This is a genomic window from Streptomyces sp. NPDC048191 (assembly GCF_040652655.1).
Lineage (GTDB): Bacteria > Actinomycetota > Actinomycetes > Streptomycetales > Streptomycetaceae > Streptomyces.
Map to the genome: position 1 here is coordinate 153,210 of NZ_JBEZMO010000010.1, position 57,671 is coordinate 210,880.

General features: G+C 72.9%; 43 protein-coding genes and 3 tRNA genes (2 of these 46 cut by a window edge). 17 read left to right on the forward strand and 29 right to left on the reverse strand.

The genetic code is table 11. The features are described 5' to 3' along the window. Together AB0D93_RS18910 and AB0D93_RS18915 are read right to left on the reverse strand one after the other, a co-directional pair. Positions 1 to 1,885 carry the 5' portion of a molybdopterin oxidoreductase family protein gene (locus AB0D93_RS18910; protein ID WP_362120635.1) on the reverse strand. 260 nt of this gene lie to the left of the window's left edge, so only the first 1,885 of its 2,145 coding nucleotides appear in the window; the start codon lies at positions 1,883 to 1,885; the stop codon falls past the left edge of the window. A 103-nt stretch (positions 1,886 to 1,988) separates the two neighbouring features. Continuing rightward, complete coding sequence (locus tag AB0D93_RS18915; protein WP_362120637.1) at positions 1,989 to 2,666, reverse strand: ElyC/SanA/YdcF family protein; 678 nt, start codon at positions 2,664 to 2,666, stop codon at positions 1,989 to 1,991. Positions 2,667 to 2,842: 176 nt separating this feature from the next. On the opposite strand from AB0D93_RS18915, the gene AB0D93_RS18920 reads away from it, so the two are divergent. The 4 genes from AB0D93_RS18920 to dnaG all read left to right on the forward strand — a co-directional run bounded on the left by AB0D93_RS18920 (position 2,843) and on the right by dnaG (position 8,360). Continuing rightward, positions 2,843 to 3,703: a sirohydrochlorin chelatase gene (locus AB0D93_RS18920; RefSeq protein WP_362120639.1), complete on the forward strand. Its 861-nt coding sequence runs from the start codon at positions 2,843 to 2,845 to the stop codon at positions 3,701 to 3,703. Positions 3,704 to 3,772: 69 nt separating this feature from the next. Beyond that, on the forward strand, positions 3,773 to 5,044 hold the full coding sequence (locus AB0D93_RS18925) for a deoxyguanosinetriphosphate triphosphohydrolase (RefSeq protein ID WP_362120641.1): 1,272 nt from the start codon (positions 3,773 to 3,775) through the stop codon (positions 5,042 to 5,044). A gap of 104 nt (positions 5,045 to 5,148) precedes the next feature. Further along, entirely contained in the window at positions 5,149 to 6,414 is a 1,266-nt protein-coding gene (locus AB0D93_RS18930) for an FAD-dependent oxidoreductase (RefSeq protein ID WP_362120643.1), read from the forward strand. Between the two features lie 38 nt (positions 6,415 to 6,452). Further along, complete coding sequence (dnaG, locus tag AB0D93_RS18935) at positions 6,453 to 8,360, forward strand: DNA primase (RefSeq protein WP_362120645.1); 1,908 nt, start codon at positions 6,453 to 6,455, stop codon at positions 8,358 to 8,360. Here dnaG and AB0D93_RS18940 read toward each other — a convergent pair. Both AB0D93_RS18940 and AB0D93_RS18945 read right to left on the reverse strand, forming a co-directional pair. Continuing rightward, a complete protein-coding gene (locus AB0D93_RS18940; RefSeq protein ID WP_362120647.1) occupies positions 8,357 to 9,292 on the reverse strand; it encodes a nucleotidyl transferase AbiEii/AbiGii toxin family protein in 936 nt (311 codons plus the stop codon). The genes dnaG and AB0D93_RS18940 overlap by 4 nt on opposite strands. After that, complete coding sequence (locus AB0D93_RS18945; protein ID WP_362120649.1) at positions 9,289 to 9,915, reverse strand: hypothetical protein; 627 nt, start codon at positions 9,913 to 9,915, stop codon at positions 9,289 to 9,291. Before AB0D93_RS18945 ends, AB0D93_RS18940 begins: the two co-directional genes overlap by 4 nt. 202 nt (positions 9,916 to 10,117) lie before the next feature. Here AB0D93_RS18945 and AB0D93_RS18950 point away from each other — a divergent pair, with 202 nt between their 5' ends. Beyond that, positions 10,118 to 11,317, forward strand: a complete 1,200-nt coding sequence (locus AB0D93_RS18950) for an RNA polymerase sigma factor (RefSeq protein ID WP_362120841.1) — start codon at positions 10,118 to 10,120, stop codon at positions 11,315 to 11,317. A 32-nt stretch (positions 11,318 to 11,349) separates the two neighbouring features. Here the strand turns inward: AB0D93_RS18950 and AB0D93_RS18955 are convergent, their stop codons facing one another. The 4 genes from AB0D93_RS18955 to AB0D93_RS18970 form a co-directional block, all read right to left on the reverse strand. Then, positions 11,350 to 13,278: an ABC transporter ATP-binding protein gene (locus tag AB0D93_RS18955; RefSeq protein ID WP_362120651.1), complete on the reverse strand. Its 1,929-nt coding sequence runs from the start codon at positions 13,276 to 13,278 to the stop codon at positions 11,350 to 11,352. After that, complete coding sequence (locus AB0D93_RS18960) at positions 13,278 to 15,011, reverse strand: ABC transporter ATP-binding protein (protein WP_362120653.1); 1,734 nt, start codon at positions 15,009 to 15,011, stop codon at positions 13,278 to 13,280. The genes AB0D93_RS18955 and AB0D93_RS18960 overlap by 1 nt, the downstream gene beginning before the upstream one ends. Positions 15,012 to 15,125: 114 nt before the next feature. Continuing rightward, positions 15,126 to 16,565: an FGGY family carbohydrate kinase gene (locus AB0D93_RS18965; RefSeq protein ID WP_362120655.1), complete on the reverse strand. Its 1,440-nt coding sequence runs from the start codon at positions 16,563 to 16,565 to the stop codon at positions 15,126 to 15,128. 94 nt (positions 16,566 to 16,659) lie between these two features. Then, positions 16,660 to 16,965, reverse strand: a complete 306-nt coding sequence (locus AB0D93_RS18970; RefSeq protein ID WP_362120657.1) for a YtxH domain-containing protein — start codon at positions 16,963 to 16,965, stop codon at positions 16,660 to 16,662. 159 nt (positions 16,966 to 17,124) lie between these two features. Here AB0D93_RS18970 and AB0D93_RS18975 point away from each other — a divergent pair. From AB0D93_RS18975 to AB0D93_RS18985, 3 genes are all read left to right on the forward strand, one after another. Further along, a tRNA-Asn gene (locus AB0D93_RS18975) sits at positions 17,125 to 17,197 on the forward strand. Between the two features lie 6 nt (positions 17,198 to 17,203). Then, positions 17,204 to 17,276 (forward strand) — tRNA-Asn (locus AB0D93_RS18980). Positions 17,277 to 17,452: 176 nt separating this feature from the next. After that, positions 17,453 to 17,529 (forward strand) — tRNA-Ile (locus tag AB0D93_RS18985). Positions 17,530 to 17,993: 464 nt separating this feature from the next. Here AB0D93_RS18985 and AB0D93_RS18990 read toward each other — a convergent pair. Then, on the reverse strand, positions 17,994 to 18,407 hold the full coding sequence (locus AB0D93_RS18990; RefSeq protein ID WP_362120659.1) for a PIN domain nuclease: 414 nt from the start codon (positions 18,405 to 18,407) through the stop codon (positions 17,994 to 17,996). Next, positions 18,404 to 18,661, reverse strand: a complete 258-nt coding sequence (locus tag AB0D93_RS18995) for a type II toxin-antitoxin system VapB family antitoxin (RefSeq protein ID WP_362120661.1) — start codon at positions 18,659 to 18,661, stop codon at positions 18,404 to 18,406. Before AB0D93_RS18995 ends, AB0D93_RS18990 begins: the two co-directional genes overlap by 4 nt. A gap of 341 nt (positions 18,662 to 19,002) precedes the next feature. Between AB0D93_RS18995 and AB0D93_RS19000 the strand changes: the two genes are divergently transcribed. Then, positions 19,003 to 20,223 carry a serine/threonine-protein kinase gene (locus tag AB0D93_RS19000; protein WP_362120664.1) on the forward strand — a complete coding sequence of 407 codons (1,221 nt, stop codon included), beginning with the start codon at positions 19,003 to 19,005 and terminating at the stop codon, positions 20,221 to 20,223. A 261-nt stretch (positions 20,224 to 20,484) separates the two neighbouring features. On the opposite strand, the gene AB0D93_RS19005 is transcribed toward AB0D93_RS19000, so the two are convergent. The 5 genes from AB0D93_RS19005 to AB0D93_RS19025 form a co-directional block, all read right to left on the reverse strand. After that, on the reverse strand, positions 20,485 to 21,522 hold the full coding sequence (locus tag AB0D93_RS19005) for a rod shape-determining protein (RefSeq protein WP_362120666.1): 1,038 nt from the start codon (positions 21,520 to 21,522) through the stop codon (positions 20,485 to 20,487). Between the two features lie 161 nt (positions 21,523 to 21,683). Beyond that, positions 21,684 to 25,943, reverse strand: coding sequence for an SAV_2336 N-terminal domain-related protein (locus AB0D93_RS19010; protein WP_362120668.1), 4,260 nt, complete (start codon positions 25,941 to 25,943; stop codon positions 21,684 to 21,686). Continuing rightward, on the reverse strand, positions 25,933 to 26,967 hold the full coding sequence (locus tag AB0D93_RS19015) for a MoxR family ATPase (protein WP_362120670.1): 1,035 nt from the start codon (positions 26,965 to 26,967) through the stop codon (positions 25,933 to 25,935). Before AB0D93_RS19015 ends, AB0D93_RS19010 begins: the two co-directional genes overlap by 11 nt. 35 nt (positions 26,968 to 27,002) lie before the next feature. Then, the gene (locus AB0D93_RS19020) at positions 27,003 to 28,664 is read right to left on the reverse strand and encodes a trypsin-like peptidase domain-containing protein (RefSeq protein WP_362120672.1); all 1,662 of its coding nucleotides are present in this window, start codon (positions 28,662 to 28,664) and stop codon (positions 27,003 to 27,005) included. Continuing rightward, complete coding sequence (locus AB0D93_RS19025; RefSeq protein ID WP_362120674.1) at positions 28,661 to 29,011, reverse strand: CU044_2847 family protein; 351 nt, start codon at positions 29,009 to 29,011, stop codon at positions 28,661 to 28,663. Before AB0D93_RS19025 ends, AB0D93_RS19020 begins: the two co-directional genes overlap by 4 nt. A 221-nt stretch (positions 29,012 to 29,232) precedes the next feature. Here AB0D93_RS19025 and AB0D93_RS19030 point away from each other — a divergent pair, with 221 nt between their 5' ends. Continuing rightward, positions 29,233 to 32,841, forward strand: a complete 3,609-nt coding sequence (locus tag AB0D93_RS19030; RefSeq protein ID WP_362120676.1) for a S8 family serine peptidase — start codon at positions 29,233 to 29,235, stop codon at positions 32,839 to 32,841. Here AB0D93_RS19030 and AB0D93_RS19035 read toward each other — a convergent pair. The 3 genes from AB0D93_RS19035 to AB0D93_RS19045 are packed head-to-tail and all read right to left on the reverse strand — an operon-like array spanning position 32,816 to position 36,309. Then, positions 32,816 to 34,186 (reverse strand): carboxyl transferase domain-containing protein, encoded by a 1,371-nt coding sequence (locus AB0D93_RS19035; RefSeq protein WP_362120678.1) that lies wholly within the window; start codon positions 34,184 to 34,186, stop codon positions 32,816 to 32,818. The genes AB0D93_RS19030 and AB0D93_RS19035 overlap by 26 nt on opposite strands. Beyond that, positions 34,179 to 35,663 carry an acyl-CoA synthetase gene (locus AB0D93_RS19040; RefSeq protein WP_362120680.1) on the reverse strand — a complete coding sequence of 495 codons (1,485 nt, stop codon included), beginning with the start codon at positions 35,661 to 35,663 and terminating at the stop codon, positions 34,179 to 34,181. Before AB0D93_RS19040 ends, AB0D93_RS19035 begins: the two co-directional genes overlap by 8 nt. 40 nt (positions 35,664 to 35,703) lie before the next feature. Next, a complete protein-coding gene (locus AB0D93_RS19045; protein ID WP_362120682.1) occupies positions 35,704 to 36,309 on the reverse strand; it encodes an SAM-dependent methyltransferase in 606 nt (201 codons plus the stop codon). Between the two features lie 73 nt (positions 36,310 to 36,382). Between AB0D93_RS19045 and AB0D93_RS19050 the strand changes: the two genes are divergently transcribed. After that, positions 36,383 to 37,246, forward strand: a complete 864-nt coding sequence (locus tag AB0D93_RS19050; RefSeq protein WP_362120843.1) for a hypothetical protein — start codon at positions 36,383 to 36,385, stop codon at positions 37,244 to 37,246. Positions 37,247 to 37,350: 104 nt separating this feature from the next. Here AB0D93_RS19050 and AB0D93_RS19055 read toward each other — a convergent pair whose 3' ends face one another. Then, positions 37,351 to 38,250 (reverse strand): LysR family transcriptional regulator, encoded by a 900-nt coding sequence (locus AB0D93_RS19055; RefSeq protein WP_362120684.1) that lies wholly within the window; start codon positions 38,248 to 38,250, stop codon positions 37,351 to 37,353. Between the two features lie 93 nt (positions 38,251 to 38,343). Between AB0D93_RS19055 and AB0D93_RS19060 the strand changes: the two genes are divergently transcribed. Then, positions 38,344 to 39,174, forward strand: a complete 831-nt coding sequence (locus tag AB0D93_RS19060) for an oxidoreductase (protein WP_362120686.1) — start codon at positions 38,344 to 38,346, stop codon at positions 39,172 to 39,174. Between the two features lie 6 nt (positions 39,175 to 39,180). Here the strand turns inward: AB0D93_RS19060 and AB0D93_RS19065 are convergent, their stop codons facing one another. Continuing rightward, entirely contained in the window at positions 39,181 to 39,738 is a 558-nt protein-coding gene (locus tag AB0D93_RS19065) for a hypothetical protein (protein ID WP_362120688.1), read from the reverse strand. A gap of 152 nt (positions 39,739 to 39,890) precedes the next feature. Here AB0D93_RS19065 and AB0D93_RS19070 point away from each other — a divergent pair, with 152 nt between their 5' ends. Both AB0D93_RS19070 and AB0D93_RS19075 read left to right on the forward strand, forming a co-directional pair. Next, positions 39,891 to 40,664: an IclR family transcriptional regulator gene (locus tag AB0D93_RS19070; protein ID WP_362120690.1), complete on the forward strand. Its 774-nt coding sequence runs from the start codon at positions 39,891 to 39,893 to the stop codon at positions 40,662 to 40,664. Next, entirely contained in the window at positions 40,661 to 41,509 is an 849-nt protein-coding gene (locus AB0D93_RS19075; protein WP_362120692.1) for an SMP-30/gluconolactonase/LRE family protein, read from the forward strand. The genes AB0D93_RS19070 and AB0D93_RS19075 overlap by 4 nt, the downstream gene beginning before the upstream one ends. Before the next feature lie 100 nt (positions 41,510 to 41,609). On the opposite strand, the gene AB0D93_RS19080 is transcribed toward AB0D93_RS19075, so the two are convergent. From AB0D93_RS19080 to AB0D93_RS19090, 3 genes are read right to left on the reverse strand one after another with little or no spacing between them, the layout of a single operon-like run. Beyond that, positions 41,610 to 43,010, reverse strand: a complete 1,401-nt coding sequence (locus AB0D93_RS19080) for an FAD-dependent oxidoreductase (RefSeq protein ID WP_362120694.1) — start codon at positions 43,008 to 43,010, stop codon at positions 41,610 to 41,612. After that, positions 43,003 to 44,232, reverse strand: a complete 1,230-nt coding sequence (locus AB0D93_RS19085; RefSeq protein WP_362120697.1) for an MAB_1171c family putative transporter — start codon at positions 44,230 to 44,232, stop codon at positions 43,003 to 43,005. Before AB0D93_RS19085 ends, AB0D93_RS19080 begins: the two co-directional genes overlap by 8 nt. After that, positions 44,229 to 44,909 carry a toxin-antitoxin system, toxin component family protein gene (locus AB0D93_RS19090; RefSeq protein ID WP_362120699.1) on the reverse strand — a complete coding sequence of 227 codons (681 nt, stop codon included), beginning with the start codon at positions 44,907 to 44,909 and terminating at the stop codon, positions 44,229 to 44,231. Before AB0D93_RS19090 ends, AB0D93_RS19085 begins: the two co-directional genes overlap by 4 nt. A 489-nt stretch (positions 44,910 to 45,398) precedes the next feature. On the opposite strand from AB0D93_RS19090, the gene AB0D93_RS19095 reads away from it, so the two are divergent. After that, positions 45,399 to 46,919, forward strand: coding sequence for an alpha-N-arabinofuranosidase (locus AB0D93_RS19095; protein WP_362120701.1), 1,521 nt, complete (start codon positions 45,399 to 45,401; stop codon positions 46,917 to 46,919). A 14-nt stretch (positions 46,920 to 46,933) separates the two neighbouring features. Here the strand turns inward: AB0D93_RS19095 and AB0D93_RS19100 are convergent, their stop codons facing one another. Continuing rightward, positions 46,934 to 49,885 (reverse strand): beta-galactosidase, encoded by a 2,952-nt coding sequence (locus AB0D93_RS19100; RefSeq protein WP_362120703.1) that lies wholly within the window; start codon positions 49,883 to 49,885, stop codon positions 46,934 to 46,936. Between the two features lie 75 nt (positions 49,886 to 49,960). Here AB0D93_RS19100 and AB0D93_RS19105 point away from each other — a divergent pair, with 75 nt between their 5' ends. Together AB0D93_RS19105 and AB0D93_RS19110 are read left to right on the forward strand one after the other, a co-directional pair. Further along, the gene (locus AB0D93_RS19105) at positions 49,961 to 50,419 is read left to right on the forward strand and encodes an Rrf2 family transcriptional regulator (protein ID WP_362120705.1); all 459 of its coding nucleotides are present in this window, start codon (positions 49,961 to 49,963) and stop codon (positions 50,417 to 50,419) included. Between the two features lie 130 nt (positions 50,420 to 50,549). Further along, a complete protein-coding gene (locus tag AB0D93_RS19110; RefSeq protein WP_362120707.1) occupies positions 50,550 to 51,203 on the forward strand; it encodes a DUF4360 domain-containing protein in 654 nt (217 codons plus the stop codon). A 322-nt stretch (positions 51,204 to 51,525) separates the two neighbouring features. Here the strand turns inward: AB0D93_RS19110 and AB0D93_RS19115 are convergent, their stop codons facing one another. The 5 genes from AB0D93_RS19115 to chvE form a co-directional block, all read right to left on the reverse strand. Next, positions 51,526 to 53,232 carry a histidinol-phosphate transaminase gene (locus tag AB0D93_RS19115; protein WP_362120710.1) on the reverse strand — a complete coding sequence of 569 codons (1,707 nt, stop codon included), beginning with the start codon at positions 53,230 to 53,232 and terminating at the stop codon, positions 51,526 to 51,528. Between the two features lie 102 nt (positions 53,233 to 53,334). Next, positions 53,335 to 54,498, reverse strand: a complete 1,164-nt coding sequence (locus AB0D93_RS19120) for an aldose epimerase family protein (RefSeq protein WP_362120712.1) — start codon at positions 54,496 to 54,498, stop codon at positions 53,335 to 53,337. 57 nt (positions 54,499 to 54,555) lie between these two features. After that, positions 54,556 to 55,800, reverse strand: coding sequence for a multiple monosaccharide ABC transporter permease (mmsB, locus tag AB0D93_RS19125; RefSeq protein WP_362120714.1), 1,245 nt, complete (start codon positions 55,798 to 55,800; stop codon positions 54,556 to 54,558). Then, a complete protein-coding gene (gene mmsA / locus AB0D93_RS19130; protein WP_362120716.1) occupies positions 55,797 to 57,347 on the reverse strand; it encodes a multiple monosaccharide ABC transporter ATP-binding protein in 1,551 nt (516 codons plus the stop codon). Before mmsA ends, mmsB begins: the two co-directional genes overlap by 4 nt. Before the next feature lie 44 nt (positions 57,348 to 57,391). Beyond that, positions 57,392 to 57,671, reverse strand: the final stretch of a protein-coding gene (gene chvE / locus AB0D93_RS19135) for a multiple monosaccharide ABC transporter substrate-binding protein (RefSeq protein ID WP_362120718.1). The gene runs 830 nt beyond the window's last position; the window shows 280 of its 1,110 coding nt (coding positions 831-1,110); the start codon falls outside the window, past its right edge; it ends in the stop codon at positions 57,392 to 57,394.

Sequence of the window (57,671 nt, forward strand, 5' to 3'; positions counted from 1 at the left end):
CGAAGGGACCGGGCGCGGCCGCGTTCAGTTCCGCCACGCGCCGGGTCTGCGCCCCCGACTGGTACTGGGACACCACCCGGCCGGTGGTCAGCAGCAGCGGGTACTCGGCGTCCGGTTCCTCCGCCGAGGCCCGGTGCGTCACCGCCACGAAACGGGCCCGTCCGTCCGGCGTGGCGAAACGGTCCAGGAAGAGACGCGCGGTGCCGGGGTGGGGCACCTGGTCCATGCCCGCGTCCGGGCCGGCGTCCGGGCCGGCGCCGGCGTCCGCGTCCCTGCCGGCGTTCCGCGGGCACGGCCAGAACACCCCGTTCTCCTCCGCGAGGCGGCGGTAGGTGATCCCGGAGTAGTCCGCGGGGCCGCCCGCGCTCGCCCGGCGGAGCTCCTCGAAGATCTCCTCCGGATCGGCCGGGAAGCCCTTCTCCACACCGAGGCGGGCCGCCAGCTCGTGCAGGACGTACAGGTCGCTGCGGACGCCGGGCGGCGGGGCGATCGCCTGCCGGCGCAGCAGGACCCTGCCCTCCAGACTGGTCGTCGTGCCCGTCTCCTCCGCCCACTGAGTGACGGGCAGGACGACGTCCGCCAGCTGGGCCGTCTCCGACAGGACGACGTCGGCCACCACCAGGAAGTCCAGCGAGCGGAGCCGTTCCTCGATGTGGGCCGCGCGCGGCGCCGACACCACCGGGTTGGAGCCCATCAGCAGCAGCGCCCGGACGTCCGTGCCCAGGGCGTCGAGGAGCTCGTACGCGCTGCGTCCGGGTCCGGGCAGGCTCTCCGGGTCCACGCCCCACACCCCGGCCACGTGCCGCCGCGCCTCCGGATCGTCCAGCTTGCGGTAGCCGGGCAGCTGGTCGGCCTTCTGGCCGTGTTCGCGACCGCCCTGCCCGTTGCCCTGCCCCGTCAGACAGCCGTACCCGGACAGCGGGCGGCCCGCCCGGCCGGTCGCCAGGCACAGGTTGATCCACGCGCCCACCGTGTCCGTGCCCTTGGACTGCTGCTCCGGGCCGCGCGCGGTGAGCACCATCGCCGCCTTGGGCGCGCAGAAGAGCCGTACGGCGTCCCGCAGTTGGGGAACGGACACCCCCGTGATCCGCTCCACGTACTCCGGCCAGTACGCCATCGCCGCCGCCCGCGCCTCCTCCCAGCCCGTCGTCCGCTCCCGGATGTACTCCTCGTCCGTCAGCCCCTCGGACACGACCAGGTGCAACAGGCCCAGGGCGAGGGCTAGGTCGGTGCCGGGCCGGGGGGCCAGGTGCAGGTCCGCCTGCTCGGCCGTCCTCGTCCGGCGGGGGTCGACGACGATCAACGTGCCGCCGTTCTCCCGCAGTTCGCTGAAGAAGCGCAGGGACGGCGGCATGGTCTCGGCGGGATTGGAGCCGACGAGGATCACGCATCCGGTCCTCGGTATGTCCTCCAGCGGGAACGGCAGCCCCCGGTCCAGCCCGAACGCCTTCGTCCCGGCCGCCGCGGCCGACGACATGCAGAACCGGCCGTTGTAGTCGATCTGCGAGGTCCCGAGCACCACCCGGGCGAACTTCCCGAGCGCGTACGCCTTCTCGTTCGTCAGCCCGCCCCCGCCGAAGACGCCCAGCGCGTCGGCGCCGTACTCGCGCCGTGTGCGCCCGAGCCGCTCGGCGACCAGGTCCAGCGCCTGCGCCCAGCCCGCCTCCACCAGCCGGCCACCGGAGCGCACCAGCGGCGAGGTCAGCCGCACCCCCGGCGACAGCACCTCGGCCGCCGTACGGCCCTTCCCGCACAGCGCGCCCCGGTTCACCGGGAAGTCCGTCCGCTCGGAGACCTCGACGCCCCCCTGCGGCAGGGGCGTGACGTTCATCCCGCACTGCAGGGCGCAGTACGGGCAGTGAGTGGGCGTCGAGGTGTTCTCCATACCGCCCAGCGTGCTTCCACCGTGTTACGGCCCGTGCCCGCTCCCGGTTACACGCCCGGCACGGCGACCTCCCCGCGCCGCCCCGCCCGCCGTGAGGCGACCGTCACCGCCCGGTGGCCAGCGCCCGCGCCACCCCCGGCTCCTTCGGCCCGAGGAACGTCGGACCCGGGTGGAACACCGCGTCCAGCACCGCCTTGCCCGCCGCGAACACCTCGCGCGTCCCGCCGTAGTACCAGGTCACGTCGTGCTTGGCGTCGACCCCGACCCCGTAGGAGTCCACCCCTGCCGCCTCGCACAGCGCCACCGCCCGCCGGATGTGGAAACCCTGGCTGATCAGCACGGCCCGGTCCACGCCGAAGACCTTCCGGGCCCGCACGCAGGAGTCCCAGGTGTCGAACCCCGCGTAGTCGCTGACGATGCGCTTGTCCGGCACCCCGTGCCGCTCCAGATAGGCCCGCATGGCGTCGGGCTCGTCGTAGTCCTTGCGGCTGTTGTCCCCGGTGACCAGGACGACCTCGACCCGCCCGGCCCGGTACAGCTTCGCCGCCGCGTCCAGCCGGTGCGCGAGGTACGGCGACGGCTCCCCGTTCCACAGTCCGGCCCCGAACACCACGGCCACCTGCGCCCGCGGCGCGTCCGCCGTGGTGCGCAGCCGGTCCGCCGTGGACACGAACAGCCAGGTCGCCGGGAGCAGGGCCAGCACACACCCGGCCATCACGGCCTGCGCCAGCCGCCGCTGCCCCTTGCGGGTGCGCGGCAGCCGCGGTCGACGGATCTTCATACGGCCCCCCAGGGATCTGCTGTCGACCAAGGAGGACGCCGGCGGCACCGATCCGGTTCGCCTCGCATCGCGCATCAGTTCGCCTCACATCGTGCATCAGTACGAGGTGAAGCAGTGGAAAACGCTCGTGACGACTCGGCAACGGCGGCGCAACGTGACCCCGGCAGGATCCTTCCATGACGGCGTCGCACCCACCCCGCTCCGAGTCCGACCTCCACCTCGACAGCACGGCGCACCTCATGGACAGCATCGGCAGCCGGCTCGTCGGCCGGCTCCGGCTGGTCTCCCCGCTCGGCCACCACCGCCACGCCCGGCCCGCCCTCGTCCTGGTCGCCCACGGCAGCCGCGACCCGCGCGCCCTCGACACCGTACGAGCCCTGCGGGACCGCGTGCGCGAGCTGCGTCCCGGCCTCCCCGTCCACCTGGGCCACGTCGAGCTCAACGAGCCGCTGCTCCCGGACACCCTCGCCGCCCTCGGCGACACGCCCGCCGTCCTGGTCCCGCTGCTCCTCTCCCGCGGCTACCACGTCAAGCAGGACATACCCGAGCTGGCCGCCGCGGCACCGGGCCCCATCCACGTGGCCGCCCCGCTCGGCCCGCACCCGCTCCTGGTGGAGGCCCTGTACGACCGCCTCGTCGAGGCCGGCTGGCCCACGGGCGTGGAGCCGGCCGCCCGCCGTTCGGCCGCGGTCGTCCTGGCAGCCGCCGGCTCCCGGGACCCCGACTCGGCCACCGACACCCGCCGCACGGCCCGCCTCCTCGCCGGCCGCCTGGGCGTCCCGGTGGTCCCCGCCTACGCCTCGGCGGCGAGCCCGACGGTCCCCACGGCGGTGCGGGCACTGACGGCGAGGGGCCGGCACCGGGTGGCGGTCGCGTCGTACTTCACGGCACCGGGACGGTTCGCGACGCAGTGCGGCGAGCAGGCCCCGTGGATCGCCGCGGCCCCCCTGGGCGCCCACCCGGCGATGGCCCGCCTGGTCCTGCACCGGTACGACCAGGCGCGGGCGCCGAGGCAGGCGGAACTGACCCCGGCCTGATGCGGGCGGCGGCGGTGACCGGGCGCCCGGCACCACCCAATTGTCACTGCCGGCGCTTACTGTCGAATCATGGAAGGCACACTCCACGGAACCTACGACCCCACCTCGGCAGAGCGTTGGGCACCGGAACCGGACAAACGCCCGGGCCGCACCGCCTTCCAGCGCGACCGCGCCCGCATCCTCCACTCCGCCGCGCTCAGAAGACTCGCGGGCAAGACCCAGGTGGTCACCCCGGGAGCCCGCAGCCAGGCGTGGGACGCCAGTCCCAGAACCAGGCTCACCCACTCCCTGGAGTGCGCCCAGGTGGGCCGGGAGCTGGGCGCGGCCCTCGGCTGTGACCCCGACCTGGTGGAAGCCGCCTGCCTCGCCCACGACCTCGGTCACCCGCCCTTCGGCCACAACGGCGAACAGGCCCTGAACACCTTCGCGGACGACATCGGCGGCTTCGAGGGCAACGCCCAGTCCCTCAGGCTCCTCACCCGCATCGAGCCCAAACGGTTCACCCCGGAGGGTTCCGTCGGCCTCAACCTCACCCGCGCCACCCTCGACGCCGCCACCAAGTACCCCTGGCCCCGCGGCGCCCACCCCACCGACCCGGCGTCGAGGAAGTTCGGTGTCTACGAGGACGACCGCCCGGTGTTCGACTGGGTCAGAGCACACGCCCCCGGCACCCGCACCTGCTTCGAGGCCCAGGTCATGGACTGGTCGGACGACGTGGCGTACTCGGTGCACGACGTCGAGGACGGCCTGCACGCCGGCCACATCGACCCCAACTGCCTGCACGCCGAGCCCGAGCGGCAGGCGGTGTTCGAGGTCGCCGTCGGCCGGTACGTGCCCGCGGACACCGACCCGGCCGAACTCTCCGCCGCCCTCGACCGGCTCCAGGACGAGGAGTGGTGGCCGCACGGCTACGACGGCACGGCGGTCGCCCAGGCCCGCCTGAAGGACGCCACCAGCCAGCTCATCGGCCGGTTCTGCCTGGCCGCCGAGGGCGCCACCCGCGCCGCGTACGGCACCGGCCGGCTCACGCGGTACGACGCCGAACTCGTCGTACCCCGCGAGGCGCGCATGGAGTGCGCGGTGCTCAAGGCGGTCGCGGACCGCTATGTGATGCAGCGCGCCGAGCAGGAGCGGCTGCGCGCCGACCAGCGGGTCGTCGTGGCGGAGCTGGCGGAGGCGCTCACCGCGCGGGCGCCGGAGGGGCTGGACCCACAGTTTCGGGCGCTGCTCGACGGGGCAGGCGACGACCACGCACGCAAGCGGGTGATCGTCGACCAGATAGCCTCCCTCACCGACGCCTCCGCGCGCTCGCTGCACGCGAGACTGACGGGGCATATGTGAGGGGAACATGACCGTCCGTGGCCTGATCGGGTCACTCCCTCTTCCCGCATCACGTTGCGTGCGGGACGCTCGCATGTGGCGGCACCCTTACGAGGAGGCATCAAGTGGTCGACGCGGATCAGACATTCGTCATCGTCGGGGGCGGACTCGCCGGCGCGAAGGCGGCCGAGACGCTCCGGGCGGAGGGCTTCACCGGCCGGGTGATACTGATCAGTGACGAGCGCGACCACCCCTACGAGCGCCCGCCGCTGTCCAAGGGCTACCTGCTCGGCAAGGAGGAGCGCGACAGCGTCTTCGTGCACGAGCCGGCCTGGTACGCGCGGAACGACATCGAGCTGCACCTCGGCCAGTTCGTCGACCGCATCGACCGCACGGCGAAGACGGTCCGCTTCGGCGACGACGGCACCCTCGTCCGCTACGACAAGCTGCTGCTCGTCACCGGCGCCGAGCCGCGCCGTCTGGACATCCCGGGCACCGGCCTGGCGGGCGTGCACCACCTGCGCCGCCTCGCCCACGCCGAGCGCCTCAAGGGCGTCCTCACGGCCCTCGGCCGTGACAACGGGCACCTCGTGATCGCGGGCGCCGGCTGGATCGGCCTGGAGGTCGCGGCGGCCGCCCGCGAGTACGGCGCGGAGGTCACCGTGATCGAGCACGGCCCGACCCCGCTGCACACCGTCCTCGGCCCCGAGCTGGGCAACGTCTTCGCCGAGCTGCACCGCGAGCACGGCGTCCGCTTCCACTTCGGGCGGGCGCTCACCGAGATCGTCGGCCAGGACGGCATGGTCCTCGCGGCCCGCACCGACGACGGCGAGGAGCACCCGGCGCACGACGTCCTCGCGGCGATCGGCGCGGCCCCGCGCGTCGGCCTCGCCGAGGCGGCGGGCCTGGAGATCGCCGACCGGGCCCACGGCGGCGGCATCGTGGTCGACGAGCGGCTGCGCACGTCCGACCCGGACATCTACGCGGCCGGTGACGTGGCGAACGTCCCGCTCGCGCTGTTCGACACCCGGGTCAGGGTCGAGCACTGGGCCAACGCCCTGAACGGCGGGCCGGCCGCCGCACGCTCGATGCTCGGCCAGGAGGTGGCGTACGACCGCGTGCCCTACTTCTTCACCGACCAGTACGACCTCGGCATGGAGTACAGCGGCTGGGCGCCGGCCGGGTCGTACGACGAGGTGGTGATCCGGGGCGACGCCGGGAAGCGGGAGTTCATCGCGTTCTGGGTGAAGGAGGGACGCGTGCTGGCCGGGATGAACGTGAACGTGTGGGATGTCACAGAGCGGATCCAGAAACTGATCCGCTCCAAGGCCCCGGTGGACACGGAGGCCCTGGCCGACCCCCACGTACCGCTGGACGGCCTGGTCTCCTGAAGAACGGGAGTGTCGGCGGACCCCCGTAGAATTCACGCGTGGCAGGACGGATCAACGACGAGGACGTGAAGGCGGTACGGGACGCGGTCCCGATCGACGCCGTGGTCTCCGAGTACCTCCAGCTGCGCAACGCGGGCGGCGGCAACCTCAAGGGGCTGTGCCCGTTCCACGACGAGAAGTCGCCGTCCTTCCAGGTCAGCCCGAGCAAGGGACTCTTCCACTGCTTCGGCTGCCAGGAGGGCGGCGACACCATCACCTTCGTGATGAAGGTGGACCACCTCTCCTTCTCGGAGGCGGTCGAGCGTCTCGCCGCCCAGGCCGGCATCACGCTGCGCTACGAGGAGGGCGGGTACAACCCGGCCCACCAGCGCGGCGAGCGCATCCGCCTGGTCGAGGCGCACAAGATCGCCGCGCAGTGGTACGCCGAGCAGCTCGCCACCAGCCCCGAGGCCGAGACCGGCCGGGTCTTCCTCGCCGAGCGCGGCTTCGACCAGGCGGCCGCCGTCCACTTCGGCGTCGGCTACAGCCCCCAGGGCTGGGACCACCTCACCCGCTACCTGCGCGGCAAGGGCTTCAGCGACAAGGAGCTGCTCCTGTCCGGGCTGTCGCAGGAGGGCCGGCGGGGACCCATCGACCGGTTCCGGGGCCGTCTGATGTGGCCGATCCGGGACATCGGCGGCGAGGTCGTCGGCTTCGGCGCGAGAAAGCTCTACGAGGCGGACAACGGCCCGAAGTACCTGAACACCCCCGAGACGGCGATCTACCGGAAGTCCCAGGTCCTCTACGGCATCGACCTGGCGAAGAAGGACATCGCCAAGGCCAGCCGCGCGGTCGTGGTCGAGGGCTACACCGACGTCATGGCCTGCCACCTCGCCGGAGTGACGACGGCCATCGCGACCTGCGGTACGGCCTTCGGCGGGGACCACATCAAGATCCTCCGCCGGCTGCTGATGGACAACGGCTCGGCCCGCGTGATCTTCACTTTCGACGGCGACGCGGCCGGGCAGAAGGCCGCCCTGCGCGCCTTCGAGGACGACCAGAAGTTCGCCGCCGAGACCTACATCGCGATCGCGCCCGACGGCATGGACCCGTGCGAGCTGCGCCTGGCCAAGGGCGACGAGGCGGTCGCCGACCTGGCCGAGCCGCGCACCCCGCTCTTCGAGTTCGCGCTGCGCCAGATCGTGAGCCGCTACGACCTGGACACCCCGGCAGGCCGTGCGGCCGCGCTCGACGAGGCCGCACCGGTCGTCGCCCGGATCAAGAACAGCGGGGCCCAGCACGAGGTCGCGGTGGAACTGGCCGGCATGCTCGGCATCCTCGACACCCAGTTCGTGGTCCGGCGCGTGGCCCAGCTGGCCCGCTGGGCGAGGGACCGGGGCGGGAAGGCCCCGCAGCAGGACCGCTCGCGCGGCGCCGACCAGCAGTGGGCGGCGGCACCCCGCCCGGCGAACAGCGGCCCCGCACTGACCCTGCGCAACCCGGTCCACGCCGCCGAACGCGAACTGCTCAAACTCGCCCTGCAGCGCCCGGAGCTGGTCTCCCCGGCCTTCGACGCCTACGGCGTGGACGAGTTCACCGCCCCGCCCTACGCGGCCGTACGCCAGGCCGTCGCGGAGTCGGGCGGCGCCGAGTACGGCGTCGCCGACCCGCAGGAGTATCTGGTCCGGGTCCGCGAGGCCGCGCCCGACGACACGGTCCGCGCGATGGTCACCGAGCTGGCCGTCGAGCCGATCCTGCGCCGCACGGTGGACGAGACCTACGCGGGCACGGTCCTGGTGCAGATCCGCCGCCGCGCCGTGGAGCGCCGCATCCGCGACATCCAGTCCCAGATGACCCGCCTCTCCAGCGGCGGCGACCCGGCCCAGCTGGCCGCCGTGCAGAACGAGCTGTGGGTCCTCCAGCAGTACGACCAGACGCTGCGGGAGCGGGGGGCGGAGGCGCTCTAGCAGGCCCCGGCCGGGAAGGCCGGGGTCACCGCCCGCACCAGCCGCTCCGCGAACTCCGGCGCGCGGTCGGCGAATCGGGGGTACTCGGTGACGAAGTGCTCCCACTCGACGTGTCGGGCCGCCGTCGCGACGTCCGCCAGGGGGATCGGCTGCTCCAGCGCGGGGTTCGGCCACTCGCCCGACTCCCGGACCACCTGCTGCAGCAGCTCGTGGGAGAGCGGATGGCGTTCGGCGAGGAGGACGGCGTCGTACAGGTCCTTGCCCTGTGGGTGGAGGTCGGTGATCAGCCACATCACCTTCCACGCCAGTGACAGCCCCGGCGTCGCGCCCGTCAGCACCGAGCCGTCCGGCAGTTCCACCGGCACGGGTGCCTCGGGCAGCCGCTCGTTGAAGACGAGGTCCAGTTGCACGTGCCCGCCGGGCAGGCCGGGTGCCGACCAGGGCAGGACCATGCGGCGGCCGGGCACACGCTCGTAGGTCCAGATGTCCTCCACGACCGCGCCTCGCGGCGAGAAGGCGACCTCGCCCCCGCGGGACCGCGCGGCCCGCGCGATCCCCCGGATCATCCGGTCGGTCCGCTCCTCCTCGATTCCCCAGTCGGCCGGTACGACGACGAAGTCCAGGTCACCGGGCTCGCGGGCCGCCTCCCCGAACCACAGCGACATGAGCAGACTGCCGCGCAGCACCAGCGACTCGGACCACTCCGAGTCCGCGATCGCGGCCAGGACCAGGTGCAGGGCCCGCCGGCGGGCGGTACGCCAGGCCTCGCCGCGTGCCGGGTCGGTGAAGACAGGGTCGGTGGCGCGGTAGGCGTTCTGGTACTGCTTGAGGGCCGGTTCGAAGACGGGCCGCTGGGTCACGTCGTCGCCGGGTATCCAGGCCAGTGTCCGGGGCACGTCCTCGGTGGGCCGTTGCCGCCGCGTCCCGCTCATCCCCGCACCCCCTGAGCCATCGGCTCCTCGAGCCATCCGTCGTCCACCGACTCGTCGCTGTCGTGGAGCACGAACTCCCGCTCCACGCACAGCACTTCGAGCCCACCCAGCTCCGCCAGCAGCCGCTCCAGCGCCCGCCCGGCCTCCCCGTCGGCCACCCCGCGGCAGCGCTGCGTCACAAACCGCTCGTGCCGTCCGTCGCCGCGCATACGGCGCGCGTTCCACGACAGATGGGCGCCGTGCGGGACGACCCGGTCGGTCAGCTCGGCGAGATCCGTACCGGCATCCAGCAGGAGCTTCACATGGTGCTCGAAGTACTGGCCGCCCCCGCACGGCCCGTCCGGCACCTCCGGCGCCCACGGCACCGACTCCGTCTTGACCCGGACCGGCGCGAAACCGGCCGACCTCAGTGCCGCCACCGTCCCGGCCGCCCGCGCCGACTGCTCGGCGTACGACGCCGAACCGGCCAGGGTGAGCATCGGCTGCTCCCGCATCCGGCCCCGGGCCAGCACGATGGGGGTCAGCTTCAGCCCCGCCGCCCGCGCCCAGGTGCGCAACCGCTCCGTCTCGGCCGGGCCGGCACAGCTGACGGTCACATGGGTTTCGTACAGGAGTCCGGTCACCCGGGGATCCTCGCAGATCAAGGCGGAGTGCGACGCCCGGTTTTCCTGCGCCGATCACCGTCCGGTCACGGACCGGACGCAAAAAGTCACCGCAAGCCCCTCGTGGCGGGGATGTGTCGTACCCCACACTGGGTGCGGTGCCCGAGTCCCTGGGGCCTGTCCCAGGAGCGCAGGCCGTCGACTCTCCGCCCCCGAAGTACCGCTGCCGCCCTCTTCAGCAGCGATCATCCTGGAGGTCGCCCCCGTGCAGACCCAGACCCTCACACAGACCGACAGCGCCACCAGCACCACCGCGGACGACCCGGACGCGGAGACGGACGTCCTCGCGGCCGTGCCCCCGCAGAGCCGTGCCGCGCTGCACCCGGAGGCGGTGCCCGCCGAGCCGACGGAACCGCCGGCGGAGGTGCTCATGGACGAGCCCGAGGAGGCCGGTGAACCACTGGAGCCCGCGCCCGCCGAGACGCCGGCCCCGGTCCGGACCGAGACCGGCGGCCCCTCCGCCGACCTGTTCCGCCAGTACCTGCGCGAGATCGGCCGTATCCCGCTGCTCACCGCCGCCGAGGAGGTCGAGCTCGCCCGCCGCGTCGAGGCCGGCCTGTTCGCCGAGGAGAAGCTGGGCAACACCCCCGAGCTGGACAGCGAGTTGGCCCTCGACCTGGACCGGCTCGTGGTCATGGGACGGATGGCCAAGCGCCGGCTCATCGAGGCCAACCTGCGGCTCGTCGTCTCCGTCGCCAAGCGGTACGTCGGCCGCGGCCTGACCATGCTGGACCTGGTCCAGGAGGGCAATCTCGGGCTGATCCGGGCGGTGGAGAAGTTCGACTACGCCCGCGGCTACAAGTTCTCGACGTACGCCACCTGGTGGATCCGCCAGGCCATGTCCCGGGCCCTGGCCGACCAGGCCCGCACCATCCGCGTCCCGGTCCACGTGGTCGAACTCATCAACCGGGTCGTCCGGGTGCAGCGCCGCATGCTCCAGGAGCGGGGCTACGAGCCGACGCCCGAAGAGGTCGCCGCCCACCTCGACCTGCCGCCCGAGCGGGTGTCCGAGGTGCTGCGCCTCGCCCAGGAACCGGTGTCCCTGCACGCCCCGGTCGGCGAGGAGGACGACGTCGCCCTCGGCGACCTGATCGAGGACGGCGACGCGGCGAGCCCCGTGGAGTCGGCGGCGTTCCTGCTGCTGCGGGAGCATCTGGAGGCCGTCCTGTCCACCCTCGGTGAGCGGGAGCGCAAGGTCGTCCAGCTCCGTTACGGCCTCCTCGACGGCCGCCCGCGCACCCTGGAGGAGATAGGCCGGCTCTTCGGGGTGACCCGGGAGCGGATCCGGCAGATCGAGTCCAAGACCCTCAACAAACTCCGGGACCACGCCTTCGCCGACCAGCTGAGGGGATACCTGGACTGAAAGGGGGCGCCTTCGAGGGCGCCCCCCTGTGCCTAGTCGACCTCGGCCACCGCCTGCGCGAACTGGGCCTTGTAGAGGCGGGCGTACGCGCCGTCCGCGGCCAACAGCTCCGCGTGCGCGCCCTGTTCCACGATCGACCCGTTCTCCATCACGAGAATCGTGTCGGCGTCCCGGATCGTCGACAGCCGGTGCGCGATCACGAACGACGTCCGCCCGGCCGCCAGCTTCGCCATCGCCTTCTGGATCAGCACCTCGGTCCGGGTGTCGACCGAACTCGTCGCCTCGTCCAGCACCAGGATCGTCGGGTCGGACAGGAACGCCCGCGCGATGGTGATGAGCTGCTTCTCACCCGCGCTGACACCCGTGCCCTCGTCGTCGATCACGGTGTCGTAGCCGTCGGGCAGCGTACGGACGAACCGGTCGGCGTGCGCGGCCCGCGCCGCCTCCTCGATCTCACCCCGCGTCACCTCGCGCGCGGCACCGTAGGCGATGTTCTCCGCGATCGTGCCGCCGAACAGCCAGGTGTCCTGCAGCACCATGCCGATCCCGGAGCGCAGTTCGTCCCGGCTCATCCTCCGGATGTCGACGCCGTCGAGCGTGATCCGCCCGCCGGAGACGTCGTAGAACCGCATCAGCAGGTTGACCAGCGTGGTCTTGCCCGCGCCGGTCGGGCCGACGATCGCCACGGTGTGGCCCGGCTCGACGGTCAGCGACAGGTCCTCGATCAGCGGCTTCTCGGGGTCGTACCGGAAGGACACCTGCTCCAGCCGCACCCGGCCGCGCAGCTCCGCCGGACGCTCGCCCGGCACCGGATCCGCCTCCTGCTCCTCCGCGTCCAGGAGTTCGAAGACCCGCTCGGCCGAGGCGACACCGGACTGCACCAGGTTCGCCATCGACGCGACCTGCGTCAGCGGCATCGAGAACTGCCGCGAGTACTGGATGAAGGCCTGGACGTCACCGATGGAGAGCGTGCCGGACGCGACCCGCAGACCACCGACGACCGCGACCAGGACGTAGTTGATGTTCGAGACGAACATCATCAGCGGCTGCATCACACCGCTGTTGAACTGCGCCTTGAACGCGGCCTCGTACAGCGCCTCGTTCTGCTCGGCGAACTGCTTCGCCGACTCCTCCTGGCGGCCGAACACCTTCACCAGGGTGTGCCCGGTGTACATCTCCTCGACGTGGGCGTTCAGTTTGCCCGTGGTGCGCCACTGCTGCACGAAGTGCGGCTGCGACCGCTTGCCGACCCGGGTGGCCACCAGGAACGACAGCGGCACGGTGACCAGCGCGACCAGCGCCAGGATCCAGGAGACGTAGAACATCATCACGAGCACACCGATGATGGTCAGCACCGAGTTGATCAGCTGGCCCATCGACTGCTGCAGGGTCTGGCCGATGTTGTCGATGTCGTTGGTCGCGCGGGAGAGCACCTCACCGCGCTGACGCTTGTCGAAGTACGACAGCGGCAGCCGCGACAGCTTCGCCTGCACGGACTCGCGCATCCGGTACATCGTGCGGTTCACGGCCCGGTTGACCAGTCTGGTCGCCACCGCCATCAGCAGACCGGCCACCAGGAACGTGGCGAGCGCGAACAGCAGGACGTTGCCGACGGCGCCGAAGTCGATGCCCTTGCCGGGCGTGAAGTCGGTGCTCTTGAGCATGTCCGCGATGGAGCCCTGGCCATGGGCCCGCATCCGGTCGAGGACCTGCTCCTTGGTCACCCCGGACGGCATCTGCCGGCCGATGATGCCGGCGAACACCAGGTCGGTGGCCCTGCCGAGGATCTTCGGGCCGATGACGCTCAGGGTCACGCTGACGACCACGCACAGCAGCAGGCCGTAGATCGTGAGCCGTTCCGGCCGGAACTGGGAGACGAGCCGTTTGCCCGACCCCTTGAAGTCCATCGAGCGCTGGTCGGGACCCGACCCGGCCATCATGCGTCCCATGGGCCCGGCCATCAGGCAGCCTCCGCTTCCGTCAGCTGGGAGAGCACGATCTCCCGGTAGGTCTCGTTGTCCGCCATCAGGTCCCGGTGCCGGCCGGAGCCGACGACCCGGCCCTCGTCCAGCACGATGATCCGGTCGGCGTCCCGGATGGTCGCCACCCGCTGGGCGACGATGACGACGGTCGCCTCCGCCGTCTCACGGGAGAGCGCGCCGCGCAGGGCCGCGTCGGTGGCGTAGTCGAGCGCGGAGAAGGAGTCGTCGAAGAGGTAGATCTCCGGGCGCTGCACGAGGGTGCGGGCGATGGCCAGGCGCTGGCGCTGACCGCCGGAGACGTTGGTGCCTCCCTGCGCGATCGGCGCGTCCAGCCCGCCCTCCAGCTTGCTCACGAAGTCCTTGGCCTGCGCCACCTCCAGCGCCTGCCACAACTCCTCGTCGGTGGCGTCCGGATTGCCGTAGCGCAGGTTCGTGGCGACCGTCCCGGCGAACAGGTACGGCTTCTGCGGGACGAGACCGACCGTCTTCGCCAGCAGCCTCGGGTCGACCTCCTGGACGTCGACCCCGTCCACGAGGACCTGGCCCTCGGTGGCGTCGAACAGCCGCGGGACCAGGCCGAGCAGCGTCGACTTGCCGCTGCCGGTGGAGCCGATCACGGCGGTCGTCTCGCCCGGCCGGGCCACCAGGTCGATGGACTTCAGCACCGGCTCCTCGGCACCCGGATAGCGGAAGCCCGCGCCCCGGATCTCCAGATGGCCGTGCCGGCGCAGCTCGGTGACCGGGGCGGTGGGCGGCACCACGCTGGAGTCGGTCCCGAGCACCTCCTCGATGCGCTCGGCGCACACCTCCGCGCGCGGCACCATCATGAACATGAAGGTGGCCATCATCACGGACATGACGATCTGCATCAGATAGGCGAGGAACGCGGTCAGGTCACCGATCTGCATCCCGCCGCTGTTGATGCGGTGGGCGCCGAACCACACCACGGCGATCGACGACACGTTCACCACGGTCATGACGATCGGGAACATCAGCGCGAGCATCCGGCCGGTCGCCAGCTGCATCTCGGTCAGGTCGCCGTTCGCCTTCCCGAACCGGCCGACCTCGTACTCGTCCCGGACGAAGGCGCGGATCACCCGGTTGCCGGAGATCTGCTCGCGCAGCACCCGGTTCACCGTGTCGAGGCGGACCTGCATGGACCGGAACAGCGGCCGCAGCCGGCGCACGATCAGCGTCACGGAGATGCCGAGCACCGGGACCACCGCGACCAGCACCCCGGACAGCGGCACGTCCAGACCGAGCGCCAGCACGATGCCGCCGACGCACATGATGGGCGCCGACACCATCAGCGTGAACGTCATCAGGGCCAGCATCTGCACCTGCTGCACGTCGTTCGTCGTACGCGTGATGAGCGAGGGCGCCCCGAAGTGACCCACCTCACGCGCCGAGAAGGACTGCACCCGGTCGAAGACGGCGGCGCGGAGGTCCCGGCCGAGCGCGGAGGCGGTCCGCGCGCCGTAGTACACGGCGCCGATGTTGCACACGACCTGGGCCAGCGAGATGCCGATCATCAGGCCGCCGAAGGACAGGATGTAACCCGTGTCACCCTTCACGACACCGTTGTCGATGATGTGCGCGTTCAGCGTGGGCAGATAGAGAGTGGCGCAGGTCTGCAGGAACTGCAGCAGCACCACTACGGCGATGGGTTTCTTGTACGGCCCGAGGTGGGTCCGCAGAAGTCGTATGAGCACGCTAGGTCTCTCGGAGTCGGCGACAGGGGCTGGTCGGTGTGCCCTTGGCCCCTATCGTCGGACACTCCACCCGCGTTACCTCAACCGAATTACCCGGCCTACCGGCCTCTTGAGCTAAGAGCGGAACGCCCCCGGATGGGTCTGTTCCCGTACCGCGGTGAACTGCTGCCGCACCGCCTGCCCGACGGCCAGCTCGTCGCCCGGCTCCAGGACCTGGGCAGCCGCCCCCTGCCAGGCGGGCGGGGTCCGCGGATCGAGGGTGCCCTGCGACACGCCGAGCGCCCAGGCCGCCTGCCGCGCCGCGCCGATCGCCGCGTAGTCCGCCGGCTGCGGTACGACGACCTGCGCGCCGAACAGCGAGGGCGCGGCGGCCTGCACGGCCGGCAGCTCGGCGGCCCCGCCGAGCAGGAAGATCCGCCGCACGTCCACGCCCCGGCCGCGCAGCACGTCCAGCGCGTCCGCGAGCCCGCACAGCATGCCCTCGAACGCGGCCCGCGCCAGATGCTCGGGCTTCATCGACTCGCGCCGGAGGCCGGCGATCGTCCCGGCGGTGTGCGGCAGATTCGGCGTCCGCTCACCCTCCAGATAGGGGAGCAGGACCAGGCCGTGGGAGCCCGGGGTGGACTTCATCGCCAGCTCGGACAGGCTCTCCAGGTCCGCCAGCCCGAGGAGTTCGGCGGTGCCGCGCAGGGTCCGTACGGCGTTGAGCGTGGTCACGACCGGCAGGTGCATGCCGGTGGCGTCGGCGAGGGAGGTGATCATCCCGGACTGGTCCGCGAGCGCCTCGGGATGCACGGCCATCACCGACCCGGAGGCACCGAGGGACACGACCGCGTCCCCCAGCCCGATCCCGAGCCCGAACGCGGCGGCCATGGTCTCCCCGGTGCCGGCGGAGATCAGCAGCCCCTCCGGGGTCGTACCGGCCGCGTCCGAGGGGCCGATCACCTCCGGCAGCATCGCCTGGTGGCCGAGCGCCAGCTCGACCAGGTCGGGCCGGTAGCCGCCGGTCGCGGCCGACCAGTACCCGGTGCCGGAGGCGCCGCCGCGGTCGGTGGTCCTGCGCACGGGCCGTCCCAGCAGCTGCCAGACCAGCCAGTCGTGCGCCTGCAGCAGGACGGCCGTCCTGCGGGCGTTCTCCGGCTCGTTCTTGGCGAGCCAGCGCAGCTTGGTGACGGGCTGGGCGGCCTGCGGCACGCAGCCGACCGCCTGCGCCCAGGCCTCCCGGCCGCCGAGGGCGTCGATGAGATCCGCCGCCGCGACCTGCGCCCGCTTGTCGCCGCCGACCAGCGCCGGGCGCACGGTGTTGCCCTGCGCGTCCAGCGGGACCAGCGCGTTCTGCTGGGCCGACACGCCGATGGCCTGCACGCCTTCCAGCAGGCCGCCCCCGGCGGCCTCGCCCAGGGACAGCAGCCAGGCCTGCGGGTCCACGTCGCTGGGCCGGCCCTCCACCGGGTGAGGGGCGTAGCCCTGCCGTAGTACGGCACCCGTGTCCGTGTCGCAGACCACGATGCGTGTGAAGTCCGGTGAGCTGTCCAAGCCGGCGACTATCCCCATGCACCGCATTTTGCAGCATTCCTGCGGATGCGGTGGCCGAGGGCGCCCAAGGGAGGGACGCTTCCCGTGCTTCGGCGGGTACGCGGCATGGCCGTCAGGTGTTGCTGGTGCCCCAGTCGTCCTCGGGCGTGCCGTTCACGTTCCGCTCCCGGAGGGACCGCACCCGCTGGGCGACCGACTCGGGGACACGGTCACCGACCCGGTCGCTGACCGTGTGGAAGGCCTTGCCGGCGTACTGGCGGCCCTGCTGGGCGGCGCTCTCGGCCGTGTTGCGCACGGCGGGGTTCTGCGCGATCCGCTGAGCCGACTTCTTCAGCTGCTCGTAGCGCTCGCGTCCGGCCCTCGTGCCGAGTACGTAACCGAGGGCCAGTCCGGCGACGAACGTGAGCCGGTAGCGCATGGCTGCCACCCTTCCCTTGCCTGGGTCTGTGGTGCGACGTGGGCGCCGGGGGGAACCGATTGGCGGAGCACCCCCCTGCTTGCGCTAATGTATGTGTCGCAGCGAGCGCCCGCCCCCTGGTGAATACCCAGGTAGGTACGTTCGATGCAATCGAGGCGATCCTCCGTAGCTCAATTGGCAGAGCAGCCGGCTGTTAACCGGCAGGTTACTGGTTCGAGTCCAGTCGGGGGAGCTTCGGTCCTCCGTAGCTCAATTGGCAGAGCAGCCGGCTGTTAACCGGCAGGTTACTGGTTCGAGTCCAGTCGGGGGAGCGCGGTGAACGAGGACCCCTTGGGGGTCCTTTTTCATGCCCGCGGGAACCGCCGCGCACGCGCCGCAGTCCTCAAGGTCATGAGCAGCGCAGATGCCGACCATCCGAAGCAGGAGATCGTATGAGCGGCTATGCTGCGGCAACAGGCGCGCACACATGTACGCGACACGCCGCTATGGGGCGGTAGCTCAGCCGGTTAGAGCAGCGGACTCATAATCCGTCGGCCGTGGGTTCGAGTCCCACCCGCCCCACCAGGCGCAGGTCAGAGAAACGTTCTGACCTGCGCGAAGGTCACTTCGGGTGGCCGGAATCGGGACTCTGAGGCGGCGGATCCCACTCCGTTGGCCGTTGTTTTGGTGAGCCGTGGGGCTGAGGCTACCTCCCTGCTGTGACCTGCGGTGATGCAGTGACTGGAGAAGCCTCCGAGCTCAACTCGGCGCGCAGCGACCACACGTGTGCAACGGAGGACGCCCGTCGTGAGACGGCGGCCGGTACGGCGGGCCCGTGCCGACCGGCGCGTTGCTCGACGACGGCGACCTGGGCGCCGCCTGGCGTGAGGCCTCCGGCCGCGCCGACGACCGGCAGCGGGAGCGACTCGCCGACCTGTCGCGCGAAAGTTGATGAGCATCCTCGACCGGCACAGGCCGTGACGGCGGGCGGGCCCGGCGCCTGCTCATCTGCGTGCTGAACTGTGTGCTGAACGGGGGTCCGAGGCCGATCAGTTCGTGAGATCGATCATCCGTACCGGCTGTCCGGTCGTGCGGGCGATCGTCTCGAAGTCGCGGTCGTAGTGGAGCAGGGTCAGCCCCGCCTCTTCCGCGGCGGCGGCGACCAGCAGGTCGGCGGGGCCCGCACTGCGGTGCTCGCCCTTGGCGGTGAGCAGTTCCTGGACGGTGCGTGCGCGTCGGTAGACGCCGTCGGGCATGGGACACCAGGTGTAGTGGGCTCCCAGCGCGCGCTTCACCCGCTCCCGGTCCGAGGCCGAGCGGGATGAGTGGAGGACTTCCAGTTCGGTGATGTCACACAGGGCGACGAGTCCCGCGCCGATCCTGTCGTCCCACTCGGCGGTGCTCCGGCCGAGCAGGACGCGGGCGAGGGCGGAGGTGTCGATCAGATAGTCGGCGACGGTCACGCGTCCGCTCCCGCTTCGCGGCCCCCGTCCTGCCCGCCGATGGACCGGTACCTGCTCTTGTCGAGGAGGATGTCCACGTCGAGGGCGCCTTCGGCGACCAGTTCGCGGGCTTCTCCGAGAGCGCGGAGCCGCCGGTAGCGGGCCGTGACCTCCCGAAGGGCCGTGTTGATGGTGTCGCGCTTGGTCGTGGTGCCGAGCTCCTTGGCTGCGGCCTCCAGCGCCTCGTCGTCGAGATCGATCACGGTGCGGCTCATGATGGCCCCTGTATATCTAGAGTCGTATATCAATATACACGCTCCCTTATATCTGACGAGGTGCGAGGGGTGCGAACCGGGATGGTCGCGCCAGGGGCCACGCAGGGGACCGCACCGGCCGCCAGGGCCTGGCGATGGTGCCGTACGGCGTGCTCGCCCGCTCGGGGGCGGGGACGAGCTGGGAGACGGCGAGGCGGCCCCTCGGGCAGGCCGGCAGGACGGCACACCGCCGCTCCCCCGCGCCGAGGCGACCGGGGACCAAGCTCCCTCCCACGTCGGCAGGTTGGCGTCCGTCGTCGGGGGGCGTCCGGCGGCTGAGGTACGGCGGCCATACTGTTCGCATGGAACGCATCGGGGGATACCTCGTCGAGCGGCGGCTCGGCGAGGGCGGAATGGGCACCGTGTATCTCGCGCGGACGCGCGGCGGACGGGCCGTCGCGGTGAAGGTGGCCAAGTCCGAGCTGGCCGCGGACCCCGTCTTCCGCGAGCGGTTCCGCAGCGAGGTCGAGGCGGCCCGTGCGGTCGGCGGCTTCCACACCGCGCCCGTCGTGGACGCGGACCTCGACGGCGACCCGCTCTGGCTGGCCACGGCCTACATACCCGGACCGACCCTCGCGGCGCGGCTCGCCGCCGAGGGCCCGATGGACGCGCCGCGGTTGCGGGCGCTGGCCGCCGCGCTCGCCGAGGCGCTGGAGTCCATCCACTCCTGCGGTCTGGTGCACCGCGACCTCAAGCCCGGCAACATCATCATGGCCGCCGACGGCCCGCGCGTCCTCGACTTCGGCATCGCCCGCGCGGTCGAGTCCACCCGGCTCACCGCCACCGGCACCGCGTTCGGCACGCCCGGCTTCCTCGCCCCCGAACAGGCCCTCGGGCACGATGTGACCGGCGCCGCCGACGTGTTCGCCCTCGGCGCGGTGCTGGTCGCGGCGGCCGGCGGCAGCGCCTGGGGCGAGGGCACGCCGATGGGGCTGATGTACCGGTCCGTGCACGAACCGCCGGACCTGGCCGCCGTACCCGCCGCGCTCGCCGGTGTGGTCGCGCGCTGCCTGGCGAAGGACGCGGCGGCCCGGCCGACCCCCACCGAGCTGCTGGACCTGCTGACCGACACGCCCGCGGCGCCGGTCCCGGCGGAGGTGGCGTACGCCCCGACCCTGGCCGCACCTCCGCAGCCGGGCCCGCCGCCCGCCGCGCCCCCGGCCACCCCTGTGACCCCGGTCCCGCTCCCTCCGTACCCGGCCGCGCCCCCGCCGCAGGTCGTCCAGGGGTTCGGTCCACCGGTGCCGTACGCCCTGCCGGAGGTCGAACTCGCCGACGGGGAGTCACGTGTCGTCGTGCACGCCGGCGGGGTCGTCCTCGAAGTGGCGGGCGCGGCCGCGGACTTCGAGTGGGCGGAGATCGCGCACATCTCTCGCGCCCGGCGCGGCCACCACCTCACGGTGGTCGTACGGCTGTGGGACGGCGGCGTGTACGACTGCGAGCTGAACGCCCGGCGATCGGCCCGGCTCGGCGAGTGGCTGACGCGGCTCGACCTCGTCCTCGGCCGGTACACGGCCCGTTAGCACCCCCGCCCCCCTGTTCGTCGACAGCGGTACGGCACCGTCTGCTTGACCCGTACATGCTTGAACAGCCCGCGTCCTGGGCACCCACCTCCTACCGGGCGTCCACCGCCGGGCCGCATCCGCAGAGGGAGGGCGTCATGGACCGTCGCATCCGGGTACGCGTCATCCGGCGCCCCGCCGCTCCGCGCGACCGCGAGATCGACCGCAGGACGCCGTCGGGGCGCATCCTGCCGTACTGATCCTCGGACCCGCCTCGTCCGCTCAGGCGGCCAGCGGGTTCAGGACCAGGGGCTCGATCCGGCCCTCCAGCATGGCGCCCAGGCCCTGGGCCGCGCAGATGTCGGGCCGCTCGGCGATGTGCACCGGCATTCCCGTGGCCTCGCGCAGCATCTGGTCGAAGCCGGGCAGCAGTGCCGAGCCGCCGACCATGATGATCCCGCTGTCGGCGAGGTCGGCCACCAGGTCGGGCGGGCAGTCCCGCAGGACCTTGCCGATGCCGTCGAGGACGGCGGTCAGCGGGGTCTGGATCGCGTCCCGTACGGCGGCGGTGTCGACACGCACGCTGCGGGCGAGTCCGGTGGCCACGTCCCGGCCGTGGATCTCCGTGGAGGCGGGGCCGTGCGGGGTCAGTCCGTTGCCGGACAGGGCCAGTTGGAGCGGCCGTACCGACTGGCTGGGCAGCATGAGCTCGTGCTCGTGCCGCAGGTGCTGCACGATCGCGTGGTCCACGGCCTCGCCGCCGACCGGTATCCGCTCGGCGGTGACGATGGAGCCGAGCGAGAGCACCGCGACCTGGGTGGCCGCCGCCCCGCACACCATGATCATGGTGGCCTCGGGGCGTTCGACGGGCAGCCCGCAGCCGACGGCGGCCGCGATCAGCGTGTCCACCAGCTCGACCTTTCTGCAGCCCAGCCCGACCAGGGTCTCGATGGTCGCCCGCTGGGCCAGCGGATCGGCGTCGTGCGGGGTGCAGGCCGCCGCGCGGAGCCGGAGGTTGCGGCGCAGGGCCCGGCGCATCTTGTCCCCGATCAGCTGACGCAGCATGCGCTGGGCCATCTCGATGTCGACGACCGTGCCCCCGGAAATGGGACGGACCACCCGGATGTAGCCCGGCGTCCGTCCCATCATCTGCTCCGCGAACTCGCCCACGGCTATCAGCGCCCCGGTACGGGTGTTCATGGCGGCGACCGAGGGCTGGTCGACGACGAGGCCGGCACCCTTCACGTACACGCGGGTGCGGGCCGCGCCGAGGTCGACGGCGAAGTGGCAGCGGCGCAACTGCTCCAGACTGACGGTCACGGCGATCCTCCCGGGTGCGCGGGTCGTGGTGCGCCCGGCCGGTTGGCGGGCCTCCCACACTGCATCCTGCGCGGGGCCCGAGGGCGGCCGCCTGCTGGAGGGGGCCGGGCGGGGTGCCGCCGAACGGGGGGTTTCCGGCGCCGGGACGGTGTGTCGCGTGGTCAGGCGCGGGCCCGCGTGATGCGCGCCTCCCAGCGGACGGTGCAACCGGGTACGTCGTCCGGCCGGACGGGCGCGAGCGACAAGGGGGACCCCGCCAGGGCGTCCGCGCCGGTGCTCGCCAGGTGCCGCAGCCGACCGCGCACGGCCTCCCTGATGAGCTCGGGGACCGGCTCGGCGTCGGCGTGCGCCACGGCCCGCAGCGGGTCGCTGACGTGCCAGACCGCCGTGCCGGTGGCCCGGAGGGACGACTCCGTCTCGTCCAGCTCCAGGCGGCGTTCGGTGAGGTCGACCTCGAAGTACTCGGTGTCCCGCGAGGCCGGGGCGAGTCCGAGCTCGCCGGTGTCCGATCTGTAGACGACGGTCCTGATCTCGCCCGTCCCCTGGGGCAGGCCGACGCCGGCCGGCAGCGGATACGGGCCGTGGACCGGCGGATACGGGTGCGTGCCGTCGTAGAGCGGGCGCGCGAGCCGGCACAGCCGGTACCAGCCCGCGCCGGCGGCCCGGCGCAGCGACTCCAGCCAGGGAGCCAGGTCGTCGTCCTCGTCCAACTCGTCCCGGAGCGTCTCCGGCACGGCCACGATGCCCCGCCGGTCCTCGGAGGCGTCCAGGATCCGGCGGACGGCCTCGGGGTGCGCCGTCTCCGTCGTGCTGTCGTGGAAGTGGCACTCGAAGGTCACCCGCCAGCGCAGGCCACCCAGCCGCACCACCTCGTCCTCGAAGTGCCGCATCGTGGCGTGCAGCAGGGGCAGGCCCGGTGCGTCATACGTCGTCGTCACGATCCAGGCGCTGTGGTCCGCGGTGGGTCCGAAGTCGTATCCGTCCGACCCGCCGGCCGCCAGCAGCCGGGTGACCGCCCTGCCGAGCGCGGCCCCGACGTCCGGATGGTGGGGGCCGTCGGCGAACTCGAAGAAGATCTCGGTGCGGTAGGTGGGCGGGGGCGGCTCGTCGCCGAGTCCGGCGACGAGAGCGTCGTAGTAGGCGTCGTCGTCGCTCTCCTCGTCCCGGTCCGGGCCCCAGGGCTCCTCGGCGAGCGGGTCGTCCACGGCGAACAGGCTCTCCGGCACCACGTTCTGCGGCAGCGGCGCCTCCACCGCCGACTCCTGGTCCCGCATCTCGAAGATCGACGGCAGCGACTCCTCGGTGGGGAAGCTGCCCTCCGGCAGCGCGTCGGGCTCCGGGACCGGGTTCTGGGAGAGCGGGGCGGTGTCGTAGGGGCCGGTGCCGGTGTCGTCCGGGGGTTGGTCGTACTCCCCGCGGAGTTCGTGCCCCAGGGCGAGCAGCTCCGGGTTCCGGCCGCCGGAGAGCTCGTACTCCTCGTACACCTCCAGCGCCTCCTCGGCACGGCCCTGGTGGCGGAGGGTGATCAGGAGCAGCAGGCGGAAGTCCTCCCGGGACGGGTACTGCCGGACCAGTTCGGTGAGTTGTGCGTGGGCACGGTCGTAGTCGCCGAGGTCCAGGTGGAGTTCGGCGATCCTGCGATGCAGCACGTGGCGGACTTCGAGGAGCCGGCGGCGCGCCGTGCGGGCCGCGGGGCCGGGGACGTTCGCGAGGGGGTCCCCGTCCCGCCACAGGGCGCGCGCCATGTCGAGGTACGTGCCCGCCTCCCCGAGCGGACCCATCATGGTCCTCTCCTTGGCCGTCCGCTCGTACTCCTCGTGGCGGCTCAGGTCCACGTCGTCGGCGCTGGTGTGCAGGGCGTACCCGTCGGGGAGCACGGCCAGCGCGCCGGGGCCCAGCGCGGCGCGCAGCCGGGACGCGATCCGGTCCACGGCCGCCGTGGCGTCCTGCGGCTCCTCGTCCCGGGCCCACACACCGGCCCGCAGTTCGGCGCGGGTCACCTCGCGGCCGTCCCGCAGCAACAGCATGGCGAGTACCGCCGCCTCCTCGGGTGCGAGCTCCACGGCGCGGTCGGCGTGGTCCTCCGGGTACACGGTCACCGGGCCCAGAATGCGGTAGACCCGTCGCTCGTACTCCCTCCGGGCGTGCAGCCGCAGCGCCTTGTCCGTCAGCAGGTCCCTGCCCCGCGCCTGGTCCTGGGGCCTTCCGGAGAGCAGCAGGTCGAGGGCGTGCGCATACGGCTCGCGCAGGCTCTCCGGAAGGTGCCGGAGCCGGTCCGGGGCGAAGGGCGGCGCCGCCCGTGCGCTCCCCGTGGCCAGGCGCTGCACCAGTCTGCCCAGCTTCGCCAGGTCCTGCGCCCGCCCCTCCGGACCGGCGGTCCGGCCCGGCGCGAAGCCGCTGAGCTTGACCGTGCCGTCGGGCCTGAGCATCACCCGGGACAGGCCCAGGTCCCCGTGCGTGACGCCGGCCTCGTGGATCGCTGCGACCGCCTGTGCCACCTGCGTCCCGACCGACACCACCAGGGGAGCCGGAATCCGGTAACCGTCGGGAGACGCGAGGGCGTTGAGGTTGACGCCCGCCACGTACTCCATGACGAGGTACGGTCGTCCGTCCTCGACGCCGAAGTCGCTGACGCGGGCGAGCCTGTGGTCCGCGAGGGCCCGCAGCCGCCCGGCGTCCCGCAGGAACGCCTCGCGCCGTGCGCTGTCGCGAAACGGCCGGTACAACCGCACCGCCACCTGACGGTCCGTCTCCGGGTCCCGGCCCAGCCACACGGCGCGCCCGGACGGAGTGAACCGCTGCAGCAGCCGGTAGCGGCCGATCCGGTCCTCCGGCGCCACAGCCCCGGTCCCCGCCCCGCCCCCCGTCAACCGGCGGACGCTCTCCGTCCGTACGGTCGCGAACGCCTCCCCGTCCGCGGCCGCCCCCGCCCCGTCCGCCGCGGGCGTCACGGCACGGAACTCACCCGGCGCCGCTCCCGCCCGCGCCTCGATCAACCCGCCGACCCGGGCCAGGAGTTCGGCCGTGCCGGAGCGTTCCGCACGGGGCAGGCCGCGCAGCAGCAGTTCGCGCACCCCCGGGCGGAAGGCGTACGACCCCGGTGGCCCCGCAACCGTCGTCAGTACGCCGCTGAGGATCACCTCGGCCAGGTGCTGCGGGCGCGGGACCGGCTCGACCGCTCGCTGCACCAGGCGCATCACGGGCAGGTCGGGGCGGCCGAGGGCGAGGTGGCCGGCCAGCCGGAAGGCCTCCGGGGAGGCCGTCGCCCGGAAGCGCAGCACCAGTCCCTCGGCGGTGAGCCCGGCCAGGTCGGTGCGGTCCTGTGAGTCCTCCGGGCCGGGCGGCGGGCCCAGCGGGGCGGCGGAACCGGGGAACGCGGATCCGCCCATGGACGCCACCAGCCCGGCCCAGTGCGCGAGCCAGCGCGGACCGGCTTCGAGCACGGGCAGCGCCACCGTGCCGCGCCGCGCCTCGGGCCCCCACTCCTCGTACGGCGTGAACGTGAGCGCCGCCGTCGACGCGGCCGGGGACGGCGCGGAGAACATCCCCGGCGCGGCGGGCAGCGCGGTGCCCCGCCACAGGTGTTCGGGCAGCGGCTGGACCACCGCCAGCGGCATCCGGTGCGCCCAGCGGCGCAGGGTGCCGTACCAGCGGCCGCCCGCCTCGCCCCGCCACCACTGCGGGCCCATGCAGTCGCTGATCAGCAGCGTGACCGTACGGCCGTCGCCGTGACCGTAGGTGCCGTCGCCGCGTACCGTGCCGTCGGGGTCGGCGCGGTGCACGGTCACCGTGCGGAACACGCCCGACTGGACCAGCGCCTGGTGCAGTTCGCGGATCAGGGAACGCCAGACGGGCATCGTCGGACCGGCGTCGTACACGAGGTTCAGCCGCAGCCAGCGTTCCCGGGCCGGGCGCAGCACCGGCAGCCACCCCTCCGGTCCCGCGCCGAGCCGGGCGATGCGATCGGCGGTGGCCGGCTCGTCGAGGCGGTGGCCGACCGGGGCGTCCGTGCGGCGCTTGAGCGGGCGCAGGGCGCGCTGGAGGCCCAGGGGGTGGCGCAGCATCGGGGGCGCGGGGGCGTGCAGGGGGACGTACGGGCCCGCCGCCGGAGTGGGCGAGGGCAGGTGGAGCGGGGCGCGCGGGGACGCCTGGCCGGCGGATCCGACGCCCGCGGCACGGTCCGGGGCGCGCGGGCCGGCCGGGTCCTGGACGGGCTTGTCCGGCGCGGGGTCCGGCTCCGCCGCCCGCGCCGGACGCCCGGTCCGCCCGCCCTCGCCGTCCGGTGGTCCCAGCTGCCCCGCCAGCCACAGGAGTTCGGCCAGCTCCAGCGGCGTCGGGCGGGTGCCGTCCGTCGTCCTGGCCAGGACCTCGGCCAGGCGCGCGTACGGGGCGGGGGGCGTCCCGGGGTGGTCAGAAGGCATCTGCCTGCGGGCCCTCACCGAGGTACGGCATGAGCTGTTCGGCCAGTTCGTCCAGGGACTCGGCGTCCAGGTCGGAGGAGCGGGCCAGGTAGATGGCGTTCAGGAGCTGATCGGTGGCCAGGTCGCCACGGCCGGCCCGGGACAGGAAGCGGGTGATCAACGACTGCGCGTAGCCGTCCGGTTCACCCAGGTGGGCGCGGACGATCTCGGCGAGATGGCGGTCGTCGGGCTGCCGCAGCCGCAGGGTCACGCAGCGGCGCAGGAACGCGGGCGGGAACTCGCGTTCGCCGTTGCTGGTCAGCACCACGAAGGGAAAGGCCCGGCAGCGGACCCGGCCGCGTGTCACGGGGGCGCGGTCGTGGGTGCCGTCGACCATCACCTCGGCGACGGAGGCGTGGCGGGCGGCGCGGATCAGCTCGGGGATCTCGTACTGGCCCTCCTCCAGGACGTTGAGCAGGTCGTTCGGCAGGTCCAGGTCACTCTTGTCGATCTCGTCGATCAGCAGGGCGCGGGGGCGGGCGTACGGCAGGAGCGCGGTGCCCAGGGGGCCGAGGCGCAGATGGTCCTCGATGCCGTCCTCGGACCCGGGCGCGGCGGGCGCGTCGGGCACCCGTGCCGCCTTCGCCCGGCGGGCCGCGTAGAGGCGGGAGAGGGGGTCGTACTGGTAGAGGCCGTCCTGCAGGGTGCTGCGGCTGGTGATGTTCCAGCGCAGCACCGGGCCGAGCCTCAGCTCCCGGGCCACCGCGTAGGCCAGCGACGACTTGCCGGTGCCCGGCGGGCCGGTCACCAGCAGCGGGCGGCGCAGATAGAGCGCCGCGTTGACCAGTTGCACGGTCCGCTCGGTCGCCTGGTAGGTGGCGGCGCGGTGGGTGCGGTCGGGGGAGGTGGCCGAGGCGTCCTCGGTGTCCGCGGGCGTCGCGAGCTCCGGGCCGCCGTCGAAGGCCCGCCAGGGCGGAGGCGGGGGCAGCAGGTCGATGCCGTCGTGCGGCTCCTCGGTGCCGGTGTAGACGGGCCACAGGGGCATGGGGTCCTTCTTCTCCATCGGGTGCGGTGCTGGGTTCAGGCGACGGGGGAGTGGAGGCCGGCGGCCGGCTCGGGGAAGCAGTCGGGGGCGTCCCACAGCAGCTGGATGTCCTTCGCCCAGTGCCGGTCGGGATCGTCGTCCGCCGCCGCCTCCTCGCGCAGGGACCGGACGCGGTGCGGGAGTTCGGCCGCGGGGACGCCGTCCACGGCCGGGCCGAGCGCGTCCAGGAAGGCGGCCCCCGGACACGGGCCGGGACCGTGGCCGGAGTCGGCGCAGCCGCCGCGTGGCCACAGCAGCACCGGCACCGGGACGTTCAGGCCGGCCTCGAAGTGGCCGGGCAGGGCCGTGGGCGGGGAGCCGAAGCCCACCAGGCCCGCTTCCTCGTCCCGGAGGCGTTTGCGCAGGCTGGGCGGGCGTTCCGGGCTCGCGCACTCGACCCGGTGCAGCGTGGTGGCTCCCGGCCCGGTCTCCAGCGTCCGCCACTTCTTGGCGAGGTGGTGGCGCAGCCGGCCGCTGTGGTGCCGGGAGCGGTCGGTGACGACGAGCGGGTGGGCGCAGCCGAGCGGGGTGGAGTCGTCCGGGCCGCACTCCCACTGCGCGACGGGCTCGTTGAGCCACTCGCGCGGCAGGACGAACGCGAGCAACGCCTCGGCGCCCTCCGCCAGGTGGACGAAGGCGCGGTCGACGTGTTGCTGCACGTACGCCCGTACCTCACCGCGCGGCAGCCGGCCCGTCTCCACCGGACGCCGTTGCCCGTCGCGGTAGGCCGACACCCGCACGGTGACCTGGTCCTGTCCCTCGCCGCTGCGCTCCAGCTCCACGACGATGGGGGACCAGGCGGAGGCCTGCGGCGCGGGCGGGCCCGCGAGCAGCTCCGCCAGCCGGTCGGCGAACCGGGGCAGTGCCTCGACGTCGTCGACCTGCCACTGCACATAGGCCGCGGCCGCACGCAGCGAGGCGAACCCGCCCGGGGGCAGGTCCGGGCCGAAGGGGCCCACGGCATGCCCGTACAGCCGGTCCGGATCGCAGTCCAGGCCGGCGGACTCGGCGCGCCGCACCAGTGTGTGCAGCCGCCTGCTCGTCTCGGGGGTGCCGGCGCCGGGGCCGGGAACCAGAGCGCCCAGGCCGTACCAGTGGCGGGCCATGACCTCCGTGGGCAGCATGCGCCCGACCCGGACGTCCGGCTCCCCCGCGACCTGGGCCACCATGCCGACCACCCGGTCGTCCGGCAGCGTCACCGCCGCCCCGCTGAACCCGCCCACCAGCGGCTGCCCGTGCGCCGAGCTCGCCTCCAGCTGCATCCACTGGTCGGCGATCAGCGTCCGGGACACGGCACGGTACCGGGCGAGCACACCCTCGTCGTAGCCCTCGGGGAAGCCGTACGCGACGAGGGAGGGGCTGTCCTGTTCGGCACCGGGCGGCGCGAACCTCGCGGGCGCCACGGGGACGTCGCGGTCCAGTTCCAGTACGGCGAGATCTCCGGGGTCGGTGGCGCCGCCCGCCCAGCCGCCGGGCACGGTCACGGTCGCGGGCAGCCCGGTCAGGTCCGGCCGGTTCGGGAAGCTCACCGTCACGGGCGCCGGATCGCTCCGGACGACGTGGGCGCAGGTCAGCACCATCCGGGGGGTGACGAGGAAGCCCGCCCCGGCCACCGTGCCCCCGCACTCGATCCGGGCGTGCCAGGCGGCGCCGCTCATGACCGGGGCGCGGGCTCCGGCTCGGCCGCTCCCGAGGTCCAGCCCAGTCGGACCACCAGCTGGCCCTCCGCCGCGCCCTTGGCGATCACCGCGCCGGCCTCCGCGGTCAGCTTCACCCCGAACTCCAGCTGCACCGAGTCGGGACGCAGGGCGCCGTCGCGGAACACCCGCAGCGCGGAATGGGCCGCCGCGCGCACTCCGTCCAGCGCGCCCTCGAAGGTGGCGGACGCCTGGGCCGCCGGTCCGCCGTCGCCACGGCCGACGAGGCGGGTCCCGGTCCCGGGCTCCGTGCTCTCCACGACGACCACCGCGCCGTCGTCCGTGGTGAACTCCAGCAGCCTGCCCATGTGTTCATCGCCCCCGTGTGCTCGATGTACGTCCAAGTGCATTGTGACGGATGGTTGCTGACGGTGTCTGCGGTCCGCCCGGCGCAGGTCTTCGCCCCTGGCGGGAATCCGCCAGGGCGCGTTCCCGCCGCCGACGCCCAACCCCCGTGCGACAGACGGCACATGACACTCGTCCCAGCACGCGAGCCACTCGGACAGACTCCCGACGAGAAGAGGCGTGGATGAGCAGGGGACCAGTCAGACGCTCGGCAGTCCTGGTGGCGGTGGGGGTGATGGGCGCCCTCCTGCCGTACGGTCCGGCGACCGCCGCCCCCGAGGCCACCGCCGCCCGCTCCACCGCTCCCGTCACCGTCACCCTCGTCACCGGCGACAAGGTGACCGTCACCGACCTCGGGTACGGGAAGAAGACCGTCACCGTGCGGCGGCCCCAGGGGGCGACGGGAGCGGTGCGGACGCAGCAGAGCGACGGCCGGATCAGCGTCGTACCGGACGAGGCACTGCCGTATCTGCGGGCCGGGACGCTGGACCGGCGGCTGTTCGACGTGAGCGGGCTGATCCGGCAGGGGCTGACCGACGCCAGGGCCCACGGGACACCGCTGATCGTCACCTACGGCAAGGGCGCGCGGACCACCGCCCCGCCCGGGACCGAGCGGAAGCGGAGCCTGCTCAGCCTGCGCGGGGCCGCGGTCGAGGCCGGTGAGGGACGCACCTTCTGGCGGTCGTTCACGCACCGCGACGGCGTCGACAAGGTGTGGCTGGACGGCCGGGTGAAGGCCGACATGGCCGAGAGCAACGCCCAGATCGGCACGCCGACCGCCTGGGAGGCGGGGCTGACGGGGAAGGGCGTCACCGTCGCGGTCCTCGACACGGGGGTCGACCTGGGCCACCCCGATCTGACGGGCCGGACCACCACGACCAGGAGTTTCATCGACGGCGAGGACACGGCCGACCGCAACGGCCACGGCACCCACGTCACCTCCACCGTCGGCGGCAGCGGGGCCGCCTCCGGCGGCAAGGAGAAGGGGGTCGCGCCCGACGCCACCCTCGCGGTCGGCAAGGTGCTCAGCGACCAGGGCTCGGGCAGCGAGTCCCAGATCATCGCCGGGATGGAGTGGGCCGCGCGGGACGTGCACGCCCGGATCGTCTCGATGAGCCTCGGCTCCACCGAGCCGAGCGACGGCACCGACCCGATGGCCGAGGCGGTGAACACCCTCTCCAGGGAGACCGGCGCGCTCTTCGTCGTCGCCGCGGGCAACACCGGCGCCCCGTCCTCCATCGGCTCGCCCGGCGCCGCCGACGCGGCCCTCACCGTCGGCGCGGTGGACTCCGCCGACCAGGCGGCCTACTTCACCAGCGCCGGCCCCCGCTATGGCGACAACGCCCTCAAGCCCGACATATCGGCCCCCGGTGTCGACATCCTCGCCGCCCGCTCCGGGCTGACCGGCGGCAGCGGCTACTACACCTCCATGAGCGGTACGTCCATGGCGACCCCGCACGTCGCCGGCGTCGCCGCCCTGCTCGCCCAGGAGCACCCCGACTGGTCCGGCGCGCGGCTGAAGGACGCGCTGATGTCCAGCTCGAAGCAGCTCGACGCGTCCGCCTACGCGCTGGGCGCGGGGCGGGTGAGCGTGCCGGACGCCGTCAGGGCCCGGATCACCGCCACCGGCAGCGCCGACCTCGGCTTCCACAGCTGGCCGTACGACCAGGACAAGCCGGTCACCCGCGCCCTCACCTACACCAACTCCTCCGACGAGGCGGTCGAACTGAAGCTGTCCGTGCGCGGTGCCCCGGACGGCGTCGCCACCCTCGCCGACCCCGCCCTCACCGTCCCGGCCCACGGCACCGCCTCCACCACGGTCACCGGCGACGGAGCCAAGGCGGCGGTCGGAGAGACCAGCGGGCAGATCGTGGCCACCGACACCTCCGGAGACACCGTCGCGCACACCGCGTTCGGGCTGGTCAAGGAGGGGGAGCGGTACACGCTCACCGTCCACGTCAAGGACCGCGCGGGCAGGCCCGCCCCCGCCGACCTCACCGTGCAGCGGCTCGCGGCGGGCGAGGACGCCCAGCCCGCCCACGTCGGCGACTCCGGCACCCTCCGGCTGCGCATGGAGCCCGGCACCTACTCCCTCGCCACCTTCCTCGACGTGCACGGCAGCCACGGCGCCGACTCCCTCGGCCTCGGTTTCCTCTCGGCGCCCGAGATCACCCTCGACCACGACCAGGACGTCACCCTGGACGGCCGCGGGCTGCGGGAGATCAAGGCCGACGTCGGCCGGCGCACCGAGACCCACCAACTCGTGATGGAGTACGACCGGCAGGCCGACGGCGCCGACCTCTTCGGCGCGGTCCAGGTGCCCCTCACCTACGACAGCGTCTTCGCCGCGCCCACCGCGAAGGTCGGCCAGGGCTCCTTCGAGTACCGCACGGTGTGGCGGCTGGCCGAGCCGCAGCTGGCGGTCGAGGGCGTCGGCGAGGCGACCGTCCAGCCGGGCGGCACCCTGATCGCGGGCCGCACCAGGCTGCCGCTGGTCGACGTCGGCGACGGCCCCTTCACCGGGGTGTCCGGCAAGGCGGCGCTCGCCCACCTCGCCGACGGCGCCGACCCGGCCGCGCTCGCCCGGGCCGCACAGGACGCGGGCGTCAGGGCGCTGTTCGTGACGGACGACGCCCCCGGCCGGCTGATGGCCTGGTGGGGCACCGACGACAACGCCGACCGGCCGCTGCAGATCGCCACGGTGAACGCGGCGGACGCGGCCCGGCTGCGCGCGGCCTGCCGGGTCGACATGACCGGCACCGCCGACTCCCCGTACGTGTACGACCTGTCCGAGGGGCACCGGGGCGCGATCCCGGACCGGGATCTCACCTTCGCTCCCGGCAGGCGTCAACTGGCCTCCGTGCACGTGAGGTTCCATGCGGCCCGGCCGACGGACGGCGGTGAGTTCCGCTACTCGGTCACCGACACCTTCCCGATCGGCCTCGGTTTCCAGGAGCGGGTCCACCTGCCCGCCGAGCGCACCGACCACGTCTCCACCGGCCCCGGCCAGCTGTGGCACGAGTCCGTGACGATCGGCGACGGCACCCTGGAGGAGCGCAGCGGACTGGTGCGGTACGAGGGCGGTTCGCGTCCGGTGCTGAACTGGTTCCGGCCGGTGTGGCACCCCTGGCTGGGCACCGGGCTCGGCTGGGGGCAGCAACGCGCCGGAAACCAGATCCAGTTGAACACCCCCGGCTGGGGCGACTCCGGGCCGGACCACACCGGTTTCGGCGACGTGTGGAGCGCGGACAGCGGCATGACCCAGACGACCGCCGTCTACCTGGACGGCACGCTTGTCGACAAGGGCGACAGCTCCGCGGCGTACGTCTGGGACGCGCCCGCCGACGAGCACACCTACAAGGTCGTCACCGACACCGCGCTCGACGCGGGCCGCTGGCCGCTGGGCTCGCGGGGGCACTCCGAGTGGACGTTCCGGTCGGCCGCCACCCCGGAGGACCACTGGTCCTACCTGCCGCTGATCAACCTCGCCTACGACATCGGCACCGACCTCGCCGGGACGGTGCCCGGCGGACGGCGGATCCCGGTGGGGCTCGGCGCGTCGTACGTGGCCGGGGCCGCCGGCACCGGGAAGCTGGGCGGGGGCCGGCTGGAGGTGTCGTACGACGACGGCGGTACGTGGCGGACCGTCCCGTTGGCGGGCGCGGGCGCGTCCTGGCGCGGCACGCTGACCGTGCCGCGCGGTGCCACCTCCGTTTCGCTGCGGGCCTCGGCCCACGACGACAAGGGGGGATCGGTGACGCAGGAGGTCATCCGGGCGGTCGCCGTGAGGTGACCCGGGGCCGGGGGTGGTCCACGATCCCCCTGACCACCCCCAGCTCGACCAGATCCTGCGGCCGGATGCGGAGCCGGCCGGCGGTCGCCTCGGCCTCCTCCGGCGGTCGTTTGAGGATGGCGGCCGCCAGTTCCGGTGCGATCACCGAGAAGTAACTGTCCGGCGTGACCCAGGTGTTGTCCGGTGCGGCCAGGGCCAGGGCGCCGCCGGAGCCGCCCTCGCCGATGACGAGCGTGGTGATCGGGACCCGGGCGGCCGCCACCGCCCCGAACACCTCGGCGATCGCGGCCCCGGCCCCCTGCCGCTCCGCCTCGGCGTCGTTGGCCGCGCCCGGCGTGTCCACCAGGGTGAGCACCGGGATGTCGAGCCGGTCCGCGAGCCGGATCAGCCGGGCGGCGGTGCGGTACCCGGCGGGCCGGGTCGCGGTCCCGGTCTGCGCCGCGTAGGCCACGGTACGACCGTCGCGCTCGCCGAACCCGCAGAGCATGCCGTCGGTATCCGTACCCCCGCAGCGGTCGCCGGCGAGGGCGGCCCTGCGGGTGAAACAGGCGTCCAGGTAGGCCTGCGCGCGGGGGCGTTCGGGGGAGCGGGCGCGGTGGACGGCCTCCCAGCCGGTGGCGGGCAGCTCGCCGGTGCCGAGGGCGGCCGGTACGGGGGCCTCCTGGGCCGGGGTGGTGAGGAGCCGGAGCCACCGGCCCAGCGTCTCCCGCAGCTCCTCCGGCGGTACCACCGCGTCCACCGACCCCGCCGCCAGCTGCCCCTCGGCGGTGTAGGCGGCCGGGTCGGCGTCCGGGGGCCGGACCCGGGAGCCCGCGAAGCCCACCTGGGCGCCCGGCAGGGCCAGGACCACGTCGGCCCCGGCGCCCAGGGTGGCCCAGCCGCCCCCGGTCGTGGGGTCCCGCAGGACCGCGATCTGCGGCAGGCCCGCCTCCCGGGTGAGCGCCGATTCGCGGGCCACGCGCTGGAGTTGGCGCAGCGCGAGCATGCCCTCCTGCATCCGGCTGCCGCCGGTGGCGACCAACGGGACCACCGGGAGCCGGTGGGCACGGGCGTGGTGGTACGCCGCCTCCAGCCGGTCCCCGGTGCGTTCGCCGAGGGAGCCGCCGAGGAAGCCGAACTCGAAGGCGAGCAGCATGGCCCGGGTGCCGTCGACGCTGGCGGTGCCGCAGACGACCGACTCCTCCTCGCCGGTGCGTTCGGCGGCACGGGCGCGCAGCGCGTCGTACCCCTGCCAGCCGAGGGGGCCGTCCGGCCCGGACCGGCCCGGCGGGGACGGGAGTTCGGCGAAGGTGTCCGGGTCCGTCACCAGCGTCAGGACCTCCCGGGCCGAGAGCCGCTCAGGCATCGGCCAGCGCCCGCTTCATGATCTTCCCCATGTCGTTGCGGGGGAGCGCGTCCAGGTAGCGGACCACGCGGGGGCGCTTGTGGGGGGCGAGGCGACGGGCCACGTGGTCCGCCAGCTCCCCGGCGGCGGGCGGCGCCTGCGGGTCGGCCGGGACGATCCAGGCCACGATCCGCTCACCGAGGTCCGGGTCCGGCTCCCCGGTGACCGCCGCCTCCCGCACCCCCGGATGCTCCAGCAGCGCGTTCTCGATCTCCCCGGCCCCGATCTTGTACCCACCGCTCTTGATCAGGTCCGTGGCCTTGCGCCCGACGATCCGCACATACCCGTCGCTCTCCCGCACCGCCATGTCCCCGGTGCGGAACCAGCCGTCGGCGGTGTACGCGGCGGCCGTGGCGTCGGGCCGGTTCAGGTACTCGGTGAACAGGTTCGGCCCGCGCACCTGGATCTCGCCGACGCTCTCCCCGTCGTACGCCGTGATCGGCGTCCCGTCCTCCTCCACCAGCCGCAACTCGACGCCGGGCAGCGGCACGCCGACCGTGCCCGCGCGCGGCTCGCCGTCGGCCCGCACGCTGGTGTTCATGAGCGTCTCCGTCATGCCGTACCGCTCGATCACCCGGCGCCCGGTCGCCGCCGCGATCCGCTCGTGGTCGTGCACGGGCAGCGCGGCCGAGCCGGAGACCAGCAGCCGGGCCCGGGCGAGCGCCTTGGCCAGCTCCGGGTCCCCGGGCAGGGCCTCGGCGATGCGGTGGTACATCGTCGGCACCCCGAACAGCATCGTCGCGCCGGCGTTCAGCTCCCGCGCCACCCCCTCCGTGCTGAACCGGCCCAGGTGCCGCACGCTGCCGCCGCGCCGCAGCGGGCCGAGGGTGCCCAGCACGAGCCCGTGCACATGGAACAGGGGCAGCCCGTGCACCAGCACGTCGTCCGCCGTCCACTGCCAGGCGTCGGCGAGCGCGTCCAGGGTGGTGGCGAGGGCCCGGCGGGGCAGGACGGCACCCTTGGGCGGGCCGGTGGTGCCGGACGTGTAGACGATCAGCGCCGGGTCCTCGCCCGGGGCCGTGTCGTCCGGTACGGCGGCGGAGGCGGACGCGTCGACGTCGAGCCGCTCCAACCCGCCGAGCGCGCCCGGGAGTTCGGCGCCCGGGGCGGCCAGCACCAGGGCCGGTGCGCTGTCGGAGAGGATGTGCGCGAGTTCCTTCTCGCCCGACTTCGGGTTCAGCGGCACCGCGGCCACGCCGGCGAGCAGCACGCCCGTCACAGCGACGGCGGTCTCCAGGTCCGGCGTGGCCCACACGGCCACCCGGCCGGTGCCCCGCAACCGGGCGGCGAGCGCGCCGGCGGCCCCGGCCAGCTCGCCGTACGTCAACGACCGTTCGCCGAACCGCAGGGCGGTCCTCTCCCGGACTCCGTCCGGGGGGACCCCCGTCTCGCTGCGCTCGCCCGGACCGTCCGTCAGAGCGGGGAAGAGGGAGGACACGCGGGACACTCCTAACTGTCGGATGACCGTCGGCACCTTCCTACACCAGGAGCCTTGTCCCGACGACCGTGCTCAGATCCGCCGCGAGCCTCAGCTCGGTCGCGCGCAGCGCGGGATGCTCCAGCCAGTGCAGCCGGGCCCGGTCCGGCTCACCCTCGTGCAGCGGCGGCCGGCCGGACGCCGGGGTGAAGTCGTCCACGACGACCGTCCCACCGGGCACGAGCAGCCGCTCGACGTCCGCGGGCGGGTCCCCGGGCACCTTGCCCTGCCCGCCCCCGTCGAGCACGAGCAGGTCGAAGGGCCCGTACTCCTCGATCCGCCGCCAGTCGCCGCCGAGCACGGTGACCTCGGGCCGCCCCGCGAACACCGCCGCGGCGGCCCGTGCCCGCTCCGGATCCCGCTCCACGCTCCACAGCCGCACCCCCGGCGCCGCACCCGAGGCCAGCCAGGCCAGCCCCACTCCGAGGCCGGTGCCGGTCTCCCCGATGCGGGCCCGGGCGCCACCCGCCAGCGCGTGCAGCAGCCGGCCCTGCTCGGGGCGGCAGGAGTACGGGAAGCCGCTGCCGCGGGCGGCGGTGAGCGCGGCCCGGACGAGAGCCGGAAGCCCGGGCACGCCGGTGTACGCGTCGGTGCCGTCGACGGCCATGGTCACTTCATACCGGACAGCGACGGTTGTTAGCCTCGCCGTGATCGAACCGTCGTACGACAGGGAGTCCGCCGTGCCCCGCATCGCCCTCGCCACCTACGACCCCGGCGCCGAACCCGGAAAGGACACCGACCTGCCGGAGCTCGTGCGGGCGCTGGGTGACGCCGGGGCCGAGGCCGAGGCCCGCCACTGGGACGACCCGGACGCCGACTGGGCCGGCTACGACCTCGTCGTCATCCGCTCCACCTGGGACTACAGCTGGCGCGCCGAAGAGTTCGGGGCGTGGGTCGAGCGGGTCGGCGCGCTGACCCGGCTCGCCAACCCGGCGCCCGTGGTGCGCTGGAACACCGACAAGCGCTACCTCGGCGAGCTCGCGGCGGCCGGCGTGCCCACCGTCCCCACGCGCTACATCGCACCGGGCGAGCTGGCCGACCTGCCCGCCGGCCACGAGTACGTGATCAAGCCGACCTCGGGCGCGGGCGCCCGGTTCGCCGCCCGCTACACGCCTGACCGGCGGGAGACGGCGGTACGGCACCTCGCCCGGATGCACGCCGAGGGGTTCACCGCGATGGTCCAGCCGTACGTCCGGGGGATCGACGTCAGCGGGGAGCGGGCGCTGCAGTTCTTCGGCGGCCGGCTGCTGCACGCGAGCCGCAAGGGCGCGGTGCTGGCGCCGGGGACGGCGTACGACGCGGAGAAGGTGGCGCATCCGGATCTGCGGCGGTGGGAGCCGACGGATGCCGAACTGGCCGTCGCCGAGAAGGCGTTGGGGGCGGTGCCCGGTGGTTCCGAGTTGCTGTACGCGCGGGTGGACCTCGTGGACGGGGAGGACGGTGAGCCCCGGCTGATGGAGCTGGAGCTGGTGGAGCCGAATCTGTTCCTGTGGCTGCATCCCGGGTCGCTGGAGCGGGTCGTGGAGGCCGTCTGCGCCTACTGAGGTGCCGCGCGCCGCCGTTGTGCGGCCGCGGCGCCCTCGTGGTCGATCGCGCCCACGCGGCGGAGCCGCGTGTCGAACACAGCCCCGCGCCCCTCATGGGGCGCTCAGCGCACCGTCTCCCGGCACGCCCGCGCATACGCCCGCACCAGCGGCCGGGCCCCTTCCGCCCTCCGCCACGCCAGCACATAGCTGCTCGGGCCGATGCCCCGCACCGGGCGGGTGGCGACCCCGCCCAGGCTGATGAGTGGGGCGTTGCCGGCTGCCACCAGGCAAACCCCCAGGCCCGCGACCAGCGCCTCGTACGTCTCCTCCGTCCCGGAGATCTCCGCGCCGATCCGGGGCGGCCGGCCCGCGCGGGCGTCCAGCGCGAGCCAGTGGTCCCGCAGCAGGCCCGCGCTCCGGGGGAGCGCCAGGAACGGCTCGTCCAGCAGGTCCGCGAAGTCGATCTCGGCGCGGGCGGCGAGCGGATGCGACTCCGGGAGGGCCAGCAGCCGCGGTTCCTCGGCGACCACCGTCCAGGCGTACCGCTCCTCGTCGGGCAGCGGCAGCCAGACGAACGCGACGTCCACGGCACCGTCCGCCAGGCCCGCCGTCGGATCGTCCCAGCTCATCTGGCGCAGCCGGACCGTCGTCTCCGGATGCGCGGCGGTGAAGCGGGAGCGGATGGCGGGCAGCAGGCCGCCGCGGCCCGGACTGGTGCTCATGCCCACCACTAGCGTGCCGCGCTGGGCCGCCTTGGCCTCCTCCACGGCCGCCGCGCCCGCCTCCCACGCGGCCAGCACCTCGCGCGCGTGCGGCAGCAGCGCCTCGCCCGCCGCTGTCAGTGCCACCCCGTGCTGGTCGCGCCGGAACAGCTCCGTGCCCAACTGCCGTTCCAGCACCCGGATCTGCTTGCTCAGCGCGGGCTGCGAGACGTACAGCCTGCCGGCGGCCCGGGTGAAGTGCAGCTCCTCGGCGACCGCGACGAAGTAGCGCAGCTCGCGGGCGTGGACGTCGATGGTCATAGCCGTTGGTTATCACCGAGGGTCTTGGACGGGCAACGGTGTGCGGCCGCAGGCTGTTCGTGTCGGACCGGACGTAGAGACACGGGAGTGGCGATGAACAAGGTGTGGCTGGTGACCGGCGCGACCAGCGGTTTCGGGCGGGCGATCACCGAGGCGGCCGTCGCCGCGGGTGACGTGGTGGTCGGCGCGGCCCGGCGTCCCGAGGCCCTGGACGACCTGGTGGCCGCCCATCCCGACCAGGTGGAGGCGCTGCGCCTGGACGTCTCGGACGTGGCTGCGGTCGAGGAGGCGGTCCGGGATGTCGTGGCCCGGCACGGGCGCATCGACGTGCTGGTCAACAACGCGGGACGTACCCACGTCGGCGCCGTCGAGGAGACCACCGACGAAGAGCTGCGCGCCCTGTTCGACCTGCACTTCTTCGGGCCGGCGGCCCTCGTCCGGGCCGTGCTGCCGCACCTGCGGGAGCGGCGCTCGGGCGCGATCGTGCAGATGAGCAGCATGGGCGGCCAGATGTCCTTCGCGGGCTTCGGGGCGTACAGCGCGACGAAGTTCGCCCTGGAGGGCCTGTCCGAGGCGCTCGCGGACGAGGTGCGGGAGTACGGCGTCAAGGTGCTGATCGTCGAGCCGGGCGCGTTCCGGACCGCGCTGTTCGAGACCGGCCGTGCCGGGGCCAGCTCCGACACCGGGGTGTACGCCAACGTCGGCGAGACCCGCGGTGCCGTCGGCGGCGGCCACGGCAGCCAGCCCGGCGACCCGGCCAAGGCGGCGGCCCTGATCCTGGCCGTGCTTCAGGCGGAGCACACCCCGCTGCGGCTGCCGCTCGGCGACGACGGGGTGAGCGCCGTTCTGGGCCACCTCGACCAGGTCCGGGAGGACGTCACCGCCTGGGAGAAGCGGACCCGCGCGACCGGCTTCGACGACTGAGCGGGCTCAGGGGACGACCGCCGTCCGCTGCAGCAGCCCCCAGGTGAACTCGGCGACCGCCTCGTGCCGGGCGCCGTCCGGGCCGGGCGCGGTGAAGGCGAGGCCCCACCGGGTCGGGGCCGTGCCCTCCAGCGGGCGGGCCGGGGCGAAGGCGCGGGCGGCCTCGTCCACCGTGCACGACCAGGGGACGAGGTCGTCCAGGGTCCGAAGCCGCGGCGCGGGGGCGCCGGGGGCGCGTACCAGCCACTCGTTCCAGACCGCCCCGTCCGGCCCGACCAGCACTTCGAAGCGCAGGTCGGGCCAGAGGGGCAGAGTCCAGCGCCGGGCCTCGCAGTCGACGTCGCCGAGCCGGCGCGGCAGCACGGCCTCGGGCTCGCCGAGGACGGAGCGGTAGCGCGCGGCGGCCGACCGGGATCTCGGCGAGCGGACCATCGCCTGCCAGCGCTTGTTGGTCTCCCGCATGTCCGCGATCGACGCGCCCAGCGTCCGGCGGGCGTCCTCGACCAGATCCGGGTTGTGGTCGGCCATGCGGCGCAGCAAAACCAGCTGGAAGTCGAGATCCATGAGCCCATGGTGCACGGTGTGGCGCCGGGCCATTGCCCGGGAAACCCTCCATGACTAGCCTGTGTTCGTCATGCCGATCGCCTGTTGATATCTCGAACATCACGCCATCGGGGTATCGACCGGGCGCTTAGACCCAAGGGAGGGGGCCGGACGTGGGACGCCTCGTGCCTGCCGTGACCCGGGCTCTGGACATTCTTGAGCTGTTCCTCGACGGGGACGGGACGCTCTCCGCCCCCGACATCGTGCGCAAGCTCCAGCTGCCGCGCACCACCGTGCACGAGCTGGTCACCACGCTCGCCGCACGCTCGTACATCGTGCAGGTGCCGGGACAGCCCGGACGCTACCGGCTCGGCGTACGCCCCTACCAGCTCGGGAGCCGCTACGCCGAGCAGCTCGACCTCGCCGCCGAGGGGCAGCAGGTGGCCCGCTCGGTCGCCGAGACCTGCGACGAGACCGTCCACGTGGCGATCCTGGAGGGCACCGACGTCATCTACATCGCCAAGGTCGACTCCACACACGCCGTGCGGATGGTCTCCGCGGCCGGCCGGCGCCTGCCCGCCCACTGCACCTCGGTCGGCAAGATGCTGCTGGCCGCGCTGCCGGAGCAGGAGCTGACCGCGCGGATCCCGGACGACGCCGAGCTGACCGCGATGACCCCCAACAGCATCACCGACCCCGCCGCGCTGCGCGAGGCGCTGTCGGAGATCCGGCAGCGGGGTATCGCGGTCGAGAGCCGCGAGTCCAACCCGGACGTGAGCTGTGTGGCCGCTCCCGTGCGCGACCGCACCGGCCAGGTGGTCGCGGCCCTCTCCATCTCGGTCCCCATGATCCGCTGGAGCGACGAGCGCCGGGCCGAGCTGGAGCAGCTGGCGGTGAAGGGCGCGGCGGAGCTGTCCGAGCGGCTGGGCCACCGGGGCGCGGCGTGAGCGCCGGGTACGAGGTCGCCGTACGGGCCGAGGCGGAGCTGGGCGAGGGCCCGACCTGGGACCCGGCGACGGGCCGGCTGATCTGGGTCGACATCCTGGGCATGCGGATCCACAGCTACGACCCCGGCACGGGCCGCCGTACGGTACGCACGACCGAGCAGCACGTGGGCGCGGTCAAGCCCCGCGCGGGCGGCGGCCTGGTCCTCAACCTGCGGGACGGCGTGGGCCTGCTGGACCCCGACGACACGTTCCGCTGGCTGCACCACGAGCCGGTCGCGGGCCGTCGCGGGAACGACGCCGCGGTGGCGCCCGACGGCTCGCTGTGGGCGGGCACCATGCGCTACGACGAGGCGCCGGGCGGCGGCACGCTGACCCGGCTGACCGCAGACGGCACCGCCGAGACGGTGCTGACCGACGCCACGGTCAGCAACGGCACGGGCTGGAGCCCCGACGGGCGCCTGATGTACTACGTCGACTCCCCGACCCGCCGGGTGGACGTCTTCGACCACGACGGCGAACGGGTCCACGACCGGCGGCCGTTCGCGCGGATCGAGGAGGGCGCGGGCTTCCCGGACGGCCTGACGGTCGACGCGGACGGCTGCGTGTGGGTGGCGCTGTGGGACGGGGGCGCGGTGCGCCGCTACACGCCCGACGGCAGGCTCGACCGGGTGATCGGCCTGCCCACGCCGCGTACGACGGCCTGCGCGTTCGGCTCCGCCGGCCTGACCGACCTCTACATCACGACTGCCCGCACCGGTCTGTCGTCCCCGCACCCTCTGTCGGGCTCGGTGCTGGTGGTTCCGGGGGCGGGCAAGGGGCTGCCCCAGCCGGCTTTCCACGGTTGACGGTTCCGAGGGGCGGTGGCCGCCAGGTGCTGGTCCGCCGTGGCCGACCGCGCGGTTCCCCGCACCCCCGGGAACCGCGGCGCCGTCCGCCGCACGGCGCCTAGACCCCCGCCGCCTTCCGCTCCTCCGTCGTCAACGGTGGCTCCGTCAGCGGGGGTTGCAGGGGCCCCACCACAGCCGCGAGCAGCACGCTCGGCGTCAGCAGCGCCTCCGCCCCCCGCTCCAGTGACGTCACATCCGTCACCCGGCGCGCGATACGGCCGTTCCCCGTCGCGGTGTACATCAGCCGGTCGACGTAGGCGGACACGAGCCGATCGCGCAGGCTGGGGCCCTGCTCCGTCGCACCGGGGTGGAACACGTCCTGTCCGAGGGCCAGGTCCCACGCCGCGCGGACCGGACGGGCGACCGCCCGCTGCACACGGCGCGCCAGCCCGGGCGTGCCCCAGCCGTGCCGCCGTACGACCTCGCGCAGCAGTACGGCGCTCTGCGCGGCGACCGCCAGCCCGTGGCCGTAGACGGGGTTGAACACGGCGAGCGCGTCGCCGAGGACGGCGAAGTTCTCGGGCCAGGCCGGCATCCGCTCGTAGAAGTGCCGGCGGTTGAGCGTGGAGCGGGTGACCGACACGTCGGTCAGCGGCTCGGCGCGCTCCAGCAGTTCGCCGAGCAGCGGATGCCGCAGCTTCTCACGGGCGAAGGGGACGAAGTCCTCGTTCGTGGCGGGGGGTTCGCCGCCCCTGGTGCCCTGCAGGGTGACGATCCACCGGCCGTGCTCGATGGGGAGCAGGAAGCCCGAGCGGCCCGGCCCCTCGCCCCGCGGATCGAGTTGCAGGTTGACCACCGGGAAGCCCTCCCGGGCCGCCTCGGGGGCGAGGAAGAGCCGGCTCGCGTAGACCAGGCCCGGGTCGACCTCGCGGATCTGCGGCGCGGGCAGCCCCAGGTCCGCCAGCCAGCGCGAGGCCCGGGAGCCGCGCCCGGTGGCGTCGACCACGAGGCCGGCCGGCAGCGTGCGTTCGGTACCGTCCGGCGTGCGTACCCGTACGCCGGTGACCGCGGCGCCGGTGCCGGTGAGAGCGAGGACCTCGGTCCGGTCGACGAGTTCGATCCGTTCGTCGGCGAGGACCTGTGCGCGGATCGTGGCGTCCAGCAGGTCCCGGCCGGCCAGGATCACATGGTGGGACTCGGGCCAGCGCCGGAACCAGCCCTGCGCGGAGAGGGCGACCACGCCCGTGGTGAACGGATGCCGGCGCCCCCCGGCGGCCTTGAGCGCGTCGGTGATCCCGGGCAGCAGTTCCTCCACGGCCCGTACCCCGCCCGACCACAGCATGTGGGCGTGCCGGGCCTGCGGCAGCCCCTTGCGGGGTTCGGGGCCCTCGGGCAGGGCGTCGCGTTCGACGACGACGACCCGGTCGGCGCACTCGGCCAGGGCGCGTGCCGCGAGCATGCCGGTGTGGGATCCCCCCAGCACGACCGCGGTTCTGACGGGGGAGGGGGGTTCACTCATGCGCGGGCACGCTCTCTGCCGGGGCGGCCGCGCGGGCGCGTACCGCCGTGATCTCGTCGGGGTGGCGGAGGGCTTGGGAGACGGCCTGGATCTCGCGCAGCAGGTACGCCGTGTCGGGGCCGGACGGGGCGCCGGCGCCGTCGGCGCGCGGCGGGCGCTCGCCGCCGGCCGCGTCCAGCAGTGTCACGGCGGCGGCCAGGGCCCTGGCCCGGGCGGGCGCGAAGCCGAGGGCGAGGGCGGCGTCGTACGCGCGGGCGCGCAGGTCCTCGTCCAGGTGCCGGGACAGTTGCAGCAGGGCGTCGCGGATGAAGGTCTCGCGGCGGATCAGGCGCAGTTCGGCGGGGGCGTGCGGGGCGAAGGGCTCGCGTTCGCCCGTGACGGTCCGCGTCAGCTGGTAGAGGGGGCCCAGGGCGCGGTGGCGCAGCCGGACGTGCCAGCGCTCGTGCAGGTACTGGCCGACGTGCGGGACGATGAAGCCCACCGCGACCAGGGTGGCGGAGACGCAGGCGCCCGCCGGTGCCACATTGGTGCTCAGCCAGTCCAGGTCGTGGCCGGTCCACCGGGCCACGACGGCGGTGAGCTTGGCCGCGTCGAAGCACAGGTTCGTGGCGTAGCCGACGCCCAGCAGCCTCAGTCCCCAGCGCAGCCAGGCGTCGAGGCCGTCGGTGCGGATCCAGTTCCAGATCAGCCGGGCCGTGATCGAGCAGGCGACGGTGTGCGCGACGAGGTAGAGCAGGATCTCCTCGCGCATGAAGGGGGTGTTGGCGTAGTACGTGTCCAGGTCCCGCAGCCGCTCCTCGGGCACGTCCGCGAGCGCGAACAGCACCCACAGGGCGACCACCACGCCCGCGTAGACCGAGACGACCCAGCGGGTCACCCGGCGGGTCTCGGCCGAGCGGTCGGAGCGGCCGTTGCGCCAGGCGATGATCAGCAGCAGCCAGGACGCGCACAGCGCGGTGAGCAGCGAGTACACCCAGGGCGCCGAGATGTTCGGCACCCCGGTGACCCGGTTGGTCCAGGCGATGGTCCGGGGGGCCGCGAAGACGAACACCCCGCAGGCGAACAGCAGCAGACCGCCGACGGCCCGCAGCATCGGGTCCCGCCACATCCGGACGATGCTGGGCAGCTTGATCACCAGGGCGGTGGTCAGGACGGCCGTGGGGATCCAGAAGGAGATGGAGACATCGCCGAGGAACCCCGCGACGTCGAGCGCCAGGGTCACCGTGCGGCTCCTCCCTTTTTCGGCGCCCGGTTCGCCGGCCCCCGTGACCGTGCGGCACCGGCGCGCCCCTTCGCCTCACCGGCTTCGTCGCGTCCGCGATAGCCGAGGCTCCGCTGGACCGGGCCGAGGGGAGTGTCGGTGTCGGAGCCGACGAGGTGGGCCCGGAACTGGGCGGCCAGGCGGTGCCCGAAGTCGTCCGCCTCGGCCTCCTCGGCCTCCCGGGAGCCGTTGCGGGCGGCCACCGTGAGGGGCATGCCCTGCCAGCCGGGCGCGTCGGCGAGGGCGCGGGCCGCCGCGTCGCCGGCCAGGTGGGGGTGGCGGTGCCCGGCGTGCAGGTGCCACAACTCGTGGCCCAGGATGACCAGTTGCTGCACGGCCTCGGCCCGCTCCTCCACGATCACCAGGTCGAAGTCGGAGAACTCCAGCCACAGGCCGGTGACCTCGATCTCGTCCGGGAAGCACTCGAAGCGCAGGTGAACCGGCCGCCCGCCGCGCAGTGCGCTCATCTCCTCGCACAGCGCCCGGCACAACTCCCGTACGCCGCCGGGCGTTTCGGACCGGGCGCGGACGGCGTCGGCGAGGTCGCCCGCCAGCCAGCGCATCGCCGGACCCGGACGGGAGCGGCGCAGCCGTGCGGCCAGGCGTACCGCCTGCTCACGCGCGCCCGCGATGCCCATCGCCTCCCCCTTCTCACCGCCGGTGTGGGCCGGTCCGAGCGTACGCGCCCCGCCGTGTCCGCGTCATGCGATCCGGCGAGCGTGGTTCAACCGGGAACGACCTATGAGCCTGCGCCCAACCCATTGACGCGGAAGCCCTTCGACCCTACGGTCCCGTTCGAAGTCACGGGCGCCATTCGATATCTCGAACTAACCTCTTGCAACGTAAGGGCGGGGAATGGGACGACCTGGCCTGATCGCAGGCAACTGCTCACAGCGGCGGGCGCCTTGGCCGTGGCCGGCAGCTTCGGCTTCGCCGCACTCGGCACCGGGGCGGACGCGCTCGCCTCCACCGCGCGCACCCCGCGTGCACTACTGGAACCTCTTCAGCGGCGGCGACGGATTCCAGCGCTGCACCGAACTCGCCGACCACGGCACCCCGAAGCCGGGTCCGAACCCCGTGGGCCGGCGTTCTGGCCGGCCTGTTCCGAAGTGACCCGAAAGGATCCCATGAGCAAGAGCACCGCCCGCTTCACCCTGGACCCCGCTTTCACCGTCGGCCCGGTCAGCCCCCGCCTCTTCGGCTCCTTCGTGGAACACCTGGGCCGCTGCGTCTACACCGGCATCTTCGAGCCCGGCCATCCCACGGCCGACGCCGAAGGGCTGCGCACGGACGTCCTGGACCTCGTGCGCGAACTCGGCGTCACCGCCGTCCGCTACCCCGGCGGCAACTTCGTCTCCGGCCACCGGTGGGAGGACTCGGTGGGCCCGGCCGAGGACCGCCCCCGCCGCCTCGACCTCGCCTGGCACTCCACCGAGACGAACCGCTTCGGCCTGTCGGAGTACATCGCGTTCCTGAAGAAGATCGGCCCGCAGGCCGAACCCATGATGGCCGTGAACCTCGGGACGAGAGGCGTCGCCGAGGCCCTGGAACTCCAGGAGTACGCCAACCATCCCGCCGGCACCGCCCTCTCCGACCTCCGTGCGGCCCACGGCGACAAGGACCCCTTCGGCATCAAGCTGTGGTGCCTCGGCAACGAGATGGACGGCCCCTGGCAGACCGGGCACAAGACCGCCCACGAGTACGGCCGGCTCGCCGCCGAGACCGCGCGGGCCATGCGCCAGGCCGACCCCACCGTCGAACTGGTCGCCTGCGGCTCCTCCAGCCAGGCCATGCCCACCTTCGCCGAGTGGGAGGCGACCGTCCTCCAGGAGGCGTACGACCTGGTCGACCACATCTCCCTGCACGCCTACTACGAGCCGGTCGACGGCGACGTGGACTCCTTCCTCGCCTCGGCCGTCGACATGGAGTCCTTCATCGAGAACGTGGTCGCGACGGCCGACCACGTCGGCGCCCGGCTCAAGTCGAAGAAGAGGATCAACCTCTCCTTCGACGAGTGGAACGTCTGGTACCTCTCCCGCTGGGAGGAGCACGCGAAGACGTTCGAGCGGCACGACTGGCCCGAGGCCCCGCGACTGCTGGAGGACAACTACAGCGTCACGGACGCCGTCGTCCTCGGCTCGCTGCTCATCGCGCTGCTCCGGCACGCCGACCGCGTCACCGTCGCCTGCCTGGCCCAACTGGTCAACGTGATCGCCCCGATCATGACCGAGCCGGGCGGCCCGGCCTGGCGGCAGACGACGTTCTTCCCGTTCGCGCAGGCGTCGGAGCACGGCCGGGGCGAGGTCCTCGACGTGCGCGTGGACTCGCCGACGTACGACACGAAGAAGTACGGCGAGACGGACCTGCTGCACGCCACGGCCGTCCGCGCGGCCGACGGCTCGGTCACCGTGTTCGCCGTCAACCGCAGCCGTGACGACGCCCTGTCCCTCGAAGTCACCCTGAACGGCCTGGAGTTGACGGCCGTCACCGAGCACAGCGCCCTCGCGGACGCGGACCCCGACGCCCGCAACACCCTCGACGACCCCGAGCGGGTCGTCCCGCACCCCGTCGAGGGCACCGCCCTGGCGGACGGCACCCTCACCGCCGTACTGGAACCGCTGTCCTGGAACGTGATCAGGCTGGCGTGATCAGACCGGTGTGATCAGACCGGCGTGACCGGCAGCCCGCCCGTTGCCCTGCCGAGCAGCGAGAGCCGTACCGACCCGGGGCCCGACAGCGTGGTGAACTCCGAGAGGACCGCCAGCGCCAGGGTGTTGGTGCCCCGGGTGCGCAGGATGCCGTTGGGCAGGACGAAGGTGTGCTGCGGGCCCACGTTGTTGATGTACTGGCCCAGGTTCCAGCCGTTGAGGAAGATCTGGGCGCGGTAGGCGCGGTACGGGTCGTCGTCCAGGGTCAGGCCGACCGAGGCGTCGACGCCGGCCGGCACCGACAGCCGGAACGTGGTCCGGTACCAGGTCACGCCCTGGTACCGGGCGGCCCGCGGGAAGGTCGCCCTCTCCCAGTCGTGGTCCCGGAAGCCGGGCAGATGCCAGCCCTCCCGCTCGCCGTACAGGCCGCCGTTGTTCATGGGGCCGCGCACGGGGTCCACCGGCCCCTCGCCCTGGATCCGCCACCTCACCTTCGGCGAGGCGCCCCTGAAGGTGGCCGCCGTCAGCCCGCGGGCCGCCTTGTGGGTGTCGAGCCCCTTGCCGTCCTGGTCGTGCTGCATGCGCCGCACGAGCACGGACAGCACATGCCGGCCGGGGGTGCGCAGTGTGTCACGCACCGGGAAGACCGCCGTGTCCGTCCAACTCCCCTTTCTGACGGTCGTGTTCTTGTCGGGCACCGGCATCCGGTGCGTGCCCAGCGGCTCGCCGTCCAGCCAGGCCATCAACAGGCCCTGGGTGCCCGTGCTGTAGGCCAGCGAGACCTCCGCCAGGCCGGTGGCGTCGGTGAAGGAGCCGCGGTACCAGACGTCCCCGTAGTGGAAGCCGTAGTCGTCCGCGAACAGCACCGGCTGACCGGCGGGGACGGGCGTGGTGCTGAACGACGTCGTCCGGTCCGCGACCTGCCAGCCGGAGTCGTCGAAGCCGGGCCCGGCCTCCGGGTTCTCCCTGCGCATCCGCCAGCCGCCCAGCTCGGGCAGCCGCACCTCGGGCACGGCGGGCAGCAGCCCGGTGGTCATCAGACTGCCGGACATCGTGACCCGGGTGGGCAGGGTGCGTCCGTTCCACACCAGGGTGTCGATTCCGCGCGGCCCCCACACCTCCACAGTCGTCGTCTCGGTGACGTCGCCCGTCAAGTGGACCTCGGAGCCGCGCAGTTCGACGTGGCGCAGCAGCGCGGGGCCGTACACCAGCAGGGTCCCGGACGGGGTGTCGTACGGGAAGAGGCGGACCGCGGTGGCGTCGTCGGCGAAGAGCAGCAGCAGCGGGGTGTCGGTCTCGCCCTTCTGCACCAGCACCCGGGTCAGCCCGCCCTGGCCGAGCGGCACGTTCACATGCAGTTCGTCGTCGTCGAGGGCCCAGGCGGCCTCCGGGTCCAGCCGCATGACGTCCGGCTCGGCCGGGCACCGCAGCACCAGCTCGGCCATGTCGCCCAGGCGCCCGGAGAACGCCGCGATGTCCTGCCGCCCCGCCGTCAGGCACAGCATGGGCGAGGCGGTGGAGTACTTCAGCGTCCGCCGGCCCAGCTTCAGCCCGGTCGTGAACAGCCGGGCGTCCCTGCCGGGCACGGTGATCCGCAGCCGGCCGGCGTCGGTCGGCAGATCGGTGGTGACCTCGTCCGCGCCGTCGTTGCGGGCGACGTAGACATGGGCGCCGGTGTCCGGGTTGGTCAGGTGGTAGACCTTCAGGCCCGCCGCGTGCACGTCCGCCGCCCGGTCCAGCTTGGCGAAGTCGGGCACGCGCTGGAGCAGATGGCCGAGCTGGTGCATCGGCGCGATCTTCTCGGTGACGTTCCGGCCCTCGTCGATGGCGGCGCCGTAGTCGTACGACGTGTAGACGACCGGCGCGGGCAGCCAGCCCCAGGAGGTCCCGCCGAAGGTCATGTAGACGTTGTGCAGGGTCAGGCCGTTGGCGAGGTTCGTGAGGTAGAAGCGGCGCTCGTAGGCGGCGTCCCTCGTCCGCCGTGACTCGGCGTACCCCAGGCCGTCGAACCAGGCCCCGCCCCACGGGTCGAACCAGCCGCCGCCGAACTCCGGCACGAACCCTGGTGTGGACGGCGAGGCACTGGCCCCGCCCTTCGTCCCGCCGGGCCCGAACGTGCCCCAGTCCGGCGGCGTCTGCGACGGCGACGGGTACCCGTCGAAGCCGTACAGCCAGCCGCCCTTCTCACCGCCGGTGTCGAACGAGCCGGGCGTCCAGTAGCCGTTGCGTCCCTTGTCGTTGTGGAACAGCGGCACGTCGATGCCGTCGGCCCGCACCTTCTTGTACAGGTGCGACAGGTACGCGCGGCCGGTGGCGTCGACGTGGGCGTCGTACTCGTTCTCGATCTGGTACAGCAGGACCGTGCCGGTGCCCTGGGTGAACAGGTGCCGGCGGGCCATCCGGTTCACCTGGGTCAGCCAGGCGTCGGCGTGCCCCAGGTAGGCCGGGTCGTCGGTCCGGGCCGTGCCCTTCGTCGCCGTGAGCCAGCCGGGGAAACCGCCGCCGTCCACCTCGGCGTTGATGTACGGGCCGGGCCGCAGGATGACGTACAGGCCCGTCTCGGCGGCCGTCCGCAGGAACAGGTCCAGGTCCCGGACGCCGGTGAAGTCGTAGTGGCCGGGCGCGGGGGAGTGGTAGTTCCAGGCCACGTAGATGCTCACGGCGTTGTAGCCGTGCGCCCGCATCTTCTGCAGCACGTCCCGCCACAAGGAGGGGCTCGGCAGCCGGAAGGGGTGCATCTCCCCGGACCACACCACCAGGCGCCTGCCGTCGACGAGCAGCGAGTACCGGTCGTAGCCGATGGTGTGCGGCCGGCCGTCGGCGCTCGGCGGGGCGGGTGCCGGGCCGGTCGGCACGCTGCGCGCCGCGTACGCCGAGGGCGCCCCGGGGCCGCCGCTGCCGCCCAGGGCGAGCCCGAGCGCGGTCGAGCCGGCCAGGGCACTGAAAGAACGTCTGCTGAGCGCCAAGGTGGATCCTCCCGGGCGATCTTACGGGGCGCGGGCGAGGCCATTCTCCCTGCGGCGACGCCGCACAATGGACCCATGAGGATCTCGGCGCGGGCGGACTACGCGGTACGGGCGGTACTGGAGCTGGCTGTACGGCAGGGTAACGGCCCAGTGAAGGCGGAGGAAATCGCCGCCGTCCAGGACATCCCGCACAAGTTCCTGGAAGGGATCCTGGGCGACCTGAGGCGGGCCGGGATCGTCGACAGCCGGCGCGGCGGAGGCGGCGGTTACCGGCTGGCGCGGGACGCGGCCGAGATCACGGTCGCGGACGTGATCCGTGCTGTGGACGGCCCGATCGTCTCGGTGCGCGGAGAGCGTCCGACGGGACTCGCCTACACCGGCACCGCACAGCCCCTGCTGCCCCTGTGGATCGCGTTGCGCGCGAGCGTCCGCCGGATCCTGGAGGGTGTCACCCTCGCCGACCTCGCGGCGGACGCGCTGCCGGATCCGGTGCGGGCGCTGGCGACGGAGCCGGCGGCGTGGGAGAACCCGTAGAACGCGGTGTGAACGGCCGGTTGTGAATGGCCGGAGTTGAACCTCCCGGTGGTGAGCGGGGCTCCCTACGATGCGGAGCGCTTCACAGGTTCCATACAGACCCCCCACACCTTCGACCCCGGGAGAATTCATGGCTGGTGGACTCCTCCTGAGCGGTGCCGTGGCGGCGCTGCTCACCACCGCGCTACCCGCGCACGCGCCCGCCTCGGGCGTGTTCGACAACCCGCCCCCGGACAAGATCGTCATCGACGTGGCGACGGTGAACGGCTCCGGCTGTCCCGAGGGCACCGCGGCGGTCGCCGTCTCGCCGGACAACACCGCCTTCACGGTGACCTACAGCAGCTACCTGGCCCAGGCCGGAGGCAACTCCGACCCCACGGCCTTCCGCAAGAACTGCCAGCTCAACCTGGTGGTCCACGTCCCCCAGGGCTTCACCTACGCGATAGCCAGCGCCGACTACCGCGGCTTCCTGTCCCTGCAGCCCGGCGCGAGCGCCACCCAGAGAGCCTCGTACTACTTCCAGGGCTCCTCGCAGACCGTCCCCAAGAGCCACCCCTTCAGCGGCGCCTACAACGACGACTGGCAGGCCACCGACAGCACGGACTGGGCCCAGCTGGTGTGGGCGCCCTGCGGGGTCCTGCGCAACTTCAACATCAACACCGAGCTCCGGGTGAACGCCGGCACCACCTCACCCAACAAGGTCAGCTTCATGACCATGGACTCCACGGACGGTGACATCAGCACGGTGTACCACCTGGCCTGGAAGGAGTGCCCGAACAAGTAGGCCCGGCGCCCGCCACGCCCGGTCACTCCGAGCAGGCGGTGGCCCCTGTCGGTCCCTGACGGTCACCGCCGGTGAACGGTCATCCGTCGGTTGACCTGCGGAATCGTCGGGCCAGGGGCAACGGCCGCCAGAGGCGCGCGAGGGACGCACGTCGACTACACCTGCCCTCGCGCGCCGCCCGGCTCGAACACTCACCGTGAGCGCGGCTCCGCCACTTCTGTGCACGCGGCGTGCTGACAGCAGCTTCGTCGCGCGCCACGTGTCAACCTGCGCGACTGGACCAGCGGTTGGCCGGTCGCCCACTGACGCGGCGGGACCGCCCTCACGCCCCCGCCGCGTTCGGCCAGCTCTGCGCGTTGGGCCACCCCGTGGCCGGGGCCGGGGTCAGATCGGAAGCCGGCGCCGTCATACCGCGTACCTGAGCCGCCGTCAGGCCACCGCGCGCCGGGACACCGGGCGGGGTCGGCGCGACGGCGGCAGCGGGAGCCGGTACCGGGGCGGGGGCAGGTACCGGCATGGGGGCCGGCACCGGAGTCGGAGCGGGCAACGGCGTCGGCAGGGGAGCGGGCGCCGGCACCGGGGGCGCCGGCTGCGGGACCGGCACCGGTGCCACCGGCTGCTGCACGGGTGCCATCGGCTGCGGCGCGGGTATCTGCTGAGGCGCCGCGGGCACCGGCTGAGGCGCCGCGGGCAAGGGCGCCGCCGGCATCGGCATCCCGGCGCCGGGCGGTACGGCGGCGGGGAGCGGCATGCCGGTGCCGACGGCCGGAGCGGGAGCGGCGGCCATGGCCTGGGCCTGTGCGGCCAGCCCCGGCACGCCGCCTCCGTTGGTCTCGCTCATCAGCCGGTCCACCGCCGCCGTACCCGAGCTGTAGCTGGTCCCGGTGCCCAGCTCGGGTACGGCGGCTCCCCTCCTGGTCCCGTAGAGCACCTGTTCCAGGCCGGACACCAGGCGACGCACGTCGACCTGGGGGCGCACCACGAGTCTCAGGAAGCGACTGGAGGAACCGATCTTGTTGCCGCACTCACGGACCAGGATCCGGTGCTCGGTGAGCATCCGGTCCCGGACCACCGTGCCCTCGGCGCCGACGGGCAGGCGGACGAAGAGGAAGTTCCCCTGGGAGGGGTACACCGTCAGGCCCGGGAGCGCCGACAGGTGGCTGGCCATCTCCAGCCGGTCGCGGCGGACCTGCTGGAGGCTCTGCGCGTACTCGGGGCCGTGCTCCTTCAGCATGAACACCACGTGCTCGGCGAAGGCGTTGAGGTTCCATTTCGGGAGCATCGAGCGGACCCGGCCCGCCAGGGCCGGGTTCGCCACCAGGTAACCGAAGCGGACGCCGTGCAGGCCGAAGTTCTTGCCGAGGCTGCGCAGCACGATCACGTTGGGCCGGAGCATGGCCTCCTGGACGACGCTGGGCTCGGTCTCCGCGTCGGCGAACTCCAGGAACGACTCGTCCACGACCACCAGGTCCAGGTCCGCCATCGCGTCCATGAACTGCACCAGCTGCTGCTTGCGCAGATAGCCGCCGTCGGGGTTGTTGGGATTGCAGACGACGGCCACGCGGGTGCCCCGGGTGCGGATGAAGTCCGCGTACCGGGCGAGGTCCAGCGCGAAGCCGCTCGCCTCCTGGAGCGGGAACATGTCGACCCGCTTGCCGGTCTCCATCGGCTGGTCGGTCCAGCGGCCGAAGGTCGGCACGGGGATCGCCAGGGACTCGCGGACCAGCAGGTGGTCGATCCAGGTGATCAGCTCCGTCGACCCGTTGCCCATCGCCACGCACTGCGGCGGCAGCTGGAGCAGGGAGCACAGCTCGCCGGTGATGGTCTCGGCGCTGCTCGGGTAGTACGTGACGATCTCGCGCAGCCGGGCCGACATCTCCTCGAACATGGCCGGCGTGGGGAAGTACGGGTTGCACGGAATGCAGAAGTCCACCGGCCCGGTCCCGTCCCCGCCCTCGCGCGTCAGCGCCGCCATGGAGGGGCTGTGCGCGGCGGTACCGCGGAACAACGAGGTGACGTTGCCGGCCAAAGGGGACCTCCGTTCAGGGTGGCCCGTGCGGGGGAGCACGGGCCACCCATGGATACGGCAGGCACACCAGTGGCGTTCAACTCACCCTGTGTGTGGTGTGGTTCACGCGGAGAACGTGTGGATCGTCGTCGTCCGGTACGTCTGCCCCGGCCGCAGCACGGTCGACGGGAACGACGGCTCGTTCGGGGAGTCCGGGAAGTGCTGGGTCTCCAGGGCCAGGCCGTCACCCTGCCGGTAGGTGTGGCCGGACTGTCCGACGAGCGTGCCGTCGAGGAAGTTGCCCGAGTAGAACTGCACACCGGGCTGGTCGGTGAGGATCTTCAGGGTGCGGCCGGAGCCGGGGTCGCGCAGCGTCACCACGTGCTCGGGCCGGGCGGTCACACCCTTGTCGAGCACGAAGTTGTGGTCGTAGCCCTTGGCGGTGACCAGCTGCGGGTGGCCGGTGCGGATGTCCCGGCCGATCGGCTTGGCGTGGGTGAAGTCGAAGGGGGTGCCCTTGACCCCCGCCAGTTCGCCGGTGGGGATCAGGCCCGAGTCGGTGGGGGTGAACCGGTCCGCGGCGAGCCAGAGTTCGTGGTCGTAGATGCTGCCGCTGCCCTCGCCCGCGAGGTTGTAGTACGTGTGGTTCGTGAGGTTGACGATGGTCGGCTTGTCGGTGGTGGCCTCGTAGTCGATCCGCCAGTCGCCGTGCCGGTTCAGGGTGAAGGTGACCTTCGTCCTCAGCGTGCCCGGGTAGCCCATCTCGCCGTCGACACTCGTGTAGTGCAGGTGCAGACCGACGTCGGAGCCGCAGGTGAACGGCTCGATGTCCCACACCTTGGTGTTGAAGCCCTTGGCGCCGCCGTGCAGGCTGTTCACGCCGTCGTTGACGGACAGCTGGTACTTCCTGCCGTCCAGGGTGAACCGGCCCTTGGCGATGCGGTTGCCGTAGCGGCCGATGGTCGCGCCGAAGTAGGTCGTGCCCTTGACGTACGCGTCGAGGGTGTCGTAGCCGAGGGAGACGTTGGCGTACCGGCCGTGCCGGTCGGGGATCTCCAGGGACTGGATGATGCCGCCGTAGGAGAGGACCTTCAGGCGGGTGCCGCCGTTCTCCAGCGACCAGCGGTGGACCTTGGTGCCGTCGGCGAGCGTGCCGAAGAGTTCCTTCACCGGCTTGCGGCCCCCTGACGAAGCGGTGGCGGCCTGGGCGCTGCCCGAGCCGAGGGTGGTGGCGGCGAGGCCCGCCGCGGCTGCTCCTGCCATGACCGTGCGTCTGTTCAGTTCCATGGATGCGGCTCCCGGAAGAGGAGGGGCCCCGCCTTCACCGGCGGGGCCCGATCTGGTTTACGAACCGGACTTGCGCTTGTTCCACACGTCGAAGCCGACCGCCGCCAACAGGGCCAGGCCCTTGATGACCTGCTGCCAGTCGGTGCCGACGCTGAGGAGGTTCATGCCGTTGTTCAGCACGCCGAGGACGAGACCGCCGATGATGGCACCGAGGACGGTGCCGACACCGCCGCTCATGGAGGCGCCGCCGATGAACGAGGAGGCGATCGCCTCCAATTCGAAGCCGTCACCCGCCTTCGGCGAGGCCGCGTTCAGGCGGGCGGCCACCACCAGACCCGCCAGGGCCGCGAGCACGCCCATGTTCAGGAACACCTGGAAGGTGATGCGCTTGTCCTTCACGCCGGACAGCTTGGCCGCCGGCAGGTTGCCGCCGATGGCGTAGATGTGGCGGCCGAAGACCGAGTTGCGCATCACGTAGCCGTAGCCGCCCACCAGGACGCCGAGGACGATCAGGATGATCGGCGCGCCGTCGTAGCTGGCGAGCAGCATCGTGAGGGCGACGATCGCGGCGACCAGGGCGACGAGCTTGAGCAGGAAGAGGTTCCTCGGCACCACGTCGAGGGAGAACTCCTGCTGGCGGCGCCGGTCGCGCACCTCCTGCCACACCACGGCGGCGACCAGGACGATGCCGAGGAGCAGCGTGAGGTTGTGGTAGTTGGTGTTCGGGCCGACCTCCGGCAGGAAGCCGTTGCCGATCTTCTGCAGGCCGTTCGGGAACGGGCCGAGGGTCTGGCCCTTGAGCAGGATCTCCGTCAGGCCGCGGAAGAGCAGCATGCCCGCCAGTGTGACGATGAACGACGGTATGCCGAAATAGGCGATCAGGAAGCCCTGTACGGATCCCGCCACCGCGCCCACCAGCAGGCAGAGCACCAGCGCGAGGGGCCACGCCATGTGGTGCTGCACGGTGAGCACGGCCGCGAACGCGCCCACGAACGCCGTGATCGAGCCGACCGACAGGTCGATGTGCCCGGCGATGATCACCAGCATCATGCCGATCGCGAGGATCAGGATGTAGCTGTTCTGCAGCACCAGGTTGGAGACGTTGCGGGGCAGCAGCAGGTCCCCGCCGGTCCAGAACTGGAAGAGGACGACGATCAGACCGAGCGCGATCAGCATGCCGTACTGGCGCATGTTGCGGCGCAGGCCGCCGAGCACCAGCTGCAACAGGCCCTCGCCGGCGGTCGGTCCGCCCTTGCCCGGCGGTGCGGCCGCCGGAGTCTTGTCGGTGACGTCCGTGCTCATCGCGTTACCTCTTTGTCCTTCGTCATCTGGCGCATCAGCACTTCCTGCGTGGCCTCGGCCCGCGGCACCTCACCGGTCAGCCGCCCGGCGGCCATCGTGTAGATGCGGTCGCACATGCCGAGCAGCTCCGGCAGCTCGGAGGAGATGAAGACGACCGCCTTGCCCTGGGCCGCCAGTCGGTCGATGACCGTGTAGATCTCGTACTTGGCGCCCACGTCGATGCCGCGCGTGGGCTCGTCCAGGATCAGCACGTCCGGACCCGCGAAGATCCACTTGCTGAGGACGACCTTCTGCTGGTTGCCGCCGGACAGCTTCCCCACCGGCTCGAAGACCGTCGGTGCCTTGATGTTCATCGACTTGCGGTAGCCCTCGGAGACCTGCCGCTCGGCCTGCTCGTCCACCACGCCCCGCTTGGCGACCTTCCGCAGCGCGGTCAGCGAGATGTTCCGGTTGATGGTGTCGATGAGGTTCAGGCCGTAGTGCTTGCGGTCCTCGGTGACGTACGCGATGCCGTGCTCCACCGCCTCCGCGACGGACTTCGTACGGATCTCGACGCCGTCCTTGAGGACCGTGCCGCCCGCGTACCGGCCGTAGGTGCGGCCGAACACGCTCATCGCGAGTTCGGTGCGGCCGGCGCCCATCAGGCCCGCGATGCCGACGATCTCGCCCCGGCGCACGCTGATCGACACGTCGTCCACGACCTTGCGCTGCTGGTCGATGGGGTGGTGCACGGTCCAGTTGCGGATCTCCAGCGCGGGGGTCGCGCCCTCCTCCGGCTCGTGCGGGGTGCGCTCGGGGAAGCGGTGGTCGAGGTCGCGGCCCACCATGCCGCTGATGATCCGGTCCTCGGTCGTCTCCGGCGCCTTCACGTCGAGCGTCTCGATGGACCGCCCGTCGCGGATGATCGTCACCGAGCCGGCGACCCGGCGGATCTCGCCCAGCTTGTGGGAGATGATGATCGAGGTGATGCCCTGGTTCTTCAGCTCCAGGATCAGGTCGAGGAGTTTGCCGCTGTCCTCGTCGTTCAGGGCCGCCGTCGGCTCGTCGAGGATGAGCAGCTTCACCTCCTTCGACAGCGCCTTGGCGATCTCCACGAGCTGCTGCTTGCCCACGCCGATGTCGGCGACGCGGGTCTCCGGGTGCTCGTCGAGACCGACCCGGCGCAGCAGTTCGGCGGCGTGGCGCAGGGTCTCGCGCCAGTTGATGAGCCCGCGCCTGGCGTGCTCGTTGCCGAGGAAGATGTTCTCCGCGATGGAGAGGTACGGCACCAGCGCCAGCTCCTGGTGGATGATGACGATGCCGTGCTGCTCGCTCGCCCGGATGTCCTTGAACCGGCAGACCTCCTGCTCGAAGAGGATCTCGCCCTCGTAGGTGCCGTGCGGATGGACGCCGGAGAGCACCTTCATCAGGGTGGACTTGCCGGCGCCGTTCTCCCCGCAGATGGCGTGGACCTCGCCCTGCCGGACGGTCAGGGTGACGTCCGACAGCGCCTTGACACCGGGAAAGGTCTTGACGATCGAGCGCATTTCCAGGACGGGTCCCGCCATGGTCGTGCCTTCCAATCAGTGTGGGGTCGGGCAGAGGGACGGGATCACTTGAGCTGGGACTCGGTGTAGTAACCGCCCTTGACCAGCACGTCCTCGTAGTTGGTCTTGTCCACGCTCACCGGCTGCAGCAGGTAGGAGGGGACCACCTTGGCGCCGTTGGTGTAGGTCTTGGTGTCGTTGACCTGGGGCTTCTTGCCGTGCAGGACGTCGTCGACCATGGACACCGCGACCGCGGTCTCCTTGCGGCTGTCCTTGAAGACGGTCTGGGACTGCTGGCCCGCGATGATCGACTTCACCGAGGCCAGTTCGGCGTCCTGGCCGGTG

Excerpts from the sequence above, each read along its gene's own strand:
- AB0D93_RS19055 (WP_362120684.1), bottom strand. The coding sequence starts at position 38,250 with ATGACCATCGACGTCCACGCCCGCGAGCTGCGCTACTTCGTCGCGGTC.
- AB0D93_RS19080 (WP_362120694.1), bottom strand. The coding sequence starts at position 43,010 with ATGAGTGAACCCCCCTCCCCCGTCAGAACCGCGGTCGTGCTGGGGGGA.
- AB0D93_RS18940 (WP_362120647.1), bottom strand. The coding sequence starts at position 9,292 with ATGAGCGGGACGCGGCGGCAACGGCCCACCGAGGACGTGCCCCGGACA.
- AB0D93_RS19110 (WP_362120707.1), top strand. The coding sequence starts at position 50,550 with ATGGCTGGTGGACTCCTCCTGAGCGGTGCCGTGGCGGCGCTGCTCACC.
- AB0D93_RS19105 (WP_362120705.1), top strand. The coding sequence starts at position 49,961 with ATGAGGATCTCGGCGCGGGCGGACTACGCGGTACGGGCGGTACTGGAG.
- AB0D93_RS19095 (WP_362120701.1), top strand. The coding sequence starts at position 45,399 with ATGAGCAAGAGCACCGCCCGCTTCACCCTGGACCCCGCTTTCACCGTC.
- AB0D93_RS19060 (WP_362120686.1), top strand. The coding sequence starts at position 38,344 with ATGAACAAGGTGTGGCTGGTGACCGGCGCGACCAGCGGTTTCGGGCGG.
- AB0D93_RS19065 (WP_362120688.1), bottom strand. The coding sequence starts at position 39,738 with ATGGATCTCGACTTCCAGCTGGTTTTGCTGCGCCGCATGGCCGACCAC.
- AB0D93_RS18970 (WP_362120657.1), bottom strand. The coding sequence starts at position 16,965 with ATGCGCTACCGGCTCACGTTCGTCGCCGGACTGGCCCTCGGTTACGTA.
- AB0D93_RS18925 (WP_362120641.1), top strand. The coding sequence starts at position 3,773 with ATGGAAGGCACACTCCACGGAACCTACGACCCCACCTCGGCAGAGCGT.
- AB0D93_RS18920 (WP_362120639.1), top strand. The coding sequence starts at position 2,843 with ATGACGGCGTCGCACCCACCCCGCTCCGAGTCCGACCTCCACCTCGAC.
- AB0D93_RS19030 (WP_362120676.1), top strand. The coding sequence starts at position 29,233 with ATGAGCAGGGGACCAGTCAGACGCTCGGCAGTCCTGGTGGCGGTGGGG.
- AB0D93_RS18915 (WP_362120637.1), bottom strand. The coding sequence starts at position 2,666 with ATGAAGATCCGTCGACCGCGGCTGCCGCGCACCCGCAAGGGGCAGCGG.
- AB0D93_RS19035 (WP_362120678.1), bottom strand. The coding sequence starts at position 34,186 with ATGCCTGAGCGGCTCTCGGCCCGGGAGGTCCTGACGCTGGTGACGGAC.
- AB0D93_RS18995 (WP_362120661.1), bottom strand. The coding sequence starts at position 18,661 with ATGAGCCGCACCGTGATCGATCTCGACGACGAGGCGCTGGAGGCCGCA.
- mmsA (WP_362120716.1), bottom strand. The coding sequence starts at position 57,347 with ATGGCGGGACCCGTCCTGGAAATGCGCTCGATCGTCAAGACCTTTCCC.
- AB0D93_RS19120 (WP_362120712.1), bottom strand. The coding sequence starts at position 54,498 with ATGGAACTGAACAGACGCACGGTCATGGCAGGAGCAGCCGCGGCGGGC.
- AB0D93_RS19010 (WP_362120668.1), bottom strand. The coding sequence starts at position 25,943 with ATGCCTTCTGACCACCCCGGGACGCCCCCCGCCCCGTACGCGCGCCTG.
- AB0D93_RS18955 (WP_362120651.1), bottom strand. The coding sequence starts at position 13,278 with ATGGCCGGGCCCATGGGACGCATGATGGCCGGGTCGGGTCCCGACCAG.
- AB0D93_RS19025 (WP_362120674.1), bottom strand. The coding sequence starts at position 29,011 with ATGGGCAGGCTGCTGGAGTTCACCACGGACGACGGCGCGGTGGTCGTC.
- AB0D93_RS19090 (WP_362120699.1), bottom strand. The coding sequence starts at position 44,909 with ATGGGCATCGCGGGCGCGCGTGAGCAGGCGGTACGCCTGGCCGCACGG.
- AB0D93_RS19045 (WP_362120682.1), bottom strand. The coding sequence starts at position 36,309 with ATGGCCGTCGACGGCACCGACGCGTACACCGGCGTGCCCGGGCTTCCG.
- AB0D93_RS19000 (WP_362120664.1), top strand. The coding sequence starts at position 19,003 with ATGGAACGCATCGGGGGATACCTCGTCGAGCGGCGGCTCGGCGAGGGC.
- AB0D93_RS18965 (WP_362120655.1), bottom strand. The coding sequence starts at position 16,565 with ATGGGGATAGTCGCCGGCTTGGACAGCTCACCGGACTTCACACGCATC.
- AB0D93_RS19020 (WP_362120672.1), bottom strand. The coding sequence starts at position 28,664 with ATGAGCGGCGCCGCCTGGCACGCCCGGATCGAGTGCGGGGGCACGGTG.
- mmsB (WP_362120714.1), bottom strand. The coding sequence starts at position 55,800 with ATGAGCACGGACGTCACCGACAAGACTCCGGCGGCCGCACCGCCGGGC.
- AB0D93_RS19015 (WP_362120670.1), bottom strand. The coding sequence starts at position 26,967 with ATGCCCCTGTGGCCCGTCTACACCGGCACCGAGGAGCCGCACGACGGC.